The sequence below is a fragment of the Rahnella sp. 2050 genome, assembly GCF_040544515.1.
GTDB lineage: Bacteria > Pseudomonadota > Gammaproteobacteria > Enterobacterales > Enterobacteriaceae > Rahnella > Rahnella aceris.
In genome coordinates, this window is sequence record NZ_JBEPKE010000007.1 from 55869 (window position 1) to 113539 (window position 57671).

49 protein-coding genes (2 of these 49 cut by a window edge) are annotated in these 57671 nt (G+C 54.7%); 31 read left to right on the forward strand and 18 right to left on the reverse strand.

Annotated features, from left to right (window positions below; all coding sequences use genetic code 11):
• The 8 genes from chaB to ABIC79_RS21150 form a co-directional block, all read left to right on the forward strand.
• A protein-coding gene (gene chaB / locus ABIC79_RS21115; protein WP_013575762.1) for a putative cation transport regulator ChaB crosses the window boundary here: on the forward strand, positions 1-68 show its 3' end. The gene continues 166 nt to the left of window position 1, outside the view; 68 of the gene's 234 nt are visible here — the last part of the coding sequence; the start codon falls outside the window, past its left edge; the stop codon is at positions 66-68.
• A 349-nt stretch (positions 69-417) separates the two neighbouring features.
• Positions 418-1107 (forward strand): gamma-glutamylcyclotransferase, encoded by a 690-nt coding sequence (locus tag ABIC79_RS21120; protein WP_121019255.1) that lies wholly within the window; start codon positions 418-420, stop codon positions 1105-1107.
• Positions 1108-1391: 284 nt separating this feature from the next.
• Positions 1392-2960 (forward strand): ABC transporter substrate-binding protein, encoded by a 1569-nt coding sequence (locus tag ABIC79_RS21125; protein WP_013575760.1) that lies wholly within the window; start codon positions 1392-1394, stop codon positions 2958-2960.
• Positions 2960-4012 (forward strand): ABC transporter permease, encoded by a 1053-nt coding sequence (locus ABIC79_RS21130; RefSeq protein ID WP_013575759.1) that lies wholly within the window; start codon positions 2960-2962, stop codon positions 4010-4012. The genes ABIC79_RS21125 and ABIC79_RS21130 overlap by 1 nt, the downstream gene beginning before the upstream one ends.
• Positions 4013-4017: 5 nt before the next feature.
• Entirely contained in the window at positions 4018-4896 is an 879-nt protein-coding gene (locus tag ABIC79_RS21135) for an ABC transporter permease (protein ID WP_013575758.1), read from the forward strand.
• 49 nt (positions 4897-4945) lie between these two features.
• Entirely contained in the window at positions 4946-5770 is an 825-nt protein-coding gene (locus tag ABIC79_RS21140) for an ABC transporter ATP-binding protein (protein WP_223509804.1), read from the forward strand.
• The gene (locus ABIC79_RS21145) at positions 5763-6440 is read left to right on the forward strand and encodes an ABC transporter ATP-binding protein (protein ID WP_121019256.1); all 678 of its coding nucleotides are present in this window, start codon (positions 5763-5765) and stop codon (positions 6438-6440) included. The genes ABIC79_RS21140 and ABIC79_RS21145 overlap by 8 nt, the downstream gene beginning before the upstream one ends.
• Before the next feature lie 142 nt (positions 6441-6582).
• Positions 6583-8160, forward strand: a complete 1578-nt coding sequence (locus ABIC79_RS21150) for an ABC transporter substrate-binding protein (RefSeq protein ID WP_015690030.1) — start codon at positions 6583-6585, stop codon at positions 8158-8160.
• Positions 8161-8274: 114 nt separating this feature from the next.
• Here ABIC79_RS21150 and ABIC79_RS21155 read toward each other — a convergent pair whose 3' ends face one another.
• Positions 8275-8592 carry a HigA family addiction module antitoxin gene (locus tag ABIC79_RS21155; RefSeq protein ID WP_015690029.1) on the reverse strand — a complete coding sequence of 106 codons (318 nt, stop codon included), beginning with the start codon at positions 8590-8592 and terminating at the stop codon, positions 8275-8277.
• 53 nt (positions 8593-8645) lie between these two features.
• Positions 8646-8960, reverse strand: a complete 315-nt coding sequence (locus ABIC79_RS21160) for a type II toxin-antitoxin system RelE/ParE family toxin (protein ID WP_013575753.1) — start codon at positions 8958-8960, stop codon at positions 8646-8648.
• Positions 8961-9133: 173 nt separating this feature from the next.
• Here ABIC79_RS21160 and ABIC79_RS21165 point away from each other — a divergent pair, with 173 nt between their 5' ends.
• Together ABIC79_RS21165 and ABIC79_RS21170 are read left to right on the forward strand one after the other, a co-directional pair.
• On the forward strand, positions 9134-9367 hold the full coding sequence (locus tag ABIC79_RS21165; RefSeq protein ID WP_013575752.1) for a hypothetical protein: 234 nt from the start codon (positions 9134-9136) through the stop codon (positions 9365-9367).
• A 6-nt stretch (positions 9368-9373) separates the two neighbouring features.
• Positions 9374-11077: a chloride channel protein gene (locus ABIC79_RS21170; protein ID WP_354568395.1), complete on the forward strand. Its 1704-nt coding sequence runs from the start codon at positions 9374-9376 to the stop codon at positions 11075-11077.
• Positions 11078-11098: 21 nt separating this feature from the next.
• On the opposite strand, the gene ABIC79_RS21175 is transcribed toward ABIC79_RS21170, so the two are convergent.
• A complete protein-coding gene (locus tag ABIC79_RS21175; RefSeq protein ID WP_013575750.1) occupies positions 11099-12118 on the reverse strand; it encodes a transporter in 1020 nt (339 codons plus the stop codon).
• Positions 12119-12503: 385 nt separating this feature from the next.
• Here ABIC79_RS21175 and ABIC79_RS21180 point away from each other — a divergent pair, with 385 nt between their 5' ends.
• From ABIC79_RS21180 to ABIC79_RS21270, 19 genes are all read left to right on the forward strand, one after another.
• Positions 12504-16268 (forward strand): nitrate reductase subunit alpha, encoded by a 3765-nt coding sequence (locus tag ABIC79_RS21180; protein ID WP_112152550.1) that lies wholly within the window; start codon positions 12504-12506, stop codon positions 16266-16268.
• Positions 16265-17800, forward strand: a complete 1536-nt coding sequence (gene narH / locus ABIC79_RS21185; RefSeq protein ID WP_037034411.1) for a nitrate reductase subunit beta — start codon at positions 16265-16267, stop codon at positions 17798-17800. The genes ABIC79_RS21180 and narH overlap by 4 nt, the downstream gene beginning before the upstream one ends.
• Positions 17800-18522 (forward strand): nitrate reductase molybdenum cofactor assembly chaperone, encoded by a 723-nt coding sequence (narJ, locus tag ABIC79_RS21190; RefSeq protein WP_013575747.1) that lies wholly within the window; start codon positions 17800-17802, stop codon positions 18520-18522. The genes narH and narJ overlap by 1 nt, the downstream gene beginning before the upstream one ends.
• Positions 18519-19199 carry a respiratory nitrate reductase subunit gamma gene (narI, locus tag ABIC79_RS21195; RefSeq protein WP_354568399.1) on the forward strand — a complete coding sequence of 227 codons (681 nt, stop codon included), beginning with the start codon at positions 18519-18521 and terminating at the stop codon, positions 19197-19199. Before narJ ends, narI begins: the two co-directional genes overlap by 4 nt.
• Positions 19200-19295: 96 nt before the next feature.
• Entirely contained in the window at positions 19296-19535 is a 240-nt protein-coding gene (locus ABIC79_RS21200) for a hypothetical protein (RefSeq protein WP_013575745.1), read from the forward strand.
• Between the two features lie 169 nt (positions 19536-19704).
• Positions 19705-20568, forward strand: a complete 864-nt coding sequence (locus ABIC79_RS21205; RefSeq protein ID WP_354568402.1) for a D-amino-acid transaminase — start codon at positions 19705-19707, stop codon at positions 20566-20568.
• Positions 20569-20832: 264 nt separating this feature from the next.
• A complete protein-coding gene (locus ABIC79_RS21210) occupies positions 20833-21357 on the forward strand; it encodes a hypothetical protein (RefSeq protein ID WP_015690027.1) in 525 nt (174 codons plus the stop codon).
• A 14-nt stretch (positions 21358-21371) separates the two neighbouring features.
• On the forward strand, positions 21372-21677 hold the full coding sequence (locus ABIC79_RS21215) for a hypothetical protein (protein WP_013575742.1): 306 nt from the start codon (positions 21372-21374) through the stop codon (positions 21675-21677).
• 105 nt (positions 21678-21782) lie between these two features.
• Entirely contained in the window at positions 21783-23495 is a 1713-nt protein-coding gene (locus ABIC79_RS21220; protein ID WP_013575741.1) for an ABC transporter ATP-binding protein, read from the forward strand.
• 772 nt (positions 23496-24267) lie between these two features.
• Complete coding sequence (locus ABIC79_RS21225) at positions 24268-25347, forward strand: porin (protein WP_013575739.1); 1080 nt, start codon at positions 24268-24270, stop codon at positions 25345-25347.
• A gap of 285 nt (positions 25348-25632) precedes the next feature.
• On the forward strand, positions 25633-26643 hold the full coding sequence (gene dgcN / locus ABIC79_RS21230; RefSeq protein ID WP_037034403.1) for an N-acetyltransferase DgcN: 1011 nt from the start codon (positions 25633-25635) through the stop codon (positions 26641-26643).
• Positions 26643-27608: an N-acetyl-D-Glu racemase DgcA gene (gene dgcA / locus ABIC79_RS21235; protein WP_015690023.1), complete on the forward strand. Its 966-nt coding sequence runs from the start codon at positions 26643-26645 to the stop codon at positions 27606-27608. Before dgcN ends, dgcA begins: the two co-directional genes overlap by 1 nt.
• Before the next feature lie 30 nt (positions 27609-27638).
• Positions 27639-29507 (forward strand): ABC transporter ATP-binding protein, encoded by a 1869-nt coding sequence (locus ABIC79_RS21240; RefSeq protein WP_354568406.1) that lies wholly within the window; start codon positions 27639-27641, stop codon positions 29505-29507.
• A 36-nt stretch (positions 29508-29543) separates the two neighbouring features.
• Positions 29544-31088, forward strand: coding sequence for a glutathione ABC transporter substrate-binding protein (locus tag ABIC79_RS21245; protein ID WP_013575735.1), 1545 nt, complete (start codon positions 29544-29546; stop codon positions 31086-31088).
• A gap of 143 nt (positions 31089-31231) precedes the next feature.
• Positions 31232-32152 carry an ABC transporter permease subunit gene (locus ABIC79_RS21250; RefSeq protein ID WP_013575734.1) on the forward strand — a complete coding sequence of 307 codons (921 nt, stop codon included), beginning with the start codon at positions 31232-31234 and terminating at the stop codon, positions 32150-32152.
• Positions 32153-32161: 9 nt separating this feature from the next.
• Positions 32162-33073: an ABC transporter permease subunit gene (locus ABIC79_RS21255; protein ID WP_153375731.1), complete on the forward strand. Its 912-nt coding sequence runs from the start codon at positions 32162-32164 to the stop codon at positions 33071-33073.
• A gap of 30 nt (positions 33074-33103) precedes the next feature.
• Positions 33104-34183, forward strand: coding sequence for a DmpA family aminopeptidase (locus ABIC79_RS21260; RefSeq protein ID WP_354568409.1), 1080 nt, complete (start codon positions 33104-33106; stop codon positions 34181-34183).
• A complete protein-coding gene (locus ABIC79_RS21265; RefSeq protein ID WP_223509766.1) occupies positions 34183-35004 on the forward strand; it encodes a M55 family metallopeptidase in 822 nt (273 codons plus the stop codon). Before ABIC79_RS21260 ends, ABIC79_RS21265 begins: the two co-directional genes overlap by 1 nt.
• Before the next feature lie 7 nt (positions 35005-35011).
• On the forward strand, positions 35012-35911 hold the full coding sequence (locus ABIC79_RS21270; protein ID WP_354568411.1) for a LysR family transcriptional regulator: 900 nt from the start codon (positions 35012-35014) through the stop codon (positions 35909-35911).
• Between the two features lie 572 nt (positions 35912-36483).
• Here ABIC79_RS21270 and ABIC79_RS21275 read toward each other — a convergent pair.
• The 15 genes from ABIC79_RS21275 to ABIC79_RS21345 form a co-directional block, all read right to left on the reverse strand.
• The gene (locus ABIC79_RS21275; RefSeq protein ID WP_015690012.1) at positions 36484-37572 is read right to left on the reverse strand and encodes an iron-containing alcohol dehydrogenase family protein; all 1089 of its coding nucleotides are present in this window, start codon (positions 37570-37572) and stop codon (positions 36484-36486) included.
• A gap of 64 nt (positions 37573-37636) precedes the next feature.
• Positions 37637-38491 carry a MurR/RpiR family transcriptional regulator gene (locus tag ABIC79_RS21280; protein ID WP_354568414.1) on the reverse strand — a complete coding sequence of 285 codons (855 nt, stop codon included), beginning with the start codon at positions 38489-38491 and terminating at the stop codon, positions 37637-37639.
• 2 nt (positions 38492-38493) lie between these two features.
• Positions 38494-39813, reverse strand: coding sequence for an MFS transporter (locus tag ABIC79_RS21285; protein ID WP_013575719.1), 1320 nt, complete (start codon positions 39811-39813; stop codon positions 38494-38496).
• 192 nt (positions 39814-40005) lie between these two features.
• On the reverse strand, positions 40006-40344 hold the full coding sequence (locus ABIC79_RS21290) for a hypothetical protein (protein ID WP_013575718.1): 339 nt from the start codon (positions 40342-40344) through the stop codon (positions 40006-40008).
• Positions 40345-40449: 105 nt separating this feature from the next.
• Positions 40450-41214: a siderophore-iron reductase FhuF gene (fhuF, locus tag ABIC79_RS21295; protein ID WP_015690010.1), complete on the reverse strand. Its 765-nt coding sequence runs from the start codon at positions 41212-41214 to the stop codon at positions 40450-40452.
• 132 nt (positions 41215-41346) lie between these two features.
• Positions 41347-42261 (reverse strand): dihydrodipicolinate synthase family protein, encoded by a 915-nt coding sequence (locus ABIC79_RS21300; RefSeq protein ID WP_354568417.1) that lies wholly within the window; start codon positions 42259-42261, stop codon positions 41347-41349.
• 303 nt (positions 42262-42564) lie between these two features.
• Positions 42565-44172, reverse strand: coding sequence for a gamma-glutamyltransferase family protein (locus tag ABIC79_RS21305; RefSeq protein ID WP_354568419.1), 1608 nt, complete (start codon positions 44170-44172; stop codon positions 42565-42567).
• A gap of 30 nt (positions 44173-44202) precedes the next feature.
• Positions 44203-45078, reverse strand: a complete 876-nt coding sequence (locus ABIC79_RS21310; RefSeq protein ID WP_354568421.1) for an ABC transporter permease — start codon at positions 45076-45078, stop codon at positions 44203-44205.
• Position 45079: 1 nt separating this feature from the next.
• Complete coding sequence (locus tag ABIC79_RS21315) at positions 45080-46024, reverse strand: ABC transporter permease (protein ID WP_013575713.1); 945 nt, start codon at positions 46022-46024, stop codon at positions 45080-45082.
• A gap of 17 nt (positions 46025-46041) precedes the next feature.
• Positions 46042-47559, reverse strand: a complete 1518-nt coding sequence (locus ABIC79_RS21320; protein WP_354568423.1) for an ABC transporter substrate-binding protein — start codon at positions 47557-47559, stop codon at positions 46042-46044.
• A complete protein-coding gene (locus tag ABIC79_RS21325) occupies positions 47556-48671 on the reverse strand; it encodes an ABC transporter ATP-binding protein (RefSeq protein WP_013575711.1) in 1116 nt (371 codons plus the stop codon). Before ABIC79_RS21325 ends, ABIC79_RS21320 begins: the two co-directional genes overlap by 4 nt.
• On the reverse strand, positions 48668-49690 hold the full coding sequence (locus tag ABIC79_RS21330) for an ABC transporter ATP-binding protein (RefSeq protein ID WP_013575710.1): 1023 nt from the start codon (positions 49688-49690) through the stop codon (positions 48668-48670). The genes ABIC79_RS21325 and ABIC79_RS21330 overlap by 4 nt, the downstream gene beginning before the upstream one ends.
• Positions 49683-50417 (reverse strand): FadR/GntR family transcriptional regulator, encoded by a 735-nt coding sequence (locus tag ABIC79_RS21335; RefSeq protein WP_013575709.1) that lies wholly within the window; start codon positions 50415-50417, stop codon positions 49683-49685. Before ABIC79_RS21335 ends, ABIC79_RS21330 begins: the two co-directional genes overlap by 8 nt.
• A 655-nt stretch (positions 50418-51072) precedes the next feature.
• The gene (locus tag ABIC79_RS21340) at positions 51073-53157 is read right to left on the reverse strand and encodes a putative bifunctional diguanylate cyclase/phosphodiesterase (RefSeq protein ID WP_013575708.1); all 2085 of its coding nucleotides are present in this window, start codon (positions 53155-53157) and stop codon (positions 51073-51075) included.
• A 424-nt stretch (positions 53158-53581) separates the two neighbouring features.
• Positions 53582-54610: a LacI family DNA-binding transcriptional regulator gene (locus tag ABIC79_RS21345; protein ID WP_250980878.1), complete on the reverse strand. Its 1029-nt coding sequence runs from the start codon at positions 54608-54610 to the stop codon at positions 53582-53584.
• A 290-nt stretch (positions 54611-54900) separates the two neighbouring features.
• Here ABIC79_RS21345 and ascF point away from each other — a divergent pair, with 290 nt between their 5' ends.
• Both ascF and ABIC79_RS21355 read left to right on the forward strand, forming a co-directional pair.
• Positions 54901-56373, forward strand: a complete 1473-nt coding sequence (gene ascF / locus ABIC79_RS21350; protein ID WP_112152395.1) for a PTS cellobiose/arbutin/salicin transporter subunit IIBC — start codon at positions 54901-54903, stop codon at positions 56371-56373.
• Between the two features lie 20 nt (positions 56374-56393).
• Positions 56394-57671: the 5' portion of a 6-phospho-beta-glucosidase gene (locus tag ABIC79_RS21355; RefSeq protein WP_131637773.1), read on the forward strand. The gene runs 153 nt beyond the window's last position; 1278 of the gene's 1431 nt are visible here — the first part of the coding sequence; its start codon is at positions 56394-56396; the stop codon falls past the right edge of the window.

Sequence of the window (57671 nt, forward strand, 5' to 3'; positions counted from 1 at the left end):
CCTGGGCCGCTGTGAAACATGGGTATAAAAAAGGAGATGACGATAAGTGGCATCCTAAGAAATCCTGATATGAATGGCAGGTGAGGGCGATCCCGCGCCTGCCAGAAGGTCTGCCCGGCCTCCGGGTTCCCGCTGTTTTTGTTTTATTCCCCCCCTAAATATCAACATTCATGCAATGTTCATAAAATAATCACTTTATTTTCGTTTTGTGATCGCTCTCAACCTTGATTGCAACGAAAGAAACGAATAAGGTTTCATTCAGCAGGGGTATACGAAACTTCCTAATAAATTTGCCCTGCGGCCTGAAGCTCAGGCGAAACTGTCCGATAGCGTTATTAAATGAAACTCACGATAACGGAGAACACAGCGTTAACAGCATGGCATGTTCAAAAGTAAGTCGTACCGAAGGGGGAATGAATGTTAACTCGAGATTTCCTGCGTAACGCAGATTGCAAAACAGCATTCGGCAGCATTGATGAGTCGATGCTACTGACCCCTGAACAGCGCGCAGCCTCTCTGAGCTGCACGCTGGTGCGTCGCCCCGACAACAGCCCGGTCTGGATTTTTGGTTACGGTTCACTGATGTGGAACCCGGTTTTTGACTCGGAAGAGGCGCGACCCGCCACATTGCACGGTTATCATCGTGCCTTCTGTTTACGCCTCACCTCCGGGCGTGGTACCCATGCGCAACCTGGCCGCATGCTGGCGCTGCGGGATGGCGGAAAAACCACCGGTCTGGCGTTCCGTCTGCCGGAAGACACACTTCTCGATGAACTCGAATTGCTGTGGAAGCGTGAAATGCTGACCGGCTGTTATCGTCCGACCTGGTGCGAACTGAATCTCGACGATGGCCGCAAGGTGACGGCGCTGGTGTTCATTATGGATCCCTCGCACCCGCAATATGAGGCCGATACCGATTATCAGGTTATCGCGCCACTGATTGCGCAGGCCAGCGGCCCGCTCGGGACCAATGCACAATATCTGTTTGCCCTGGAAAAAGAGCTGAACAACTACGGCATGCGTGATGACTGCATGAGTGAGCTGGTCAAACAGGTACGAATGCTGTTGTCCGTTTCTCCCGGTTTTGATGTGCCGGGGCTGAGCTAAGCCCCGCATCTGCGCGCTGTGCGGGGCCTTCCGTGCAGCCCGCTTCCCTTAACACCCCCCGGTTTACGTGCTATTCATTCCCACATCCCTTCAGCGGGTATTTCCCTGTGGTTTGTACAGTAACAATCCCCCGCCAGACCGCATTCCGACGCTTTAATAACCAATCAGATAACGTTATGCAAAATTCGCATAACGATAGTATTTATCAGACTTTCTGGTAGGTTGAAGAAACTTTACACTCAACAAAACTTTAGCAATTTCGCTACCTTGGAGAGTCTGACCTGATGAAAGCTTTATTACCGTCCGTCCTGTTTACGGCTATTGCGGCTACTTTCTCTGCGCAGGCTGCCACGCCGCCGGATACTTTGGTTATCGCGCAATCCATTGATGACACCTCCAGTTTTGATCCGGCGCAGGGCTTCGAACTGACCACGGTTCAGGCTTTCAATAATATTTATCAGCGTCTGGTGCAGTCTGACCCGAACAACCCGATCGATTTAAAACCGACGCTGGCGGCCTCCTGGGAAACAGGTAAAGATAACCGCAGCCTGACCTTCACGCTGTCACCGAAAGCCACCTTTGCCAGCGGTAATCCGCTGACAGCCGATGATGTGATTTTCTCGTTATCGCGTGTGGTGAAGCTGAATCTCGAACCTTCGTTCATTCTGACGCAACTGGGCTGGACCGATAAAAACGTCGATACCTTCCTGACTAAAATCGATGATCAGCATGTGAAAGTCAGCTGGACCGCCGATGTCAGCCCGTCATTCGTGTTGAGCCTGCTGTCGGCGCCGGTATCTTCTATCGTTGACAGCAAACTGGTGAAAGCTAACGCCACTGCTGACGACCTGGGGCATCAGTGGCTGAGCAACCATTCTGCCGGTTCCGGCCCGTATCAGATCCGCAACTACATTCCGCATGAAGTGGTGATTCTGTCTGCGAATCCGACTTCGCCGGAAGGCGCGCCGAAGCTGAAAACCATTCTGATCAAAAACGTCCCGGATCCTGCCGCACGCCGCTTGCTGATCGAGCAGGGGGATGCCGATATGGCGCGTAATCTCGGTTCTGACCAGATGGCCGCACTCGCCGGCAAAAAAGGCGTTAAGCCTCTGGCGATCCCGTATGCCTCGCTGTACTTCATGCAGTTCAACGCCAAAGCTTCTCCGGCGTTGGGTAATCCTGCGTTCTGGGAAGCGGCCCGTTACCTGTTCGATTACAACCACATTGCGCACGACCTGATGAAAGATCAGTTCCAGGTGCATCAGGCCTTCCTGCCGGAAGGTTATCTGGGCGCGCTGAATGACACGCCATACACCTATGATCCGGCGAAAGCCAAAGCGATTCTGGCAAAAGCCGGGCTGACCAACGTCAGCTTCACGCTGTCTACCGCCAATCAGCCGCCGTACCTGGACATCGCCCAGGCGTTGCAGGCCAGCTTCGCGCAGGGCGGCGTAACGGTGAAACTGGATCCGGGTTTAAGCTCGCAGATCTCCACCAAAGTGAAATCACACAATTACGATGCGTATATGTCTTCGTGGGGACCGGATTACTTTGACCCGAACACTAACGCTTCGGCGTTTGCTTTCAACCCGGAAGATGGCAGCAAAACGCTGGCATGGCGGGCGAACTGGTCCATTCCGGCGCTCAATAAACTGACGCTGGCCGCGATTGCGGAACCGGATCAGGCCAAACGCGTGGCGGATTACCGTCAGTTGCAACTGGAAGTACAGAAAAACTCACCGTTCGTGATTGGCCTGCAAGCGAAAAGCCTGATTGCCGTACGCGACAACATCAAAGGTTACGTGCAGGGCATCAACCCTGACATGGTCTTCTACAGCAAGGTCACTAAGTAATGACAGACAGTTCAACACCCGCCGGATTCGTCCGGCAGGGTTGGCGCTGGTCAGGCCGTTTGCTGACTGGCGTGATTTCGCTGGCGCTGACGTTACTCGGCCTGCTGGCGTTTACTTTTACGCTTTCCCATCTTGCTCCGATTGACCCGACACTTCAGGTGGCGGGTGATCACGCCAGTGAAGCCACCTATGCGCAGGTGCGTCGTGATTTAGGTCTCGATCAGTCGGTGCCGGTGCAGTTCACCCGTTATCTGGAAAGACTGGCGCACGGCGATATGGGTATCTCCCGCATCACCGCGCAGCCGGTCGCCAGCGATTTGATGCGCACCTTCCCGGCAACGGTCGAACTGGCGACCTGTGCGATCCTGCTTGGCGGCACACTCGGCATTCTGCTGGCGCTGCTGGCGGTGTGGAAACCGGGAAGCTGGCTGGATAACGTTGCGAGAATGGTGTCGCTGCTCGGTTATTCTGTACCGATTTTCTGGCTGAGCCTGCTCGGCCTTTTGCTGTTTTACGCGGTACTGCACTGGGCGGGCGGGCCGGGACGGCTTGATGACCTGTATATGTACACTATGACGCCGCGCACCGGTTTTGTGCTGATTGATACCTGGCTTTCCGGCGACCGTGAAATGTTCTACAACGCCATCAGCCACTTATGGTTGCCGGTAACGGTGCTGGCGATGTTGTCGATGGCGGGCATTACGCGCCTTCTGCGTGCGTCGATGCTCGGCGAAATGAACAAAGAATATGTGATTCTGGCGCGCTCGAAAGGCGCGGGCAGGGTACGTGTATTGCTGTGTCACGTTTTCCCGAATGTGCTCGGCACGCTGATCACCGTGCTGACGCTTTCCTACGCCAGTTTGCTGGAAGGGGCGGTTCTGACGGAAACGGTATTTGCCTGGCCGGGCGTTGGACGTTATCTGACCACCGCGCTGTTCGCCGCGGATACTCCGGCAATTCTTGGCGCTACGCTGCTGATCGGCACCTGCTTTGTGCTGCTTAATGCGCTGGCTGACGCCCTTACTTATCTGCTCGATCCGCGGACCCGGTAGTTTCTATGACTCAAATGATCCCTGAACAACCCACGCAGGTTGAGGCGGAAGCCGAAACATCCGTCTGGAAACCGGCCCGGCGCATCACCACGTTTTCTGTGGGGCTGGTGCTGGTCGCTATTCTGGTACTGACCGCGCTGCTCGCACCGTGGCTGGCGCCGTTTGACCCGAACATTCAACACATCGAGCTGCGTCTGCTGCCGCCATCGGAAACCCACTGGCTGGGCACCGACGGTTTTGGCCGTGATTTGCTCTCGCGTGTGGTATATGGCGCGCGCCCGACGCTGTTGCTGGTGTCACTGATCCTGGTACTGACCATTCCGGTTGGCCTGCTGATCGGTATCAGCGCCGGTTACATTGGCGGCTGGTATGAACGCATTGTGATGCGACTGACCGATATTGTGATGTCCTTGCCCAGTCTGGTCATGGCGCTGGCGCTGGTGGCGATCCTGGGCCCCGGTCTGATGAACGGTGCACTGGCTCTGGCTTTCACCAGCTGGCCGCCGTTTGCACGACAGGCGAGGGCCGAGACACTGGCACTTCGCCGCAGCGATTATCTGGCGGCCGCACGGATGCAGGGCATCGGCGGGTTGCGACTGATGTTCGGCCACATTTTGCCGCTGTGCCTGCCCAGCGCTGTGGTGCGCGCGGCGCTCAGCCTCGGCGGCATCATTCTGGCCTCTGCCGGTCTGGGCTTTCTCGGCATGGGCATTCAGCCACCGACGGCTGAATGGGGCTCGATGGTTGCTGAAGGCAGCAAAGTCATTTTCGATCAGTGGTGGGTCGCCGCTGCACCGGGCGGGGCGATTCTTTTCGCCAGCCTGGCTTTCAATCTGCTGGGCGATGGCCTGCGTGACAAAATGGATCCACGACATGGCAACTGACTTTTTACATAAAGACAAATCAAATAGCGACAAGCTGGTCGCGAAAGATATGACCATTTACCTGCCGGGTGAACGTCCGCTGGAACTGGTAAAATCCCTGTCATTCAGCGTCGGACAGGAACGTGTGGCGCTGGTCGGCGAGTCCGGATCTGGCAAATCCCTGACTGCCCGCGCGCTGATGGGGTTGCTGCCACATCCGTGCAAGCTGCGCGCGTCACAGCTGACGCTGGGTGATAACGATCTGACCACACTCAAAGAACGTGAGTGGAGCACGCTTCGCGGTAACCGCGTATCGATGGTCATGCAGGATCCGAAACATGCGCTGAATCCGACGCAGAAAATCGGCAAACAGGTGGAAGAACCGCTGCGTCTGCACACCCGTCTTGGCCGCAAGGAGCGTCAGGAAAAGGTCACCGAGATGCTGAATGCGGTCGGTCTGCCGAATCCGGCTTTCCTGCAACAGCAGTATCCGCATCAACTTTCCGGCGGGATGGGGCAGCGCGTGATGCTGGCGATTGCACTGATCAACGACCCGCAATGGCTGATTGCCGACGAACCCACTTCCGCGCTGGATTTCGACATGCGTGAGCAGGTTCTGGGGCTGATTGAGCGTTTAGTCGAACAGCGAAATATGGGGCTGATCCTCATCAGTCACGACCTGCAACAGGTCGCCCGCTATTGTGAACGTGTGCTGGTGATGTACAAAGGCGAACTGCTCGATGAGCTTGCAGCCGATCAGCTGGCGAACGCTACACATCCTTATACGCATACACTCTGGTCATGCCGTCCGAGCAAATTTACCCACGGTGAACGCCTGCCGGTGCTGGATCGCGCGCTGCTGGCCTCTTTAAAACAGGAGCCGCGCCATGAGTGAGATTATTGCTGAACTGCATCAGCTGAGCGTGTCGCATCGTCAGGGTTACGAAACCCGCACGGTGGTACATAACGTCAACCTGACTATCAACAAAGGCGAATGCTTCGGGCTGGTCGGGCCGTCCGGTTGCGGTAAATCCTCGCTGCTGTGGGTGCTGGCGGGCCTGAACGGACACTGGGACGGCAGCCTGACGTTGCTTGATCATCAGGTGAAACCCGGTAAACCTTTTACCGGTAGCCTGCGCCGCGACGTGCAGATGGTTTTTCAGGACCCTTATGCCTCGCTGCACCCGAAACACAAGCTGCTGCGCACGCTGGCAGAGCCGCTGAAAATCCTCAATGAACAGGATATTGAACAGAAAATTGCCGAAGGTTTTCGCCAGGTCGGGTTGGATCCGGCGCTGATGAACCGCTATCCGCATCAGCTTTCCGGTGGCCAGCGTCAGCGCGTGGCAATTGTCCGCGCACTCCTGCTTAAACCGAAACTGCTGCTGCTTGATGAACCGACGTCTGCCCTCGATATGTCTGTACAGGCGGAAATTCTCAATTTACTCAACGACCTGAAAGCCAGCAGCGACCTGACCATGATTCTGGTCAGCCACGATGCGGATGTGATTGACCATATGTGTGATCGTGCGGTGCATATGGCCAAGGGTTACGTCTTGACGTAGTCCTTCCCCTTCGCGGGGGAGGGAGCTGGAAAATGCTTAATCTAATTTATTAAATAACAAAGCTTTATTTCATTGTTCGGGCCTTGCCGTTGCACCTCTACACTCGGAAAAACTGTCTTTTCACCTGTGGAGATCGACCTCAATGAAAGTACGTGTTCCTTCCCTGTTATTTCTGCTCATGATGGCGGCAACCCGTGTGGATGCGGCGACACCTGCGGATACGCTGGTGGTAGCCGGTTCGCTCGAAGGTATTATCAGCCTGGATCCGGCGGAGAGTTTTGAAACCGTCAGTTCCGGCAATCTGGTTAACCTGTATCAGCAGCTGGTGGTTTCAAACCGTCAGCATCCCGATCAACTCGACCCGGACGCCGCCGCCAGCTGGCAGCCAGGGCCTGACGCGCACAGCCTGATTTTCACCCTTAAGCCGGGGCAGAAGTTTGCCAGCGGCAATCCGCTGACCGCTGACGACGTGATTTATTCCTTTAGTCGCGTGGTCAAACTCAATAAAAGCCCGTCGTTTATTCTCGGCGAACTGGGCTGGACACCAGAAAATGTCGACGGCAATCTGAAAAAACTGTCGGACGATAAAGTGCAGCTGAGCTGGCCTGCGGATATCGGCAGTGGTCTGGTGCTGAGCATTTTATCCGCGCCGGTGGCAGGCATTGTTGACAGCAAGCTGTTGAAAGAACATGTCGATCAGAACGATTTCGGCAACAGCTGGCTGCGTTCACGTTCAGCAGGCAGCGGTGCCTTTGAAGTGCGTAACTATGTGCCTCACGAAGCGCTAATCTTCAAACGTAACCCGAATGCCAAACCGCTGGCGAAGCTGGAAAACGTCCTCTTTAAAAATGTCGGTGATCCTTCTACCCGCCGTCTGCTGGTACTTAATGGTGATGCTGACGTGGCATACGATTTAGGCGCGGATCAGTTCAGCTCGCTGCAAAAAGAAAAGGGTGTACATGTCGCCCAGTTCCCGGCGGCGAAAGTGTTCTATCTGGCGTTTAACGTCGGCGATACCACCCAACCGGCGCTGGCGAATCCCGCACTCTGGGAGGCTGCCCGCTGGCTGGTAGATTACCAGGGTATTTCAACCGATCTGCTCAAAGGCCAGTACGGCATTCATCAGACTTTCCTGCCGGACGGTTTAGCCGGTGCCATTGACGATCAGCCGTTCAAATACGACGTCGCGAAAGCCAAAGCCATTCTCAACAAAGGCGGCATTGCACCGGGGACTAAAATCGATTTAATCGTGATTAACCAGCCACCTTATTCCGATATCGCGCAGGCGTTGCAGGCCAGCTTTGCCAAAGCCGATATCAATTTAGTGGTGCATCCGTTGGTGGAAAGCGATGTGCTGACCCGCATGCGCGCGCATAAATTCCAGTCGATCTTCACTTACTGGGGTGCGGATTACCTCGACCCGAACACCAACGCCAGTACCTTTGCCTATAACGTGCCGAACGGGCCGAAAACACTGGCACAGCGTATTCAGTGGGTGATCCCGGAAATCAGCAAACAAACCCGCGCAGCGGCGGCGGAATCTGACCCGACCAAACGCAAGGCGCTGTATGCAGATTTGCAGCGTGAATTGCAGAAAAACTCACCCTTTGTGGTGGCGTTGCAAAGCAAGTTGCTGGTGGCCATCCGCGATAACGTGAAAGGTGCGAGCCAGAATGTGGCGGGGAGCCAGTTGTATCTGGATACGGTGAGTAAGGAATAAGAGGGGTTTCATCGTCCCTTATTCTCAAGTCATGACCCCGGGCCACAGGTCTCGGGGTCGCTCCTGTCAGCAGGTTCCTGAACGCGCCATTGAGGCTTGTCTGCTGCGGAGTTTTCATGACTTTTTCATAAAATCTTTCAGATGGGCGACTTTGTTAATGTCATCCATCAGGCGCGGGTTATTGCGCACTTCCCAAATATCGACATTGGTTTGCAGGTTTAACCAAAACTCGACAGAGGTCTCAAATGTCTTTGCCAGCCGGAAGGCAATATCAACGGTCAGTTTGCGGTTGTTATTCACCAGCGCGCTGATGGTATTGCGGTGAACATTCAGCATGTCGGCGAGATCGTTGATCCGCAGGCCTGCAGGCTCGAGAAATTCGTAAAGTAAAATATCACCAACGGTAGCGGGTTTACGTGTGGTCACAGCCATACGATGTTCCTTCTGGTATGTCTTCATTAACATCAAAGCGAATATGCTCATAATTACCGGTAACTCCTGTAACCGTGGGGATCTAAATACAGGCCATGTGCTTTTCCTTCCCGCCAGTAAAAAATCAGACGGTACTGCTCATTCACCCTGATCGATGAAAATCCCTTTAACGGGGGGGCCAGATCTTCATAGCGATTGCCCGGGGGCCAGAGTAAATCGCGATAATCCATTGCGGCATTGATCATATCCAGCTTCCTTTCCAGAGCAGTTGCCAGCGTCCAGGGTATTTTGCGATGGGGAGTGGCGAAGTGGAAAAAGTCTTCCAGCCATTGATCGCGGAAACTGCTTATCCTGAGCATATCGTTCATGAGATGAACCCATCCTGATTTTTAAGGTGGGGCACCGAAGCCTTGTTGCACTGTGCTTCGGTGCATAAATTAACAGAGTCTTTTGCCGTTGTATAGGGATTGTTCTCCCGGGAACGAACGTGACTTTAATGCTTCATGCATTTAGCGAAAGCGGTTGTTTAGGATTTTGCAGGATGTTTTCCAGAGAATTTGCATCGTCCGACAGAGGGGACGGCATAAGTGCGGCAAAGCGCGCAGAATGTTTACGCTGCATTGGCGGCGTAGTGACCGCACTTTATCAGCGTGGCGGCGGAACAGGCGGGGGACAACAATTTTCGATTTTAAGCCACGCCCCGGGTTGCGTCGGGCTGATGAGCATGATAATGATTTCCATCGGTATTCTGCCTGTCACTGTTTTCGACCACTGAGATCTTATGAGCCTGAAAGCTTTCAACCCTGACGTCCTGCAAAAGAGTGATCTGATTAACCTGCTGATCGCCATTCCCGCCGGGATTATTGCCGCGCTGGTGACAATCGCTTTTCGCGGGGCGATTTCGGGCATTAACGGCCTGATGTTCACCGATGGCAGCGACATCACCAAAGCTTTCAATGAATATCCCAAAATTGTCTGGCCGCTGATCACCACAGCCGGCGGCGTCATTGCCGGTTTTATCCTGATCCTGGCGCTGCGCTACGAAAACAAGCACGGCAAAATGCCTGATTATCTGGATGTTATCGATCAGCGTCTGCCGGGCATTCCGGTGGTCAGTACCGTGCTGCGCGGGCTGTCGTCGCTAGCCAGTATTGCCAGCGGTGGTTCAATCGGTCGCGAAGGGGCAATGGTGCAGTTATCCGCGCTGAGCGGCAGTCTGCTCGGGCGTTTTTCGCGTTTCAAAGGTGTACATCAGTCAGATATTATCGCCATGGCCGCCGCGGGCGGACTGGCGGCGGTGTATCACGCCCCGTTTGCCGGCGCGCTGTTTGTGGCGGAAATCGCCTTTGGTGTGACCGCAGTTCAGCGACTGATCCCGTTGTTTATCTCGGCGTCGGTCGCGGTGCTTACTGTCCGTTCTCTGACCGATTACGCGCCACTGTATCTGTATTCTTCTGCCTCTTTCAGCCCGTCTTTCGGCGCGATTTTCACCGTGCTGATTATCGGCATGGCGACGGGGATTCTCGGGCCGCTATTCATCTCATCAATCGATAAAGTCCGTCAGTGGATGAAACCCATCTCGCATCCCGCGCTGCGCCTGGGGCTCGGCGGGCTGGGCGTCGGGTTGATCGCGATGATGTCGCCGCTGGTGCTGGGTAACGGTTTTGAGGTGATTGATTTAATCCTCAATAACGGCGATTTGCAGACGTCGTTACTGGTGCTGCTGATCCTGAAAATTGTCGCCACAGCGATCACCATCGGGTCCGGTGCGGTCGGCGGGTTGTTTACGCCGTCGTTACTGATTGGTGCGGCAGGCGGGGCGCTGGTGTGTAATTTCCTGCAATGGCTGGGGTTCGATCCCGGTCCGGTCGGTTTATATGCCGCGATCGGCATGAGCGCATTGCTGGCGGCGACCAGTCATGCGCCGCTGATGTCGATCATGATGGCGTTTGAAATGACCCTCAACAGTTCGCTGCTGTTCCCGCTGATGCTGGCGACGGCGATTTCTTATGTCGTGGCCTCACGCCTGAAAGTCGGTGGCACGTATCCGGTGCTGACACGTCATAACGCGCGGTTTGCGGCGAAAAATGCCTTTGAATACAGTACGGTGGCGTCACTGATTTCGCCATGTTCGAAAATGTATGTTGATGCCTCGCTGTCTGAAGTGGTCAGCGAAGGGCTGAAACAGCGCACGCGATATGTGTACGTGGTGGACAGGGAGGAGCGTTTTCTCGGCGTAGTGCCGACCAATGTGGTGGCAGCAGGGCTTATCGATGGCAGCGTGAAATCCGGCAGCCCGATTGGCCCGTTTATCGAGCAGGAATTCACGACGATTTTCCAGCAGGCCAGTTACGAACAGGCGTGGGCGATGTTCAGCAATTCGCCGCTTGAACGTTTACCGGTGCTGGAAAACGCTGAATCCCGCCGTCTGCTGGGGGTGATCACCAAAGCCTCGCTGCTGAATAAAGCCAAAGATTTCCTGTAGTTGTTGTGCGGTTCGCGGCCATCAGCCGTCGTCGCGATGCCTTAATGCATACCAGCCCGCCAGCAGGGTAAACACGCCGACAATCATCACCAGCAAAATAAAACCGTGATGATTGCTGGCAAGCGGAATGCCCCCGACGTTCATGCCAAAGAAACCGGCCACAATATTGATCGGCAGCGCCAGCACGGTGATCACGGTCAGTACATACAGCGTGCGGTTGCTTTGCTCCATCTGGCGTGAAGTGATTTCTTCCTGCAATAACCGGATGCGTTCGGTCAGCGCGATAAGGTCATTGAGCACCACAGAAAATTCCTCGGCAAACTGCCGTAAATCCTGGACCACAGCGGGAGCTATCCAGGTAGGAGGGCGGTTCAGCAGGCGGAAAAGCGCAGTCGGTTCCGGTGCCAGTAAACGCTGAAACCGCAGCAGCATCCGGCGCAGACGCCCCAGATCGGCGCGGTTCTTTTTCACGTGATGGCTCAGGAGTCGCTCTTCGATGGTGTCCACGTACTGATTGGCCCGACGCACAATGTGTTCCAGTAAATCTTCCTGTTCTTCTAAAAGATGCACCAGCAGCGCGGTGGGCGTGCTGATGTTCAGGTGCTCCAGTCGTTTGAATAATTGCTCGATCAGCCTGACCGGTTTATGGCGTGCTGTGACCACCAGTTGCTGATGGCAACTGAGCCACAGCGTCGAAGCTTCATCACTGGTTTCATCCGGGCGAAAAATCACATCGTTGAGCACCGCCAGCAGCGTGTCATCGAGCCGTTCAATGCGCGTGCTGCGCGAGCCTTCGCGGATTTCCTCGAAAAACACCTCACCGACGCCAAAATGCTTTTTCAGCCATTTTTCTGACATGGCATGATTGAGATTGACGTGGATCCAGACGAATCCTTTGTCGTGGCAAATCTGCTGCCAGGCTTCCTGAACCTGTTGTGAAGAAACACGTTCGGCAGGGCGGTTTGGACGAAAAACGAAGCCGTAAATCATTCCGGTGACTTCATCGTTGAAATTGAGTACGGCGGGTTTTTCTGTCGGCATGTCGGATTTCTGGTGACCAAAGCAGGTGGCACCATTACGCCAGACATCGGCGTAAATACAATAACCTCCCGTCTAATTTCACAATACTGTCACATTCAAACAGCCTTACCCCCAATTTTCCGTCAGATGACGTCACTCCCGCCTTTTTGCTTTCTTTCCGAAATTATGACCAATAAATCATAAAGTTAACCCCGTTTAAATTTGTACCTCTTTGGGAGTATCTGGCGTTATGTAAATAAATACATGACGCGAAGGCGTTGATCGCAATCAAGTAGACGGCTCCCGCGCGTGCATACCCTGAGCCCATATTGAGCAATGTAGTTGTATTCCCCGCCATTCACATAATGACAAAGCGCAAATAAGCCTTTGCACAGGAGAGTTCCGGATGAGCAAGTTTCTTGACCGGTTTCGCTATTTCAAACAGCTAGCTGAACCTTTTGCTGACGGCCACGGCCAGACGCTGAATACCAATCGCGACTGGGAAGACGGTTACCGCAGCCGCTGGCAGCATGACAAAGTGGTCCGTTCCACGCATGGTGTGAACTGCACCGGTTCATGTAGCTGGAAGATTTACGTCAAAAATGGTCTGGTGACCTGGGAAACTCAGCAAACTGATTATCCGCGCACCCGTCCGGACTTGCCAAACCACGAGCCGCGCGGCTGTCCGCGTGGTGCCAGTTATTCCTGGTATCTCTACAGTGCTAACCGCCTGAAATATCCGCTGATGCGCAAAAAGCTGATCCAGTTATGGCGCGAGGCCAAACTGAATTACAGCGATCCGGTCGATGCCTGGGGCTCGATTGTGAATCAACCGGAAAAAGCCAAAGAATACAAAGCGGCACGAGGTCGCGGTGGTTTTGTGCGTTCAAGCTGGCAGGAAGTGAATGAGCTGATCGCCGCTTCCAACGTGTATACCGCCAAAACCTTCGGCCCGGACCGTATTATCGGTTTCTCGCCAATTCCGGCGATGTCGATGGTGTCTTACGCTTCCGGCGCGCGTTATCTTTCTTTGATCGGCGGCGTTTGTCTGAGTTTCTACGACTGGTATTGCGATTTGCCACCGGCTTCTCCGCAGACGTGGGGCGAGCAGACTGATGTCCCTGAATCCGCTGACTGGTACAACTCTTCGTATATTATCGCCTGGGGCTCCAACGTTCCGCAGACCCGTACGCCGGATGCGCACTTCTTTACCGAAGTGCGTTACAAAGGCACCAAAACCGTCGCGATTACGCCGGATTACGCTGAAATCGCCAAGATTTGTGACCAGTGGCTGGCACCGAAACAAGGTACCGACAGCGCGCTGGCGCTGGCAATGGGCCATGTGATCCTCAAATCCTTCCACATCGACAATCCAAGTCAGTATTTCACTGACTACGTGCGCCGCTACACCGATATGCCGATGCTGGTGATGCTTGAACCGCGTGAAGACGGTTCTTATGCTGCAGGCCGTATGTTGCGTGCCTCTGATCTGGTGGACAATCTTGGTCAGGAAAATAACCCGCAGTGGAAAACCATCGCCTTCGACGAAAACACCGGCGAACTGGTCTCGCCGTTAGGTTCGATCGGTTACCGCTGGGGTGAAAAAGGCAAGTGGAATCTGGAATCCCGCGAGGGGCAAGACGGTAAAGACGTCAGCCTGAAGCTGAGCCTGCTTGATGATCATGATGAGGTCGTGAATGTTGGCTATCCGTATTTTGGCGGCGCGGTCAGTGAGCATTTCAACAGCGTGGCGCTGGATGAAATTCTGATGCACAAATTGCCGGTCAAACGCCTGCAACTGGCAGATGGCAGTACCGGTCTGGTGGCCAGTGTTTACGACCTGACACTGGCGAACTACGGCATTGAACGCGGTCTGAATGACGAAAACTGCGCGCAAGGCTACGACGAAATCAAAGCCTACACGCCAGCCTGGGCAGAAAAAATCACGGGTGTTTCTCAGCAGAACATCGAGCGCATCGCGCACGAATTTGCCGATAACGCCAACAAAACCCATGGCCGTTCGATGATTATCGTCGGTGCCGGGATGAACCACTGGTATCACCTCGACATGAACTATCGCGGCCTGATCAACATGCTGATCTTCTGCGGTTGCGTCGGTCAGAGTGGTGGCGGCTGGGCACACTATGTCGGGCAGGAAAAACTGCGTCCGCAAACCGGCTGGCAGCCGCTGGCGTTTGGTCTGGACTGGCAGCGTCCGCCGCGCCAGATGAACAGCACCTCGTTCTTCTACAACCATTCCAGCCAGTGGCGTTACGAAACCGTCGCGCCGCAGGAGTTGTTGTCGCCGCTGGCGGATAAATCCAAATTCACGGGCAGCATGATCGACTACAACGTGCGCGCCGAGCGTATGGGCTGGCTGCCGTCTGCGCCGCAGCTCAACGTTAACCCGTTGCACATTGCACAACAGGCAAAGGCCGCCGGTTTATCGCCAGCAGATTTTACCGTGGCAGCCCTGAAAGACGGCAGCGTGCGTTTCGCGGCTGAACAGCCGGACAATCCGCAAAACTTCCCGCGCAACCTGTTCGTCTGGCGCTCCAACCTGCTGGGCTCTTCCGGTAAAGGCCACGAGTACATGCTGAAGTATCTGCTGGGCACCGAACACGGTATTCAGGGTGATGATTTAGGCATTCAGGGCGGCGTGATGCCGGAAGAAGTCGAATGGCAGGCGCAGGGCGGCGAAGGCAAACTGGATCTGGTGGTGACGCTTGATTTCCGTATGTCCAGCACCTGTCTGTATTCCGACATCGTGCTGCCAACCGCCACCTGGTACGAAAAAGACGACATGAATACCTCGGATATGCATCCGTTTATTCATCCGCTGTCCGCGGCTGTTGATCCGGCCTGGGATTCAAAAAGTGACTGGGAAATCTACAAAGGTATCGCCAAAGAATTCTCCCGCGTATGCGTCGGCCATCTGGGTGTCGAAACCGATATGGTGACGTTGCCTATCCAGCATGATTCCGCCGCTGAACTGGCGCAGCCGTTTGGTGTGGAAGACTGGAAAAAAGGCGAATGTGAGCTGATCCCGGGGCGCACCGCCCCGCATCTGATGGCCGTTGAACGTGATTATCCGAACACCTATGAGCGTTTCACTTCCGTCGGTCCGTTGCTGGAAAAACTCGGTAACGGCGGTAAAGGCATTAGCTGGAATACCGACAGCGAAGTCGATTTGCTGAAAAAACTGAACTACACCAAAGCGGATGGCGCGGCGAAAGGCCAGCCGATGATCAACACCGCGATTGATGCAGCCGAAGTCATCCTGACGCTGGCACCGGAAACCAACGGTCAGGTGGCGGTGAAAGCCTGGGCAGCGCTGAGCCAGAATACCGGCCGCGACCACACGCATCTGGCGCTGAATAAAGAAGACGAGAAAATCCGCTTCCGCGATATTCAGGCGCAGCCGCGCAAAATTATCTCAAGCCCGACATGGTCTGGTCTGGAAGATGAACACGTTTCTTACAACGCCTGTTACACCAACGTGCACGAGTTGATTCCATGGCGCACGCTGTCCGGCCGTCAGCAGATTTATCAGGATCACGCTTGGATGCGCGCCTTCGGTGAAAGCCTGCTGGTGTACCGTCCGCCAATCGACACCCGCGCGGCGCAACCGTTGCTGAATGCGAAGCCGAATGGTAATCCGGAAATGGCACTGAACTTCCTGACGCCGCACCAGAAATGGGGTATTCACTCCACCTACAGCGACAACCTGCTGATGCTGACCTTAGGTCGCGGCGGTCCGATTGTCTGGCTGAGTGAAGACGATGCGAAACAGTTAGGTATCGAGGACAACGACTGGATCGAAGCGTTTAACGCCAACGGCTCACTGAGCGCCCGTGCGGTGGTCAGCCAGCGTGTACCAGCGGGGATGACCATGATGTATCACGCACAGGAACGCATCGTGAATATTCCGGGATCCGAAATCAGCCAGCAGCGCGGTGGTATTCACAACTCCGTCACCCGCGTTTGCCCGAAACCGACCCATATGATCGGCGGTTATGCGCAACTGGCCTACGGCTTCAACTACTACGGCACGGTCGGTTCTAACCGCGATGAATTTGTGATTGTGCGCAAAATGAACCGCATCGACTGGTTAGACGATGAAGGCAATGACTACGTGCAGGACGCCGTGCAACAGGAGAAAGCCAAATGAAAATTCGTTCACAAGTCGGCATGGTGCTGAATCTCGATAAATGCATTGGCTGCCACACCTGTTCCGTGACCTGTAAAAACGTCTGGACCAGTCGCGAAGGGATGGAATACGCGTGGTTCAATAACGTGGAAACCAAACCGGGTCTGGGTTATCCGCACGACTGGGAAAACCAGGAAAAATGGAAGGGCGGCTGGATCCGCAAAATCAACGGCAAACTGCAGCCGCGCATGGGCAATAAAGCCAACCTGTTGCATAAAATCTTTGCCAACCCGCATATGCCGGAAATCGATGATTATTACGAGCCGTTTGATTTTGATTATCAGCATCTGCATACCGCGAAAGACGGTAAACATCAGCCGGTGGCGCGTCCGCGTTCGCTGCTGACCGGCAAACGCATGAAGAAAATTACCGGCGGCCCGAACTGGGAAGACGATCTGGGCACTGAGTTCAGCAAACGTTCTGCCGACCAGAACTTCGCCAACATGCAGAAAGAGATGTACGGCGAGTTCGAAAACACCTTTATGGCCTACCTGCCACGTCTGTGCGAACACTGTCTGAATCCGGCGTGTGTGGCGACCTGTCCGAGCGGGGCGATCTACAAACGTGGCGAAGACGGCATCGTACTGATCGACCAGGACAAATGCCGTGGCTGGCGCATGTGCCTGACCGGTTGCCCGTACAAAAAAATCTATTTCAACTGGAAAAGCGGCAAGTCAGAAAAATGTATTTTCTGTTATCCGCGCATCGAAGCGGGCCAGCCAACGGTGTGTTCCGAAACCTGCGTCGGCCGCATCCGCTATCTCGGCGTGGTGTTATATGACGCCGACCGTATCGGCGAAGCCGCGTCAGTTGAGAACGAGAAAGACCTGTACGAAAGCCAGATGAGTATCTTCCTCGATCCGAACGATCCTGAAGTGATGGCGCAGGCCGAAAAAGACGGTATTCCTCTGTCGGTAATGGACGCCGCGCGTCAGTCGCCGGTCTACAAAATGGCGATCGAATGGAAGCTGGCGCTGCCGCTGCATCCTGAATACCGCACGCTGCCGATGGTCTGGTACGTGCCGCCGCTGTCTCCGATTCAGTCTGCCGCCGATGCCGGTGCTTTACCGCACAGCGGCGTGCTGCCGGACGTCGAAAGCCTGCGTATTCCGGTGGAATATCTGGCGAACCTGCTGACCGCAGGGGACACCGCACCGGTGCTGCGCGCCCTGAAACGTATGCTGGCGATGCGTCATTTCAAACGTGCTGAAACGGTTGATGGCGTAACGGACACCAGCGCGCTGGAACAGGTCGGATTGTCTGCGGCACAGGCGGAAGAAATGTACCGCTATCTGGCGATTGCCAACTACGAAGATCGTTTCGTGGTGCCATCCAGCCATCGTGAACAGGCGCGTGAAGCCTTCCCGGAAGCCAAAGGTTGTGGTTTCAGCTTCGGCGACGGCTGCCACGGCAGCGACAGCAAATTCAACCTGTTCAACAGTAAACGCATCGATGCCATCGACATCGGCGCGAAAACCGAAAGGAACCGCTGATGAACAGTTTACGACTGACAGGCTTACTGCTTGATTACCCGTCCGAAGAATTGTGGCAACACCAGCCTGAACTGCTGGAAGCGGTGGCAGAGTCTCCGGAGCTGACTCAGGAGCAGCGCCTTGATCTGGCGCTGTATATCACGGCGTTCTGTAAGCAGGATTTGCTGGATGCACAATCGGCGTATACCGGTTTGTTCGATCGTGGTCGCGCCACCTCGCTGCTGTTGTTTGAACATGTGCACGGCGAATCCCGTGACCGTGGTCAGGCGATGGTCGATCTGATGGGGCAATACCGTGAAGCCGGGCTGGAAATCGACAGCCGCGAGCTGCCGGATTACCTGCCACTGTATCTGGAATATCTGACCACGCGTGATGAAAATCAGGCGCGGGAAGGGCTGCGTGATATCGCACCGATTCTGGCGTTACTCAGCGCCCGTATGCAGGAGCGGGACAGTCATTACGCTGAATTGTTTGATCTGCTGCTGGCGCTGTCCGGCAGTGATATCGCGACCGAAACGGTGCGCGAAGGCATCAGACAGGAAGCCCGTGATGACACACCCGCCGCGCTGGATGCGGTATGGGAAGAGGAGCAAATCAAGTTCCTCGGCGAGCAAAGTTGTGCGTCAGGCGATGAGACTGCGCACCAGAAACGCTTCGCTGGTGCGGTCGCACCACAGTATCTGAACCTTGATGAAATGCCTGCGGGGGAACCACGCAAATGACCGACTTCCTCAACAACTTCTTTTTCAATATCTATCCCTACCTGTGCGGCACGGTATTTCTGGTCGGCAGCTGGTTGCGTTACGACTATGGCCAGTACAGCTGGCGCGCCGGTTCCAGCCAGTTGCTGGAGAAAAAAACGCTGCGTATCGCCTCGCCTTTGTTCCACGTCGGTATTCTCGGTATTTTCGCAGGACATGCCTTCGGTATGCTGACGCCGCACTGGATGTATGAATCCTTTCTGCCGGTGCCGGTGAAACAGCAGATGGCAATGTGGGCGGGGGGGGCCTGTGGCCTGATGACCCTGATCGGCGGCGGCATGCTGGTGTGGCGTCGTCTGAGCAACGAGCGCGTGCGGGCGACCTCCAGTTTTGGTGACATCATGATCATCATTTTGCTGGTGGTTCAATGTGCCCTCGGGCTGAGTACCATTCCGTTCTCCGCGCAGCATATGGACGGCAGTGAAATGATGAAACTGGTCGGCTGGGCGCAGTCCGTGGTGACCTTCCGTGGCGGTGCGGCAGCGCATCTGGATGGCGTGGCGTTTATCTTCCGCATGCATCTGGTGCTGGGGATGACGCTATTCCTGTTGTTCCCGTTCTGCCGCCTGGTGCATATCTGGAGCGCGCCGGTGGAATATCTCACCCGCCGTTATCAGCTGGTGCGTAATCGTCGCTGATTGACCTGCATGATTGTGATCTGGCAATTTTGACATAAAAACGAAGGGCGCTATTATGCGCCCTTATCTTTATTTTATTGCTCAAGGACGCATCTGATGGCCACCCCAAGACAACCTATGACCGTAGCCCGCCGTTTACTTCGCAACAGCCTGATCTTGCTGGTTATCGGCATTGTTGCCACTATCCACGGTTTAGTGGTCGGCAGCCCTGAAACTCCGCCAGGAGAAATGGCACCGCAACTGATGCTCGGCATCTGGTTTATCTTTATCGGCTGCGTGATGGCGCTGATCAGCTGGTTAGTTATCCGTAACAAAAAGAAAAAAGGCGAACTCTGATCTTTCGCTCCATACCGCATCAGCGCTCATCAGGGCGCTTTTTTTTATCTCTGGTGTGCCGGAAACCTGCGTTGCATCAACATCTGCTGCTCAGTTTTCACGCAATTTATGCTTTCAGTCGTCTTACAGCTAATAAAAATCCTAATCAACGTTGGCCAGGAAAAATAACATGACCAGAACGGTATACCTTAACGGGGAGTTTGTTGCCGAGCATGACGCGAAGGTGTCGGTATTTGATCGCGGTTTCTTATTTGCTGATGCCGTCTATGAAGTCAGCGCCGTACTGAATGGCCGTCTGCTCGACAACGCGGCACATCTGGCGCGGCTTGCACGTTCCTGTCAGGCGCTGAATCTGCGTCTGCCTTGCGCGCTCAGCGATATTGAGACCCTGCAAAAGCGTCTGATTACTGAAAACCATCTGGTGGAAGGGGCGGTATATCTGCAAATCAGCCGCGGCAACAGCGGTGACCGTGATTTTGATTTCCCCGGCGAAAGCGTAACGCCAACTTTTCTGATGTTTACCCAGGCGCGGCCGTTGATAGATCACCCCAAATCGAAAAGCGGTATTCGCATGGTCTCCGTTGAGGATATCCGCTGGCAGCGTCGTGACATCAAAACCGTGGGTCTGCTGGCTCCGTGTCTGGCGAAAGAGTATGCCCATCAGCATAATGCCGATGACGCCTTACTGATCGAAAACGGCCTGATCACCGAAGCCAGTTCCAGCAATGCCTGGATCGTAGATGCTGATGGCACGCTGATCACCCGCCCGCTGAGCACGCACATTCTGCATGGCATCACCCGTCAGGCGCTGCTGGAACTGGCGAAGCATCATGATATTCGCTTCGAGGAACGCCCGTTCACGCTCGATGAAGCACAAAATGCGCGGGAGATCTTTATCAGCTCGGCAACGACCTTCATCTGGCCGGTGATCGCACTGGACGGTAAGCCGGTCGGGGACGGAAAACCAGGTGCCGTCGCCGCAAAATTGCGGGCGATTTATGTGAACATGGCGGTGGAAGCGACGAGCCGGTAATTAACGTCAACGGAAGACGGTTCCTCCCCCTGCGAAGGAGGAGGATGGGAGGGAGTATGACGGTTGTCGCTGTTTACAGACGCGAACGTTTTTAACCTGGAAATAATCCCTCATCGCTTATTTATTTTAATGATAAAAATGACGCCATCATTTATTGAAAATGATTTACCGGTTGATTGCGCCGTTTCTCTCTTGTGACTAATTTTTGAAGGCAGGGGCAATGGAATAATGCCCACCTTCGGAATTCATCACAGGAGAGGCATTTTGAAATCAATCATTAAATTCAGCGTCGCGATGTTTATTGTCGTGATGACAATGACCGCGTGTTCCACACATCAGTACGACCTGACGTTAGATAATCAAATTACCGAATTCGAAATTAAAGCTGACCGGCAATTTGTGACCTGGACTGCGCAGGCAATGGCTGACAATACGCAACCCGCCGTGCCGGTGGTTGCCTGCCAGGCTGCGCCCGTGGCGGCAGGGCAAACACTTTCACTGATTTCTCCCCTTTCTGAACCCGACAGTCAGTTCTTCAATTCCGCGGAAACCGATCTGGCGTTGATTGAATCCCGCACCAAAGCCTTAAATAACAATCCTGCGATTGATCAGCAGATATTCGGCCTGAGAAATATCTTCTATCAGATCAAATATAAAAAGCAGCATTGTTCGCAACAGGATTCTCCGGCGTATATCGCTATTCAGCGTAAACAGGTTTCCGTGATTATGCAGTCAATGCTGACGTATGAGCGGGTATTAAAAAATGGCTCAGGCACATCGCAAAAATAATAAAGGTGAACAGGATGAGTGATATTTTTGATTTAAGAGACCGCGCAATCAATGCGGCAAAAGCTTCACTGGGCGCAAACTGGAATACGGTGGCAAGCAGTGCCGTCCCGCAGATTGAAGCCTTACTTCAGCTGACATGGGAGATTGAAAAGGGCAAAGGCAGTTTCCGTTCGGGGGAGTATGAATCTTTGCTGGCGACTCAAAAATCCACTTTCGTGGCGGTGCTGACCACCTATGAAGCGATCAGCGCAGAGATAGCCTGGCAGGCGCTGAATGCGGTCTTTGACGTGATTTTGAGCGGTGTGCGCAACGTCCTGTAAAAACGATCTTGCGGCGGGCGAGTCTAAAATTATCTTTATCGATAACCATTTTCATTTAGACTGACGGACTTGCCCGCCTCCGGGTCGTTTCTATGAGGATGTCTGATGCTCCGCCGTTTCTTCTCTTATTACGCGCCCTATAAAAAACTGTTCTTCCTCGACTTCGGGTGCGCCATTCTGGCCGGATTGCTGGAACTGGGCTTTCCGATGGCGATCAAAACCTTCATCGATAAGTTGCTGCCCGCACACGACTGGGTGCTGATTATCGGCGCGACGGTCGGTCTGTTGCTGATTTATCTGTTCAATACTGCGCTGATGGCGATCGTTAACTACTGGGGGCATGCACTGGGCGTCGGGATTGAAACCGACATGCGTCGCGAAGCGTTCAGCCATCTGCAGAAACTGTCATTCCGTTATTACGACAATACCAAAACCGGTCACATCATTACCCATGTCACCAAGGATCTGGAGGAAGTGGGCGAAGTGGCACACCACGGGCCGGAGGATGTATTTATCGCGGTGATGACCTTTATCGGCGCGTTCATTCTGATGGCGACGGTGCATGTCCAGCTGGCGCTGATGACCATCATTATTGTGCCTGCGATGACCTGGATGGTCAGCCGCTACGGTGCGCAGATGACTGAAACCTGGCGGCGCCTGTTCGGCCAGGTGGGTAATTTCAACGCACGTATAGAAGAAAGCATCGGCGGCATTCGTGTGGTGAAAGCCTTCGCTAACGAAGCGCATGAGCAAAAACTGTTTGCTTCTGACAACGATAATTACCGCACGACGAAACTGAAAGCCTATCAGATCATGACTGCCAGCCTGACGCTGAGCTATCTGAGTACGCGTCTGGTTCAGTTGATCGTGATGGTCGCCGGAACCTGGTACGTGATTAATGGTCAGCTGACTTACGGCGGATTCGTGGGGTTCCTGCTGCTGGTGGAAGTGTTTTTCCGTCCGGTGGCAAAAATCAGTTCGGTACTGGAAAGCTATCCGAAAGGGATTGCTGGTTTCAAACGCTTCACGCAGCTTATTGATACCGCGCCGGATATCACGGACCGGCCGGGCGCTCAGGTGGTCAGCCATCTGCGCGGCGATATTCATTATGACAACGTGGTGTTCGGCTATACGTCAGTCAGCAAGATTCTCAATGGCATCACGCTTTCTATTAATGCCGGAGAAACACTGGCATTCGTCGGGCCTTCCGGTGCGGGAAAAACCACCTTGTGTTCGCTGCTGCCCCGTTTTTATGAGCTGGACAGCGGCAGTATCACCATCGATGGTATTGATATCCGCGACATGACGCAGACCTCGTTGCGTCATAACATCGGCATCGTGCAGCAGGATGTGTTCCTGTTTGGCGGGACGATCCGCGAGAACATTGCGTACGGTAAGCTCGGTGCCAGCGAAGCAGAAATCCGCCTGGCTGCCAGCCGCGCACGCCTTGATGACGTCATTGACGCACTGCCGCTGGGCATGGACACGGTGATTGGCGAGCGGGGCGTGAAGCTTTCCGGCGGGCAGAAGCAACGCCTGTCGATTGCGCGGATTTTCCTGAAAAACCCGCCAATCCTGATCCTCGACGAAGCCACGTCTGCACTGGATACTGCCACCGAGCAGGCTATCCAGCAGTCGCTGGCGGAGCTTTCTGAGGGACGGACCACGCTGGTGATTGCCCATCGTCTGGCGACGATTCAGAACGCTGACCGTATTATCGTGGTCGATAAAGAAGGCATTGTTGAGCAGGGTACGCATGAATCACTGCTGGCTCATCAGGGGCGTTATGCACAACTCCACGCCGCACAGTTCCGTTAATTTTTGTACCCTCTCCTGCAAAGGAGAGGGTTGGAACGGCGAAATAATCGCCACTCAAAAGTAAAGTCTCCCTAAAAATTTCCCTATCCTTCTCAAGTCTGCCCTCTCTTTTAATATTTTCTTTTTAGTAAAAGTCCGTTTTGAATAAAAATGATGCGATTCGGGCAGGTAAAAATATTCACTTTCGTTCAATTCAATCACGCAGGTCATTATTATTTCCTTTAATTTGACTTTATTTTGCTCAATATCTTTAGCGAAAATCCTAATTCGAAAAAAATTGCGTAGTACAAAAATCTTATGGCTGCTTTTTCTATTAATGTGATAATGAACTTACCCTTGTGATAATTACCCTGCTATGCACCATTTAAATGCAACGCGTCTAAATTCCTCCTTAATTCATTAACGATTGTTAACAGATAAAAACCTTTTGATAAAGGTGATCTCGGTTGCAATAACTTTACAATGCGAGACCTGTTTTGCACCAAAAAAATGCACCGCACCGTTATGGTGCAAAACGTTATGCTAAAAGCGCATATAATCAGGGGGTTAGCGGCTTATAACAGAAATATTATGTTACAACTCTTTACGCAAAAAAGACTTAATGAGGCGAACTTTTCCATTTTAACTTTTCGTGCTCAGTGTTAAGGTTCGAATCGTTTTACAGACAGACGTATTTCAAAACATGTACAAATACTCACAGCCCGATATTCCAGATATATAAAAGAAAGCGGGCATGAGAACTCCTTTATAAAAAATCAAGGAAACTTAAATAATGATGAAGCGCAGTGTGTTGGCCTTAGCGGTCTCTTTAATTGCAGTGGGATCTACCGCAAACGCGAGTGAAATCTATAATAAAGACGGTAACAAACTGGACCTGTATGGTCGTGTAACCGCTAAGCATTATTTCTCCGATGATAAAAGTTCTGACGGCGACATGACTTATGCGCGTCTGGGCTTTAAAGGCGAAACTCAAATTAACGACACACTGACCGGTTATGGCCAGTGGGAATATAACATTCAGGCTAACCACGCAGAATCTCAGGGCGACCTGGGCAATAAAACCCGTCTGGGCTTTGCGGGTCTGAAAGTGAAAGATTTCGGTTCTATCGATTTCGGTCGTAACTACGGTGTGGTTTACGACGCACTGGGCTTCACCGATATGCTGCCTGAGTTTGGTGGTGATACTGCTAACAATGACAACTTCATGGTGGGTCGTTCAAGTGGTCTGGCAACTTACCGTAACCAGGACTTCTTCGGTCTGGTTACCGGCCTGAACATCGCCCTGCAATACCAGGGTAAAAACGAAAACGACGGTCGTTCAGCGTCTAAAGGCAACGGCGACGGTTACGGCGCATCCATCGATTATGAAGATATCGCAGGTTCCGGCATCGGTGCAGTTATTGCGGGTTCTTCTTCTGACCGTACTAACGCACAAACCAACGCCACAATCGGTGCTGGCGACAAAGCTTCTGCATGGGCAACTGGCCTGAAATATGACGCTCACCAGATTTATCTGGCAGCGATGTACAACGAAACCCGTAACCAGGCGCCAGTCACCGTGGGCTCCACGAGCGGCTACGCTAACAAAACTCAGGGTTATGAGTTAGTTGCGCAGTATCAGTTCGAAAACGGTCTGCGTCCTTCAATCGGTTACGTGCAGTCTAAAGCGAAAGATGTTGAAGGTGTGGGTGATGCGGACCTGGTTAAATACTTCGAAATCGGTGCGACTTACTACTTCAACAAAAACATGTACACCTATGTTGACTACATGATCAACCAGATCGATGACAACAACAAACTGGGCGTAAGCTCTGACGACATCGTTGCTGTAGCACTGACTTACCGCTTCTAAGTTAGTGAACTAAATTATTACCCCATTCTGTGTCTGAAAAAGGTAATCGCAAAGGCAGAGTTCATTGGCTCTGCCTTTTTTTATACCTGTGATTTCGTGTAATGCCTCCCAGGCCGCCCCCGTTTCTCTTCTCAAATAACCACAATAAATTCATATATCTAACTCTATAGCCTAAGGTTATACCCCAGACCCAAACAAGTATTCGTCAGCCGGTTTCTCCCGTGGAATATTCTCTGCAGTCTGATTAAAACCCCATTCAAAAAAATAGACCCCGGAGAAACTGACATGCAGCAAATTCCAAAGCCGTATCTTTTATTTCTTGGTGATGTGATGGATCCGCTGGCGGCGAAAACAGCGCGCGGTATTCACGTCTGGCGTCCTGAAGCTTGTGTCGGACAAATTCGTCTGGCAACGGATTCTGTGTCCTTAGGGTTGCCGGATCTGGATATCGCTACGGCGAAAGCGCAGGGCGCGAAAACCATGGTGCTGGGCACCGCAAATTCAGGCGGTAAATTACCAGCACACTGGATTGATTCGATCAAAGCGGCCATCAGCGCCGGTCTGAATGTGGCGAACGGTCTGCATCAGGGGCTGAACGACATCCCTGAGCTGGTTGCGCTGGCCGCTGAAAATAATGTGCAACTGTTCGATGTGCGCCACATGCAACCGGCGCTGGATACCGGCACCGGCATGAAACGTAGCGGCAAACGCATTCTGACTGTCGGCACAGATTGCTCGGTCGGCAAAATGTACACCTCGCTGGCGCTTGAAGCGGCCATGCGTGAGCTGGATTTGAACGCTGATTTCCGCGCTACCGGCCAGACCGGTGTGCTGGTGGCCGGTGCCGGTATTGCCATTGATGCGGTGATTGCCGACTTCATTTCCGGTGCTGTCGAAGCGCTTTCCCCGGCGAACGATGACGATCACTGGGACATCATTGAAGGTCAGGGCTCGCTGTATCATCCGTCTTTTGCCGGTGTCAGCATGGGATTGATTCATGGCGCACAGGCACATTTATTAGTGATGTGTCACGAGCTTGGTCGTCCTCACATGCGCCATCTGCCACATCAGTTTATGCCCACGCTGCGCCAGTGTCTCGATACCAATCTGGCGGCAGCCAGCCTGACCAGTCCTGGCGTAAGACTCGCCGGTTTCTCGCTTAACACCTCCTCCGTCAGTGAAGAAGAAGCCAAAATCGCGCTGGCGGAAATCAGCGAAGAATTCGGCGTCCCGGCCACCGATCCGGTGCGTTTCGGTATCAAAAATATCGCGCAATGGATCAAGGAAAACGCCTGATGATCCAGATGACTTTCCAGTCCGTTGAACTGCCGCTGGCAAAACCATTTGCGATTTCCCGTGGTATCCGCACCGCCGTCACGGTGGTACGTGTTTACCTGACGGACGGTGAATTTACCGCCGTCGGGGAATGCACACCGACCGCACATTATCAGGAATCACCGCACAGCGTTGGCGAGCAACTGGAACTTATCCGTCCGCAGGTGGAACAGGGACTGAGCCGCGAGGCGCTGCAACAGGCGTTGCCGGTTGGCTCAGCGCGCAATGCCCTCGATTGTGCAATGTGGCGTCTCGATGCGGCAAAACAGGGCAAAGACCTGTGGCAACTGCTTGATATGCCTAAGCCTGTTTCGGTGATTACCGCCGAAACCCTGAGTCTGGATTCGCTGGAAAATATGGCCAATGCCGCCGCCGTGGCAGTTGCCGGTGGCGCGAAGTTGCTGAAAATCAAACTCGACCGCGAGCAGATTATCGAGAAAGTGGCCGCCATCCGCGCCACGGCACCGCAGGCTACGCTGGTGGTGGACGCTAACGAATCCTGGCTGGGTTTGGATCTCGACAGCCTGTTTCAGGCGCTGCATGAATTCAACGTGGCGATGATCGAACAACCCCTTCCTGCCGGTAATGACAAAGATCTGGTGCGTTGTTTGCATCCTGTTCCTGTCTGCGCCGACGAAAGCTGTCATGAGCGTGCGGATATTGCAGGGCTGCGCGACCGTTACGAGATGATCAATATCAAGCTCGACAAATGTGGTGGCCTGACAGAAGCGCTGGCCATGACCGATGTGGCTCGGCAGTTCAATCTGCGCATTATGGTCGGTTGCATGCTGGGCTCATCCATTGCGATGGAGGCGGCGCTGCCGGTAGCGGTGCAGGCGGAACGTGTCGATCTTGATGGCCCGATCTGGCTGGCGCAGGACGCTGAACCGGCATTGCGCTATGAAAACGGTGAAGTTTGGCTTTAACAGTTCAACTTATAAAGGAGGCGTTTATTGATGACAGTGCCCATTTTGCAGATTAACGATTTGTCGGTGACATTTTCCGGCCGGCAAGGCAAAACGCAGGCGCTGAAAGGCGTTTCCTTCTCTATTCATAAAGGTGAGGTGGTGGCGGTGGTCGGTGAAAGCGGCTCCGGTAAGTCCGTCACTTCACTGAGTGTCATGGGTTTGCTGCCGGATTCGGCGCACGTCGATGCGGGAAGTATCGAATTTTTTGGCCGTAACGGCAAACGTCATACCCTGACGTCGCTGTCGGCAGAATCGCGCCGCAAACTGCGCGGCCAGGAAATGTCGATGATTTTTCAGGAGCCGATGACCTCGCTCAATCCGGTGCTGCGTGTAGGCGATCAGCTTACCGAAGGGCTGCTGGATCACGGCATGGCGAATAAAGCCACGGCGCTGAACAAAGCCCGCGAGCTGCTGAAACAGGTTCGTATTCCTGACGTTGAACGTATCCTTAAATGTTACCCGCATGAACTTTCCGGCGGCATGCGTCAGCGCGTGATGATTGCGCAGGCGCTGGCCTGCGATCCGGCGCTGCTGATTGCCGACGAACCCACGACGGCGCTGGATGTCACGGTACAGGCGCGTATCCTGCAAATTCTGCGCGACCTGCAACAGGGCACCGATATGTCGGTTCTGTTTATCACCCATGACATGGGCGTGGTGGCGGAAATTGCCGATCGGGTGGTGGTGATGTATCAGGGCCAGGTGGTGGAGCAGGGCAGTGTGACGGAAATTTTCGCCAACGCACAGCATCCTTATACCCGCGCCTTGCTGGCCGCCGTACCGAAACTGGGCGACATGAAGGGGCTGAAATGGCCGCGCCGCTTCCCGCTGTTAAGAGATAAAACCGGCCAAAATATTTCGCCAGAAAAGCAATCGGTTGCAGGTGATCATCCTCACATTTCAGCGGGTGATGGCGATCAGAAAACCGCCAACTACGATGCGCCGCCGTTGCTCGATGTGCGCGGATTGCGTGTCTGTTACCCGATCCGCTCCGGCGTGTTGTCACGCGTGACCAAAGAAGTTCACGCCGTGGAACAAATCGACTTCTCTATCTGGCCGGGCGAAACGCTGGCACTGGTAGGCGAGAGCGGTTGCGGCAAATCCACTACCGGTCGCGCGATTTTGCGGCTGGTGGGCAGCGAATCCGAAAGCATTCACCTCGAAGGTAAAGAAATTACCCTGATGCGCGACACCCCGTTTCAGGCTGTCCGTCGTCAGATCCAGATGGTGTTTCAGGATCCCTACGCCTCGCTCAATCCGCGTCTGACCGTCGGGTTTTCCATTGCCGAACCTTTATTACTGCATGGCCTGAAAAAGTCTCTGGCTGATGCCACGCCGGTGGTCAATCAGTTGCTGAAAAGTGTCGGACTTGAACCTTTCCATGCGCGGCGCTATCCGCACGAATTCTCCGGCGGGCAACGTCAGCGTATTGCCATCGCGCGCGCCATGGCATTGCAGCCACAGGTGATTATTGCCGATGAGGCCGTGTCGGCGCTGGATGTATCGATTCAGGCGCAGGTGGTCAATCTGATGATGGATCTTCAGCGTGATACCGGTGTTGCCTGGCTGTTTATTTCACATGACATGGCGGTGGTGGAGCGGATCGCCAACCGGGTGGCGGTGATGTACAGCGGACAGATTGTCGAGATTGGCCCGCGTGATGCCGTGTTTAGTAATCCTAAACACCCATATACCCAACGCCTGCTCAGTTCGGTACCGGTGGCGGATCCGACGCAACGTGTTTTACGCAATTTTGATGATGTGGAAGTGAAATCGCCGGTGCATCCGGCGGGTGTACAGATAGAAAAACTCAAATATTCCCGCGTCAGTGAACATCACTGGGTTGCACAGGGATAACTCAACATTCTTTTTTGGGACACACAGGAGAACACCATGCATTCAACCTTAGTGCGTAAAAGCCTGCTTGCCGCCGGACTGGCGCTTTGTTTTGCGGCGTCGGCTCAGGCCAAAGATCTGCGTATTTCCATGTATGCCGACGTGACCGGTTTTGACCCGCACGACACCACAGATACGCTGAGCTATTCCATTCAGAGCGGTATTTTTGAACGCCTGTTCCAGTTCGACAGCAAAATGGCCGTTGTGCCGGTGCTGGCGACGGATTACACCAGTAACAGCGATGCGACCGAATTCACCGTTAATCTTCGCCACGATGTGACTTTCCAGGACGGCACGCCGTTCAATGCTGATGCGGTAAAAGCCAACCTGGATCGGCTGGCCAATCCGGCCAATCATCTGAAACGTAACTCGCTGTTCAGCATGATCAAATCCGTTGATGTGGTCAGTCCGTATCAGGTAAAAATCACCCTCAACAAACCGTTTGGCGCGATGATCAACACCCTGGCGCACCCGTCGGCGGTGATGCACAGCCCGGCTTCGTTAAAGCAATACCCGAACGAACAGGATCTGAGTGTGCATCCGGTCGGCACCGGTCCGTTTAAGTTTGTGGAATGGCAGCAGGGTAAAGACGTCAAACTGGTGAAATACGACAACTACTGGCAGAAAGGCTGGCCGAAAGTAGATTCCGTCACGCTGTATCCGACGCCGGAAGATTCCACGCAGGTGGCGAAACTGAAGTCCGGCGGCGTGGACGCGGTGTATCCGTTGCCGTCCGATCTGGTGGATACCGTGAAGAGCGATCCGAAGCTGGATATTGCGCAGGATCCGGGCATCTATCTGTATTACATCGCCTTCAATACGCAGAAAAAAGAGTTCTCTGACGTGCGTGTCCGTCAGGCGATTAACTACGCTATTGACCGTAATCTGTGGCTGAAAGTCGGTTTCGCCGGTCTGGGTTCGCCGTCCACCTCGCCGCTGCCGAAAAACGTTCAGTTCTATCAGAAACAAACCACGCCGGATTACAGCTATAACATCGCTAAAGCCAAAGCGCTGATGAAAGAAGCCGGTTATGAGAAGGGCTTCGACGTTGAAATGTGGAGCTCGAACAAAACCGACCGTATCCGCAGTGCGCAGTTCCTGAAACAACAACTTTCACTGATCGGCGTGCGCGTGAAACTGGTGCCGATGGATTCCGGTTCGCTTAACCAGCGTCTGTGGAGCACACCGAAACCGGCGGATGCCAAAGTGGAAATGTACTACGGCGCATGGTCGGCCTCTACCGGCGATGCAGACTGGGCGTTGCGTCCGCTGTTTGCCACCGAATCCTGGATCCCTTCTGCCTATAACGTCTCTTATTACAGCAACAAGCAGGTTGATGCGGCGATCACCGCCGGTCTGCAAACGGCTGATGTGGAAAAACGTAAAGCCGCCTATGCCGATGCGCAAAAACTGCTGTGGGCAGATGCGCCGGTGGCCTATCTCGGCGTGCCGGACAACCTGGTCGGTAAGAGCAAAGACCTTTCCGGCGTCTACATGCTGGCCGACGGCTCACTGATTTTTAATCAGGCACAGTTTAAGTAATTTTTTTTGCTCCTCCCCCTGCGAAGGGGGAGGCTGGGAGGGGGTTTAGCAGGCAACTTCAGATTCAGAGTTGCCATTAATACCCCACCCCAACCCTCCCCTTCGCAGGGGAGGGAGTTTACGGAATTCTGGGAATCACTTTTATGCTGACCTATTTTATCCGCCGGATACTGGAAATGATCCCCGTTTTACTGGTGGTGTCATTACTGGTTTTCGGCTTTATCAAGCTGCTGCCGGGTGACCCTGCGCGTATTTACGCCGGTCAGGATGCGCCGGTTGAGGCGGTTGAGTCAGCACGGCAACTGCTTGGTCTGAATGATCCGCTGCCTGCGCAGTACTGGCACTGGCTGGACGGCATGATTCACGGCGATCTGGGCACCACTTACCGCACGCGTCAGCCGGTGTTAAGTGTGATTGAAAGCGGGTTTATGCCGACATTGCTGCTGGCGCTGGCGGGCTTTGCCTGGTCAGTGGTGCTGGGGCTGGTGATTGGCGTGGTGTCTGCGCTCAAACGTGGAAAATGGCAGGACTGGACGCTGATGAGCATGGCGGTCGGCGGCATTTCCATGCCGCCATTCTGGCTCGGATTGTTGCTTATCCAGTTTGTCGCCATGCCGTTCGGGATATTTGCCGTCAGCGGATTTAATCAGCCCGCTGACATTATCTTACCGGCGATCACTCTGGGTTCCTCGGTGGCGGCAGTCATGGCGCGTTTCACCCGCTCAGCATTTCTCGACGTGGCGCAGGAAGATTATGTGCGCACCGCCAACGCCAAAGGATTACGCGCGCGTCTGGTGACGTGGAAACACATCATGCGTAATGCGCTGATCCCGATTATCACCATGCTTGGCCTGCAATTTGGCTTCCTGCTCGGTGGCTCGATCATTGTCGAAAGCGTGTTCAGCTGGCCGGGGCTGGGCTGGTTACTGATCGAATCCATCAAAACGCAGGATCAGCCGGTGATTCAGGCACTGGTCATGCTGTTCGTGTTTGAATTTATTCTGATAAACCTGCTGGTTGATCTGCTGTACGCGGTGGTCAATCCTGCTATCCGTCTGCGTTAGGAGCTGCTCATGACCGATCCTGTCTCTCCTCCGGGAGATATCCAACCGGCTGCGGTAGCCTCGCAAAACGATGATATCCGCTCGCCGTGGTACGACTTTTTTCACACCTTTATCCGTCATCCGATGGCGCTGGTCTCCGGCGGATTTATCCTGCTGCTGGTGCTTGTTGCGGTGTTCGCGCCGTGGCTGGCACCTTTTGACCCGATGACACCAGACTGGATGGCGCTCGGTGTCGGTCCGACGCCGGAACACTGGTTCGGCACCGACGACTTGGGAAGAGATGTCCTCAGCCGCATCATTTATGGTGCGCGTATCTCCCTTTATGTCGGTATTTTTTCGGTCACGCTCGGCATGATTGCCGGTGTGTTACTCGGGCTGCTGGCCGGATATTACGGCCGCTGGCTGGATATGCTGATCATGCGTGGCTCCGACGTGCTGTTCGCTTTTCCGGGCATGTTGCTGGCCATTGCAGTCGTGGCTATTCTCGGTCCGGGGCTGAACAACGTGATCATCGCGGTCGCGGTATTCAGCGTGCCGGTGTTTGCCCGCATCGTGCGCGCTGCTACGTTATCGATTAAACAAAGCGCCTATGTCGAAGCAGTTCGCTGCGTCGGCGCGCCGGACAGGGTGGTGATTTTGCGTCATATCCTGCCGGGCACGCTCTCAAACGTCATCGTCTATTTCACCATGCGTATTGGCACCAGTATCCTGACCGCAGCCAGCCTGAGTTTTATCGGTCTGGGGCCGGAACCGGATGTGCCGGAGTGGGGCAATATTCTGGCGATGAGCCGTAATATGATGATGGCGGGCAAATGGAACGTCAGCGTGTTCCCGGGGCTGGCGATATTCCTCACGGTTCTGGCATTTAATCTGCTCGGCGACGCGCTGCGTGACACGCTGGATCCTAAACTGAAAAAGTAATTGTCACCGAACAGCTGAAACGGAAAACTGATGCATCCGCAACAACATGAAGATGAATTTCAGCAGCAGGCGTTGTCCGCCTTGCTGCAACGCTGGCGCAGGTCGCGCCAGATTTTCCACCCGCGTTTCCCGTGCGGTGCCACCAATTCACTGACTGATGTGACCGGCGTGACTGTCGGACACAGCACGCTGGCCGCCGGAGATGTGCAGACCGGCGTCACCGCCATCGTGCCGCCGGGCGACGATCTGTATGAAAAGCCGTTGCCCTGTGGCGTGGCGGTGTTAAACGGTTTCGGCAAACCGATGGGGCTGATTCAGGTGATGGAGTTGGGCGAGCTGCAAACGCCGGTACTGCTCAGCAATACCTTCGCCACCGGCACGTTATTTAATGCGCTGGTGAAACGCAGTTGTCAGCAATTTCCGCAGATTGGCCGTCCTGATGCCACCATTAATCCGGTTATCCTCGAGTGCAATGATTTCTATCTTAATGATATTCAGGCGATGGCGGTGAGTGAAGACGACGCGCTGACCGCACTCGACAGCGCGACAAAAACCTTCGCCCGTGGCAGCGTGGGTGCCGGACGTGGCATGAGCAGCTTTGGCTTAAAAGGCGGGATCGGCACCGCCTCGCGCTGGTGCGAAACGCTAAACGCGACATTAGGCGTACTGGTGCTGGCGAACTTTGGCAAACTCTCTGACCTGACGCTTGACGGCGTGCGTGCCGGCGAAGCCATCGCCCAAATCTTGCCGCAACTGGCGCCGCAGGTGGACGCCGGTTCGGTGATTATTGTGATGGCCTGCGATTGCTATCTCGACAGCCGTCAGCTCGGACGTATCGCCAAACGCGCCGGTGCCGGGTTAGGGCGTCTGGGCAGTTACTGGGGGCATGGCTCAGGGGATATCGCGCTGGCATTTTCGACGCAACGTGACGGTGTCACATTACCGGATGCCGAACTTGAGCCTTTACTGGCACTGGCGGCAGACGCCACAGAACACGCTATTATTGATGCCTTACTGAGTGCTGAAACCGTTTGCGGATTCGACGGACATTACCGGCTGGGGTTGTCTGAAGTCCTGGACGCTCTGGCAAACCAAAAAGGGAACGACTGATGAAAGTGTTTATCTCTGCGGACATTGAAGGTATTGCGGGTGTCATGCGTCCTGAGCAGTGCAGCCCGGGGAATTCAGATTACGAGGCCGCCCGTGCACTGATGGAAGGCGAAGTTAACGCCGCCATCGACGGGGCTTTTGCCGGTGGCGCGATGGAAGTGACGGTGGCCGACAGCCACGCGATGATGCAAAACCTGCGCGCCGATAAAATCGACCCGCGAGCCAGGCTGGTACAGGGTAAACCGCGTGGTTTATCGATGGTCGAAGGGCTGCAACAACAGCAATACGACGGCCTGATGTTTGTCGGCTATCACACTGCCGCAGGCGAAAACGGTGTACTGGCGCACACCATCAATGGCCGCGCTTTTTACCGCGTTAAACTCAACGGCAACGTGGTCGGCGAAAGCGACTTATACGCCGCTGCCGGTGCGGAACTCAACGTGCCGTTATGGCTGGTGACCGGCGACGATCACCTCGAAACCTGGATCCGCCGCTATTACCCTGAATCGCAATATGTCTGCGTCAAACGGGCGATTTCCGCCAATGCCGCCGAATCCGACAGCCCGTCGATTGCCTGTGCCAAAATCCGTAAACAGGCGACCATTGCCGTCAGCAAACCTGCGCCGCTCACTGCCGGAAGATTCAGTGCGCCATACCATCTTGAACTGATGACTGCGAAACCGGTCATGGCAGATTTATTCTGTCTGATCCCCGGCGTTGAACGTCTCGATGCCGTCACCGTCGGTTATCACAGCCCGACCGTTGCTAATATTATCAGCCTGTTAAGTGCTTTCTCGTACTTAGCCACCACGCAGAAATAGGGCAGCAATGCGCTTACGCCACATCGAAGTGTTTCAGGCCGTGTTACAGGCGGGCAGCGTCAGCGGCGCGGCGCGCCTGCTGAACGTGTCGCAGCCGAATGTCAGCCGCGTGCTGAATCACGCTGAGCAGCAACTGGGTTTCACGCTGTTTGACCGTACACCGCAGGGGCTGATTGTGACGCCGGAAGGGCGGCGGTTAATGCCGGAAGTCGAAGCGTTATTCAGTCATATTCAGGCCATCGGTGAGCTGGCGGAACAGTTACGTCAGGGCGAAGGCCAGCATGTGCGCATTGGTTCGGCACACGCCCTCGGACACAGCGTGATGGCGCCGGTGCTGGTGGATTTCCGCCGTCAGACGCCCGGCGGCAGCGTCGAACTGGTGACCGGACATTTCAACACGCTGAGTCAGGACTTGCTGCAATACAAAATGGATTTCGCGCTGGCATTTGGCGAGCAGGCCACGCAGGAACTGGTTGCTGAGTCGATCTATCAGGCCAATATGGTCGCGCTCCTGCCCAAAGATTCCCCGGTCGAAGGGCCGGTAACGCTGGCGTGGCTGTGCGAAAACGATCTGCTGATGTTGCAGCAGCAGGATCCGCTGGGGCAGGTGCTCAACCGCGTCCTGCGCGAAAACGGTCTGATGCCGCACTCGGCGTTGTTCATCAAAACCTACTCGGTGATCGCCGACATGGTGCTGGCAGGCGGCGGTGTCGGCGTGGTCGATACGTTTACCGCCCGGCGGTATGTTGATCAACTGAAGATCGTGGCGGTAGTGGAACCCCTGCCATTTGAGGTGATTTTGCTGAGCCGCCGGGATCAACCGGCGTCGCAGGCGGCGCTCAGGCTCAGGCAAATGATTAAGCGGAAAGTGGGGGAGTTGAAAGGAGTGCCTTTCGATCCCGTTTAGTTTTTAATTTCAAATTCAAATTCAAGGTCGTGGGCGTCGGCCCACACCGACTTGGGGGACGGCTTATCGCCGCCGCCCCCCAAGACCCCCCGGGCTCTTTCACTGCGCGCTCCGCTCGCTGACTATGTTCCATAAGCCGCAGTGATAGCCGCAAAATCCCGCCGCTGCGCGGTTCCCTCCCATCGGGTTACAACCCGCGCAAAAAGATGCGCGGTTTTCCACCTCTCGTCCGGCGGTATTTTGGAACCGGCCTCAGGCTCTTAATTCACAACCTGACTGATGTTGAAATCTAAAAACTGTCTGCCTTTGAATTTAAGATCGTGCGGGCGATTCAGAAATCTTGCTGAACGGAGCGGCCTGGAGACCCAAGGCTCCAGGACCGAGAGAAGGGACCGCGCAGCGGCAAGATTTCCAGCCGGTCTCCGTGGTAACTGAAACATAGTGTCTAGCGATAGCGCGCAGTTAAAAAAACGCAGGATTCCAAAGGGTTTCGTTTAAAACCCTTTGGGCCAGTTTGGGTGGCAACCCAAGGTGTTGACCTTAAGGCCAGTTTGCACAGCATGCGCAAAAAACTAATTAATTTTTGCCCCAAGCCTCTCCACTCTTTCTACCGCACCCCTGACATCTTCAAAGGTAATATCCATGGGCATGTTCGCCATATCCGGCGTGCTCAGACTGCGGTCAATAATCACGGCCAGATCCTGCTCCGTCAGCCCTGTCGCGATATGCGCTAACTGTGTTGGTATGGCACTGTCGCGGGCCAGGGCGATGGCGGTCAGCAACTCATCGTCGCTGCGGTTTTCCAGTGCCAGCAGGCACAGGTTGCTGTAACCGACCAGTAAACCATGAGGGATGTGGCGGGTTTTCGGGCAGGCGGTGAAACCTTCGTATAACGCATGGGAAGCGCCGGTGTGTGCGCCGTTGCTCATGACTGAGGTCAGTCCGGCGTAGAGGAAAATGGCATCGAGCACCTGTTCGAGGGCGTTGTTGGCTTTGCCGTCATGCACCGCAAAACAGGCGTCGGCGGCGAAATGTTCGATCAGGGTGTAACACAATTCACTGTTGGTTCTGGCGACACCTGCCAGGCCGGTAAGCTGATTCAGGTCGCTGATGGCACGATATTCGTACCATTTTGCCAGCGTATCGCCGATGCCCGCTGAGAGCCATTGCAGCGGGGCGGTGGCCAGTAAATCAGCGTCGATCACCACCGCAGCGGGGCCACAGGGTAACGGCATCATGTCACGGAATTCACCGTCCTGATGATAACGGAACGCCAGCGAGGTCACCGCCGAACAGGTGCCCGCAATGCTCGGCAGTGTCACCACCGGAATATTGCACGCCACGCCTGCCGCTTTGGCGGTATCCAGCGCTTTTCCGCCACCGGTGGCGATAATCACTTCCACCCCTTGCGTGCGGAACACGTCTGCCAGCCGGTTGATTTCCTCCTGACAACACACGCCGTTGAAGATTTCACTGCCAAGATAACTGACCATCTGCTGCTCGAGCTGATCCGCGACTTTCGCCTCGACGCTGGCAATGGCGCGTTTGCCGCCCACTAACATTGCCCGCTGGCCTAAGCGTCCGCACATCGCGCCCAGATGCTTAATAGCGCCGCGCCCGCGCAGTACGCTGGCAGGAAATACCAAACGATGGGTGAACATGCATGCCCTCATAAACTCAGGTGTTTTATGAAGTATAGAAGGCGCGCAGCAGAGCGTAAGAATATCAGCGGCGGCGCTGACGCACGACGTCGTGGGTTTTGCGCAAGGCGTCGCGCGCACCCGGCAGACGCTGCGCGACACCGATAAACAGACAGTCGATGATCAACAACTGGCTGGTCCGGCTGGCCATCGCCGCGGCACGAAAACCCATTTCGCGGCTGCTGGTTCGTAACACGATATCGGCCTTGCGGGCGAGGGCGGCACGGCCAGTGGCGGTGATCGCCAGCGTTGTTGCCCCCGCGGCTTTAGCCTGTGTAAGCGCTTCAATGACATCTGCCGTCTGGCCGGAGTGGGAAATCGCCAGCGCGGCATCTGCATTTGTTAACTGACAGGCGCTTACCAGACTTTCGTCGGTGCTGCCAAAAGTCTGGGCGACAACGCCGATGCGCCGCAGCTTCTGGCAGAAATCCTGAGCAACCAGCGCTGAGGCACCGGTGCCGTAAATATCAATCCGGCGTGCCTGTGAAAGGATGCTGACCGCCTGTTCCAGCGTTGCTGCGCTGAGGAGTTGCGTGGTCTCGGTCGCGCCTTTGACCTCGAATTCCAGCAGCTTTTGCAGGATCTGTTTGGGCGAATCATTGTCGCCGATATCCGCCGCCAGGGGCATCTCGATGGGCATCGGACTGGAGGTTTCTGCGGCCAACGCCAGCCGCAGCGCCGGATAGCCGGTAAACCCCAGCCGTTTGCTGGTGCGTACCACCGTGGCGGTGCTGGTTTCAGCGTATTTTGCCAGTTCCGTCACGCCCATTTTCGCCACACCCAGCGGATTGAGCCTGATAATGGTGATGATGCGTTTTTCCGCCGGAGAAAAACTGCCCTGTAATGCGTTCAGACGTGACTGCAGGTCACTGCCATTCATGCTTATTCCTCCAGTTCACGTAAATGATCGTCTTTTCGTAACGTCATCAGCGCAAACAGGCTGACCACGCAGGTGGCGACCACGTAATACGCCGGAATATCCAGATTGCCGGTCTCTTTAATCAGACCGGTTATGATCAAACCGGCACAGCCGGAGAACACGGCGTTCGACAATGAATAGGATAATCCCAGACCGGTATAACGCACGCGGGTCGGGAACATTTCCGCCAGCATCGCCGGGCCGGGACCGGCAATCATGCCAATTGTTGCCCCGGCAATCAGCACTGCAATGCCTTTCACCAGCAGACTGCTTTCAGGGTTTTGCAGCAAATGCAGCAACGGAAAACTCAGCACGATGACGGCAAATACGGCAATCATCATCACTTTTTTACGGCCGATTTTATCGCTCAGCCAGCCGGAAGGCAGAATAGCCAGCGCGAAACCGACGTTCGCCAGCACGGTGGCCACCAGTGCCTGTAAAAACGTGGCGTGCAGGGAGGTTTGCAGATAAGACGGCATCACCACCAGGAAGGTATAACCGCCCGCCGACCAGCCCATCATGCGGCCAATCCCCAGCGCAATAGCTTTGGCAGTGGCGACAGCAGAGGCTTTTTCAGCGGCTGTTTTTTGCGCTTTCGGTTCGGCCTTTTTACTGGCAACAAAGTTGGGTGTTTCATCGAGTTTCAGGCGCAGATACAACGCCACCAGCCCCATCGGCAGCGCCAGCAGGAACGGAATACGCCATCCCCAGTCTTTCATTTGTGCTTCGGGAAGGGTCTGAACCAGCAACGCGACCAGCGCCACGCCGGTCAGCAAACCCAGCGAAACGGTAAACGACTGCCACGCGCCGTAAATACCGCGTTTGCCTTTCGGTGCGAATTCGGTCATCAGGGAGACCGCGCCACCGAATTCACCACCCGCAAACAAGCCCTGGAACATGCGCATCAGTGTCAGTAACAGCGGCGCGGCTACACCAATCTGCGCATACGTCGGCAGTAAACCAATGATCGCTGTGGCGAGTGTCATCAGCAGAACGACGGCGATCAGTGTCGGCTTGCGGCCAATGCGGTCGCCGATGCGACCAAAAATGATCGCACCAATGGGACGACAGAAAAACGCCAGCGCGAACGACGCATACGTCAGAAGTAACCCGGTCAGGCCGGTCTGGCCTTCCAGCGTGAAAAAGTTACCGGCGATCAGCGTCGCCAGATAACCGTAAACGCCGAATTCATACCATTCAATAAAATTACCGACCGAACCGGCGACGAGTGCGCGACGTGACTGGCTGGCGGTAGCAGGGGAAATCTGTCCGGTGCGGGTCATCATTAACCTCTTCAGGAAAAGAACATTGTTATAAGAATAGGATGTAAATAATTTTCTAAATTCTGGTGATTATTATGTCAATAATTTTCATGTATTGAACAAAATTAAAGCGGGAAGTGTGGGGTCAGGCAGGTTTTTTGGCATAAAAAAGGCTGCGCCTCGAAAGGAGCAGCCTGTTTAAAAGCGGGGCAGTTACAGCGTGTGGATGTCGATACCGTCGCCGATATTGCTTTTCTGGTAGTAAGCCCGCGGGACTTCTACCTGATACTGTTTGTCAGCGTAAGCGACTTCCAGAATAAAACGTTCGTTTTCGTAAGATTCCACCGGAATAAACCCGAAGAATCCTTCCGTGACGCTGATCGTCCGGGAAGACGGAATAGCGTAACGATGAACAATCCTTGCTCTGAGCGGTTCTTGCTTGCCAGTTAACGTATTCCATACGCGGTTAACGGGTTGCGCCAGAGAATCAATCACCTCTGAGGCCAGCGAGTTAAGAGCGGAGGGCCAGCTCTTCGGTGTTTTCATAGTCATGATAAATACCTCGTTGGTCTATATAACCCAATTCTTATAATTATCCGCGGCTAAGATCCAATCATTTTTTACGCTAAGTTTATTCAGGTTTTGTAAGTGTTTGATTTATCCGGCGACGGTTTTGCGTCTTTTGCCGGATTTACGTTCTGCTAGCAATAACGGGCAGGAAGGGCACATGGCGTGATCGGCCAGATCGTAGCGCAGACAGCATTGCTTGCGGTATTGCGGACTGTCGGGGTCTGAGGGATCTTCCGCGCGCAGCGGCTGAAATAACGGGTTTTTGCCGCCATAACGCAGCTCGCGCGATTCCATCAGCCGCATACCGTCCGAGATATCGGCATTGACCAGCTCTGCCTGTTTGACGCCCCAGCCGACGCGGATTGCCGCGTTGCTCCAGTAAATGCCCGGCTTTAAACCGGAGAATTCTGCCAGCGCTTCGCAAACCGGACGCAATTGCTGTTCGATCATCACATCGAAACGCGCCATTGGTTCAGCGGATGTCAGCGCTCCGCCTTCGCCGTCGAGATAGATTTGCGCAGGTAAGCCTTCTTCCTGCATGCACAGATAGACATTTTCAGCGGCGATAGGCAGTTGCCAGCCGTGACGCAGAGAGACGATCACCCAGCTCGGCAGCAGGGTGGCGAAATACCATTGTGACCACATCGAGATCCGCGCACGGCGTGTGTCGCACTTTGCGGCATCGGCGGCATTGGCATCCAGATAGCGTTTGAGCACGCTGGCGCAACCTTCGGCAGTGGTCAGCAGTGACATCGGCACCGCATTGGTCACCAGCGGTGTCATCGGTTTGAAAGTCTCTGCAACCCAGCTGACCGGCGTTTCGCGGAAACTGTCGAGGAGTGTTTGCATCATCAGGTTATGAAAGTCATTCGGCTTGGTAAATCATGGGAATAGAGTAACGAATATTAAAGCGGAATAGTAATGATTTCGATTTAGATTGAGGGTTTTTGCCTCCCGCAGTGAAGGGGAGGCGCAGAGGAAACGTTAGCCGACGACACTGACGCCCGCTTGTTTCAAAATCTCACGCACAACCTTTTGTTTGTCATTGCTCAGCGGCAGCGCCGGTTTGAGTGAATACACCGGCATTTCACTGATGACTTGTGAAATGGCGTATTTGATGACGTTGTAGATCGGCGTATCCAGCGTGTAGAGCGGAGGCAGGAAGGATAACCGTTGTTGCAGTTCTACTGCAGTGGCGAAATCTTTCTCTTTAAAGGCGCGGTAAATTCCGCAGGTGAGTTGCGGGGCGAAGTTGGCGCTGGCGGGGATCGCGCCGTCGCCGCCGAGGATCAGCGTGCCGAACAGATATTCGTCATAACCGGAGAACACGGCGAAATCAGGGCGCTCAGGTTTCACGGCCTGTATCGTTTCGCGAATGTGATTGAGGCTGTCCACGGTATCTTTCAGGCCGACAATGTTCGGGCATTCCAGCGCCAGACGTTTGATCAGGCTGACGGGCAACGGCTGACCCGTCAGTCCCGGATAGTTGTACATGATCACCGGCAAACCCGCGCCTTCAGCAATCGTGCGGTAATGCAGATACAGCGCTTCTTCAGTTATCGGGTTGTAATAAGGATTCACCACCACCACGCCGTCCGCTCCGATACTTTTAGCGTGTTGCGCGAAGGCCAGCGTTTCTGCCGTACCCGGAAGCGCTGCGCCGATCAAAACGGGCACGCGCCCGGCAACATGCCTGGTGCAAAACTCAGCCACTTCATGACGCAGCGCCTGAGACATATGCGCGAATTCCCCTGCACTGCCGAGGAAAAACAGGCCGTTCACGCCGCCTTCAATCGTAAAATCAATCAGACGCGCCATCCCCTGACGGTCAAGCTGCTCATTCTCATTCAGGATCGTTGCGACAGGGGGGATCACGCCATGAAACAGTGGACGGCTCATACATTCGTTCTCCATATGAAAGTGGAAAGTACTCAACACCCCATTTATAGAACGCTGTTTCAAATTTTTATAGCGATGGGATCGAATTACATGGATTTAGCGAAGATTTGGAAGGGAAGTCACAAAGGCGGGGGTAACTCCCTCCCCTGCGAAGGGGAGGGTTGGGGTGGGGTATTAAGGTCAAAAACTGATGTTAAGGTTTGTTTAAACAGGGTGTTAGCCCTTAAAACCCCCTCCCGGCCTCCCCCTTCGCAGGGGGAGGAGCAGGGCAAAACCCGCTCGCGGTGCAGAGTGAAACCCGACCTACATCACCAGTGCCTGACCGTCTTTGCGGGATTCAGTGCCCGCCAGATAGCCGCCTGCCGGATTGGTGACAATCACCTGCGCGCCACCGAACGAATGGCCGCCGAGCGGGTCTTCGACGATCAGCTCATGACCCATTGCGCGCAGCGCTGCCAGCGTGTTGTGACTGAACGTCGATTCGATGGCCACCTGACGGCCGCCGTTGATCCGCCAGCGCGGCGCATCGATGGCGGCCTGCGGATTTTGTTTATACAGCATCATGCGCAACGCCAGTTGCAGATGTCCCTGTGCCTGCATCGGACCGCCCATCAGGCCGAACGACATCAGCGGTTTGCCCGCCGCATCCTGCGCAAAGGCCGGAATAATGGTGTGCAGCGTGCGTTTGTTTGGTGCGACGCAGTTGGCGTGTGTCGGGTCGAGAGTAAATCCGCAGCCACGGTTTTGCATACTCAGACCGGTGCCAGGCACCACGACGCCGGAACCGAAGCCCATGTAATTCGACTGAATGAAAGAGACCATCATGCCGCTGGAATCTGCCGTCGTCAGATAAACGGTGCCGCCCGGACGCGGTGCGCCGTAAGTCACGTCGCTGGCTTTGCTGCGGTCAATGAGTTTTGCCCGCTCTGCCAGATAATCATCGTTCAGGAACAGTTGCGGATCGAAGAACATATGGTCGCTGTCGGTGACGTGCTGGTCCAGATCCGCCAGTGCCAGTTTCATCGCTTCAATACATAAATGCGTGGTTTCCACCGAATCCACCGGCTGGCTGCCGATATTCAGCTTGTCGAGAATGCCCAGTGCAATCAGCGTGGCGATGCCCTGACCGTTCGGCGGCAACTCATGAACCGAGCCACCGGCAAACGACTGCTGCAGGGTTTCCACCCAGTCGGCCTGGTGATTCGCCAGGTCGTCCAGCGTCATTGCGCCGCCGTGGGCCTGACTGTGCGCCACTATTTTTTCCGCCAGTTCGCCGCGATAAAATGCTTCGCCTTCGGTTCTGGCGATCAGTTCAAGTGAGTCAGCCAGTGCCGGATTACGGAAGATTTCACCGATTTTCGGCGCACGACCTTCGGGCGCGAAACACTCCATGAAGCCCGGCTGGTTATGCAGTTTTTTCACCGCGATTTCCCACAGGCGGCCAATCAGCGGCGATACCGGAAAACCGTTACGGGCATAATCAATCGCCGGTTGTGCCAGCGTGGTCAGCGGCAGGGTACCGAAGCGTTTTGCCAGCGCCACCCAGCCGGAGACTGCACCCGGCACGGTAACCGCATCCCAGCCGTAGGTCGGTACGGCATCTAACCCTTTGTCCGCGAAATACTCCGGCGTCCACGCTGCCGGTGAACGGCCTGAAGCGTTGAGTCCGTGGGCTTTTTTGCCGTCCCAGACGATCGCGAATGCGTCACTGCCTGCGCCGTTGCCGCTCGGCTCAAGGACGGTGAGTGCGATGGCAGTGGCGATAGCGGCATCGGCAGCATTACCGCCCAACATCAGCATTTTCATGCCTGCCTGAGCCGCCAGCGGCTGCGAGGCACACACCGCATTGGCACCCATCATGGTCGGACGCAGGGTCGGATAAGCCACATTAAAATCGTAATTCTCAGACATGTATTCTTCCTTAAAAAAGCTGCAAACGGTTTATTCAGAACGCGGGTCGAGCGCATCACGCAGCCCGTCACCCAGCAAATTGAAACCCTGTACGGTGAGGAAAATCGCCAGACCGGGGAAAATTGACATCCACGGCGACTGCTCAAGGAAGCTGCGCGCGGTGTTAAGCATCGCGCCCCACGAGGCGTCCGGCGGTTGCTGGCCGAGGCCGAGAAACGACAGGCTGGCTTCGGTGATAATCGCTGAAGCAATCGCCAGCGTCGCCTGCACCAGAATGGGCGACAGCACATTCGGCAGCACATAACGCCAGAGGATCCAGTGGTCGGGCAGACCAATCGCCCGCGCCCCTTCAATGTATTCCTCGTTGCGGATACTCATCACCTGCGCACGCGTCAGGCGGGCAAAAATCGGCATAGCCGAAAGCCCGATGGCGATCATCGCATTACCCAGACTTGGGCCGAGAAAAGCACCCAGCGCAATCGCCAGCACCAGAAACGGACACGACAGCAGCGCTTCGACCACGCGGGAGATAATGCTGTCCATCCAGCCCTGCCAGAAACCGGCGATAAGGCCGAGCGGCACACCAATCACAATCGCGATAATGACTGATACACAGCCGGCCATCAGCGACGTGCGTGCCCCCCAGAACAGGCGCGATAAAATGTCGCGGCCCAGTTCATCGGTGCCCAGCCAGTGCAGGGCGGAAGGCGCTTTGCGTACCGCCATGAAATCGGCTTTGATCGGATCAAACGGCGAAATCCACGGGGCGAGCAACGCCAGCAAGGCGAAGGTGATGACCAGCACCGCGCCAGTCACTGCGCTTTTATTGCGCAGAAATTTGCTGAGTACGCGGTTTGGCTCGCGGGCAGGGAGTGACGTTGTCACGGAAATCACAGAAACGCTCATCTCAGGCTCTCCGCATGCGTGGGTTGACCAGAACGTACAGCACGTCGGCCAGCAGGTTCATCAGCAGAAATCCGACCGCGACCACCATCACCACGCCCTGAACCACGGCGTAATCACGGTTGAACACTGAATCGACAATCATTTTGCCAAAGCCCGGGATGGTGAAAACCTGCTCGCTGAGCACCGCGCCGCCCAGCAGTTCGCCGAACAGTAACGTGGTGAGCGTGATGATCGGCACCAGCGCATTGCGCAGCGCGTGTTTCATGATCACCTTTTTCGGCAGCAACCCTTTGGCGCGGGCGGTGCGGATGTAATCGGCTTTCAGCACCGCAATCATCGCCGCACGGGTATGGCGCATCAGCGTGGCAGAAAGGCCGGTACCGAGCACCGCCGCAGGCAGCAGCATGGTTTTCAGGTTTTGCAGCGGATCTTCTGAAAATGGCACGTAACCTGACGCAGGAAGCCAGTGGAGTTTCACGGAGAACAACATAATCAGCAGCACACCCAGCCAGAAATGGGGGATCGAAATCCCCGACAGTGCCAGAAAATTGGTGCCGTTATCTATCCAGGTGCCTTTGTTCACCGCCGCCAGCACGCCCATGGTGATACCGATAATCAGCGCCACAATCATCGCCAGCAGCGACAGTTCCAGCGTCACCGGCAGTTTGCTGGCGATCAGTTGTAATACCGGTTCCTGCGTGCGCAGTGACGTACCGAAATCGCCGCGCAGCGCGTTGCCGACCCAGTGGAAATACTGGCTGGGGATCGGGTCATTCAGATGATATTGCTCGCGTAACTGCGCAATCACTGCCGGATCCCGCTCCTCGCCCGCCATCGCGGTGATCGGGTCGCCCGGCAGTAATTTCTGCAACGAGAACACCATCAGCGTGACCAGAAACAACGTCGGTATGGCTGAAATCAGCCGTTTCACCACCAGTTCTAACATTGTCTTTCCTCAGGCAATTACTTGTTCAGCGCCAGACCCTGCAGCCGGATCAGCCCGTCGGCGTAAGGTACGAAACCGGTCACTTTTTTACTCATGCCGAAAATGCGCGGTTCGAAGTACAGATACACCAGCGGATCGTCGAGGTTTTCCTGCACCACAATCTGCTTGTAGAGGGCTTTACGCTTCTCCACATCGCTGGTCAGACGCGCTTCCTGCAACCACTGATCGACCTGCGGATTGCTGTATTTGCCGTCGTTCAGGCCGCCTTTGGTATTGAGGAACGAGAAGATATTGCCGTCCGGATCCGGGCGCCCTGACCAGCCGGACATGCTCATTTTGAATTCGCCGCGTTGCTGGCGATCCAGCAGCGTGGCGTATTCGGTCATTTGCAGATTCAGGTTGATGCCTGCTTCGCTGACCATCGCCTGCAATACCTGCGCAACCTGCTGAGAAGTCGGGTTGTTGGCGACCAGGAAATCAATGGTCAGCGGTGTTTTCACCCCGGCGGCGGCCAGCAGCGCTTTGGCTTTTTCGATATCGCGTTTTGGCACCGGAATGTCGGCGTGATAAGGGCTGGCAGGCGAGAAGGCCTGATTCGCCGGCGTGTACTGCCCCTGGAACACCACCTGATTCAAAGCGTCGCGGTCAATCGCCAGCGACAGTGCCTGACGCACGCGGGCATCTTTCGCCAGCGGCGTATTGGTATTGGCGGTGCCGTTGGCGATATTGATCGTCAGCCCCATGTAACCGAGGCCGGTGGTACTGGCCAGTTGCAGATTACTGTCGGCTTTCACCGTTGCGGTGTCGCTGGCGGCAATGCCTTCGGTGATGTCTAAATCGCCCGCACGCAGGTTGGCAAGGCGAACCGACGCATCCGGAATAGGCAGGAACACCACTTTATCGAAGTGATACGCGCCTTTGTTCCAGTAATTTTCAAAACGCTTAAGCACGATGCGGTCCTGCTGAACGCGGCTGACAAACTCGTACGGGCCGGAACAGACCGGATGCGCCGCCACATTGCCTTTGGCCGTCGCTTCCGGCGCCATCATGGTGCCCGCGCGGTCAGTCAGTTGCATCAGCAACGCGGCATCTGCGGTTTTCAGATGGAAAACCACGGTGTACGGCGCGGTGACTTCCACGGATTCAATGGAAGAGAGCTCACTTTTGCGCAAAGAACCCGGCAGCGTCAGGTAACGTTCGATATTGTATTTCACCGACGGCGCATCAAATTTCTCGCCATCATGGAAGGTCACGCCTTCGCGCAGATGCAGGGTCAGCGTTTTGCCGTCGTCGCTGTACGCCCAGTCTTTCGCCAGACCCGGCACGATTTTAAGATGCTGATCGACATCCACCAGACGCTCACACATGGCGCTGAACACGAAACGCCCGTAATAGGTGCGCGCCGTGGCCGGATCCAGCATGTCAGGATCGCTGCCAAGGCCGATGCGCAGGGTGCTTTCCGCATGGGCGAGGCCCGCAGACGTCAGCAACATTAAGGCGGGAATGCAGGCAGTTAAGCGGGGTGCAAATCTCATGGTCGGGTTCCCTGGGTTGAGGTTGGAGTGGAAAGTGAAAGCCGGGACTGGCTCGCTTGTTCAAACAGCGCACGCCGTAAGGTAAAAGCGGCGGACGGCGGCGGAACCAGCACCGAGGTGCGGTCCCGTTGCAGTTCGCTCCAGCGGTGGCAGGCCACCATGCGGTTGTCACTGACGGTTTCGAGTGGCGGTTCCACCAGACGACATTCGTCGGTGGCGTACGCGCAGCGGGTATGGAAACGGCAGCCGGTGGGCATATTGGCCGGATTGGGCATATCACCCTGCAACAGGGGCACCGGGCGTTTAACGCCGGGTGTGAGCAGCGGCGCGGAGGCAATCAGCGCCTGGGTATACGGATGCAGCGGCTGATCAAAAATGTCATCGGTGCGGGCCAGTTCCACGATTTGCCCGAGGTACATCACCGCCACACGGTCGCTCATATGGCGGATCACCGCCAGACCGTGCGCGACGACAATCATCGTCAGACCAAACTGTTGTTTCAGGCTTTCCAGCAGATTCACCACCTGCGCCTGCACTGACACATCCAGCGCCGACACCGGTTCATCCCCCAGCAGCAGTTTCGGCGAGGACGCCAGTGCGCGGGCGATACCGATGCGCTGGCGCTGACCGCCGGAAAACTCATGCGGATAGCGGTTGCTGAATGCGGCGGGCAGGCCGACCGTGGTCAGCAGTTCGCGCACTTTTTCCTGTCTGTCTGCTTTACCACTGACAATGTTGTGCAGCCACAGCGGTTCGCCGACGATTTCTTCCACGGTCATGCGCGGGTTGAGTGAGGCAAACGGATCCTGAAAGATGATTTGCAGGTCGCGGCGCAGCTTTTTCATCTGTTCAGCCGAAAACTGTTTCAGGTTTTCGCCTTCATAAAACACGTCACCGTCGGAGGCGCTGAGCAACTGCAATAACAGGCGACCCAGGGTTGACTTCCCTGAGCCGGATTCGCCGACAATCGCCAGCGTTTCGCCATGCCAGACGCGCAAAGACACACGATCTACCGCCTGCACGATTTTCGGTTTGCTGAATAGTGACGACGGCCCTTTAAAAACTTTGCTCAGCGCGGCGGCTTCCAGAATGGGGCGGGGAGTGAGGCTCATGCGCAGGCTCCTTCGGCGGATAACACGAAATAGTTTTCCAGCGGCGCAAAGAAACAGGCGACGTGGTGCGGCGACTGATTCAGGGCGCGCAATGGCGGACGCTCCTGGTGGCAGCGTTCGGTGGCGAACGGGCAGCGCGTCGAGAAGCGGCAACCCTGCGGCATGTCTTTCGGTAACGGCACGGCACCGGGAATGGTGGACAGCGCGCCCTGACGCGGAGCCAGCGACGGCATCGACCCCATCAGCCCGATGGTGTAAGGATGCTGCGGATTATTGAAAATATCGGTCACCAGACCCTGTTCGACGATCTGCCCGGCGTACATCACCGCCACACTGTCGGCGACTTCCGCCACCACACCCAGGTCGTGGGTGATCAGCAACAATGCGCTGCCGGTTTCCTGCTGAATACGGTTGAGCAGGGCGAGGATTTGCGCCTGAATGGTGACGTCCAGCGCGGTGGTCGGTTCGTCGGCAATCAGCAACTGCGGACGGTTGATCAGCGCCATGGCAATCATCACCCGCTGGCGCATACCGCCGGAAAGCTGGTGCGGATAAGCCTCCATCCGCAATTCAGGAGCGGGGATCTGCACCTTTTTCAGGATTTCCAGCGCCTGTTCGCGGGCCGGTTTTTTGCCGACACCCTGATGACGCATGACCGCTTCGGCAAGCTGATCGCCCAGTGTCAGCGCCGGATTGAGTGATGTCATTGGCTCCTGAAAAATCATCGCCAGTTCCTGACCGCGCAGGTCGGCGTACTGACGCTCAGACAGCCCGAGCAGCGAGGTATCATTGAGCCGGATATCGCCCTGCAACACTTTAGCGCTGGCGGGCAATAACCCCATCAGCGCCAGCGACGTCACGCTTTTGCCGCAACCAGATTCGCCCACCAGCGCCAGCGTTTTTCCTGCTTCCAGTTGTAAGGAAATACCGTCGAGCACGGTCGCGGGAGAACCGGAAAATTGCACCCTCAGGTCGTTAATGTGTAACAGCGGCCTGACGGGTCCGGCGGGGTCAGTCATCAGTAAAATCCTCGTCATCATCATGCAGGGTGGAAAGAAATGCCTGTTGCAGCGCCAGAAGGTGCTCGCGCATGACTTTCGCGGCTTCTTTCGGCTGGCGTGCGGCGATGTGTTCTACGATACGTTCATGGTGATCGTCGTAACGGTTCAGGCGCTCCTGATTGCGTGCCGCGTTGCGCACCGCCAGCCAGCTCGGGTCACGGCGGATGGCGTCGACGGCATCAAACAATCCGAGCAACAACCGGTTACCCGCGGCATCGGCAATAGCGCGGTGAAAGGCGCTGTCCCACAGCTCAATCTGATCCGGATCACCGCGCGACATCGTTTTCACTTTGTCCAGTAAACGGCGCATCAGCTGGATTTGTTCCGGCGTAGCGCGCAGTGCGGCGTATTTCGCCAGCCCCGGTTCGATTTGCAGACGGGCTTCCATCACTTCCTGCAAGTTGGATTGTTTCGGTAACGCCTGCAGGCTCAGCGGCTGGGCAGGACCATTCGGCCCGATAAACGTGCCTTTCCCCTGCTTGCGCCACACGCGACCTTCTTCTTCCAGCACATCCAGCGCCCGGCGGATTTCACGGCGGCCGACATCAAACATTTGCATCAGATCACGCTCCGCAGGCAGTGGCTGCGTCTGATCCGGATGCTGTTGTATCAGCTGGCGTAGCTGTTCCAGCGCTGAATTCGATGTGCCGTTAGAAGGGGGTAGCGCCCCGGAGTGCGTTGTCATATGTCAGTTTCCCGCTGGGAATTAAATCGTTAATCAGTCCTTTGCATTTTCTGAACCAATTTTGTAATGGTTCGTGAAAAAGTTTTGCAAACAGGAGAATTTGTTTTTAATTTCAAAAGACTAAAATTTACGCACTTTAGTCAGAGAATCGTTTTAATTTTTTATAAGATATTGATATTCATCTTATATGCACAAGTGTAGTGCGTTAAATTAATGTTAACGGATCGTAATGGTGCGTGATTTTGCGGGATGAGAAGCCGATCAAATAAATGGTATAAGTTGGCTAATGGTTCGCTATTTCGTTGCTTTACCAAAGAAGGAAAGGGTCGGGCGGGGTATTAAGGAATAATTCGCAAGCCGGAGCGGACACGGGCAGTGGTTTCGTCTGCAAGTTTGTGAGTAATGGTGAAGTTTTCGCAGGGGAGCCAGAGAATTCAGTTCAGCTCCCTCCCCTGTGAAGGGGAGGGTTGGGGTGGGGTATTAATGCAAAATCAGATAGTTAAAGTGTACTTTGACCGGGTGTTAACCCTTAAAACCCCCCTCCCAGCCTCCCCCTTCGCAGGGGGAGGAGCTAAAACAATCGTCAGAAATAACAGGCTTATATACCGCTGTTCCCCCGATCACTCCCGGCACAAACCGTGTCTAATACCTATCATCAGAGAGGTGCGAACCCGGTTAGTCGTGACTCTGAGGGTTGAGGGCGCCCAAAGAAATACCCCTGGAACAACGTACAACCTTCTTCTTTCAGACGCCGGAATTGCTCGTCGGTTTCCACACCTTCTGCCGTGGTCTGAATGTCCAGACTGCGGCTCATGCCGGTGATGGCACGGATAATTGCCAGCGCTTCGCGGCTGTCGTGCATGTCGTTAATGAATGACCGGTCTATTTTGATTTTGTCGAACGGGAAAGACCGCAGATAACTCAGCGACGAATACCCGGTGCCGAAATCGTCCAGCGCAATCCGCACACCCAGCGATTTCAGTTTCCGCAATGTGCTGATATTGCCAAGCGTGTTATCGAGCAATACCGATTCCGTGATTTCCACTTCCAGACGTGACGGATCCAGCCCTGAGGCTTCCAGCGCTGATTCCACCACCGACAGCAGCCCGCTGTTTTTGAACTGAATCGGTGAAAGGTTAACGGCAACCGTCTGACTGCCTTTCCAGCTTGCGGCTTCGCGGCAGGCTTCGTGCAACGCAAATGAGCCAAGACTGTGGATCAGCCCCGTTTCTTCGGCAATCGGAATGAAATCGACCGGCATGATCAGCCCGTTTTCCGGATGATGCCAGCGCATGAGCGCCTCGTAACCCATTACGGCATCGTGACGGGCATCGGTGATCGGCTGGTAGTAAAGACGCAACTGATTACAGGTAATGGCGTCGCGTAAATCCATTTCGACCACCCGGCGTTTGCGCGCGGCGGCATCCATCTCAAGGCGGAAATCTTCATAACGGTTGCGGCCGTTACGTTTGGCTTCATACAGCGCCATGTCCGCACAACGCAGCAATTGATCGGGGGTGTTTTCCGTCGAACCGGCGAGCGCAATACCGATGCTCAGGCCGACGGATAACGAATGGCCATCGATAATGACTGGCGGACGTACTGATTCAATCAGGCGTTTGGAAATCTGGTGCGCGGCAGAAATGTCTTTCAGCCCCGGCAGCACCACGGCAAATTCGTCACCGCCGATGCGTGCCAGCGTGTCGTCATCGCGCAGCGTCATGCGCAGACGTTTGGCTATCGCGCGCAGCAGTTCGTCACCAACCTGGTGGCCGAGCGCGTCATTGACGTTCTTGAAGTTATCGAGATCCAGACACAGCGTGGCGGTGTGGCTGTGAGTATAGCTGTCGCGCTGCAAGGCTTCACTGAGACGCTGGCTGAACAGAATGCGGTTCGGCAGACTGGTGAGATTGTCGTGATGCGCCATGTGGTGAATACGGGCGTGGGCGGCCTGTTGGTCCGTCACGTCATCAGCAATCATCATCACGTAGCTGGTCTGAGGATCGTGCCCGCGGATCACCGAACTGGTGGTCTGTAACGTCCGGTCGCCAATAGCCGTCAGTAATTGCTGCTCGCTGCGGTGCAGGCCTTCTGCGCGCAAACATTCATCCGATTGCTTATTAATAAAGGTGCTCAGTCCGATGCCCATACAATCCTGCGGGCGCTTACCGAGCATTTTGTCGCGGGGAATCCCCAGCAGACGCTCTGCCTGGCGGTTGACCAGCAGAATTTCGCGCGAGACGGCATTCTCGACAATCACCGAGGACGGGATATTGGCGATCACGGTATTGAGGAAATGTGACAGGGACGAGAGCTGCTCGCTGTTGGATTCGGCCAGTTCTTTGGCCTGCAACAGGGCCTTTTCCGTTTCACGACGCTCCGTGACATCACGGGTGATTTTGGCAAATCCGATGATTTCCCCGGCTTCGCGTAAGGCTTCAATAATAATGTGCGCCCAGAAGCGTGAGCCATCTTTACGCTGTCGCCAGCCTTCGGATTCGTAACGGCCAGTGGAACGCGCCGTTTCCAGCCCGCGTTGCGGCCAGCCGTTTTGTCTGTCTTCTTCGGTGTAAAAACAGGAAAAATGCTTACCGACAACTTCTTCAGGCGTATAACCTTTCGCCCGCTGCGCACCGGCATTCCAGTTCGCAATATGGCCATCGGGAGTCAGCATATAAATCGCATAATCTTCTACGCGCTGAACCAGCAATCGATAAAGTACATCAGAATCTTCACTCATATTTTTTGCCTGATAGCTGGCCGTCTCTGCACGGGGTCCGTCCAAATCAGAGTCCGGCTAAATAGTGCGCCTGTTCCCGACGCATTTTTGCTGTGATGTGCCCGTGAAACGTTAGCATAAGAAAATTCTTACTTCGCCAAATTTTGCTTCTAACGTGCTTAAATTTAAGCGTATTTAGCAAAAAGATCGGCCTTAAGTGAAATCCGTTATTTGGGTTTTAACTAACGGGAGTGTTATCGGCAGGGAAGTTCGGGGCTTTAATAAAAAGGCACATAATGTTCATGCGTTACAAGCAGTTAATCAGCATGTAAAAAAGCCGCAACAATGTGCGGCTGAGTCTTTGGCGCTTAAAGGCGCTCAGGATTGAAACAACAATCAGGATAAAGCTTAATCCGCTGTGTTTAACGGATAATTTAAACCGCGTTTAGGGAAAGCTGATGGAGGCGCAGGGTCCGTCAGTCACCGAATCCCGCAAAATAAGTTCAGACACAAACTTATTCTGTTGGGATAAATAACCGCCATCGAGCATGGAAATAATCTGACTGATGACTTCACTGACCATATCGCTGACCGGATCCTTTACACTCGACAGCGCCGGAATAAGAAACGGCGCGGTCGGGATATTATCAAACCCGATCACCGAAACCTGTGCGGGTACGGCAATACCGGTTTCGTTCAGTTTTTTCATCGCGCCGATCGCCATTTCATCGTTACTGGCCAGAATTGCGCTGAAAGTCTGACCGGTCATCAGCAGGGTTTCCACGGCGGCAGCGCCGCTGGCTGGTGACCATTTTCCCTGCGCAATCAGCGATTCCCTGACCGGCAATCCGGCTGCGGCGAGCGCCTCTTTATAACCCGAAAGACGTTCTATCGCCGTCGGGGAATCCAGGGAACCGGTGATAAACGCAATATTATGGTGACCGTGTTCAATCAGGGTCTGTGTGGCATTAAAACCGGAACCTTTGTGGTCGCAGTAAATACAATGGCTCTGATGTTTGCGCAATTTACGGTTAACCACCATCACCGGTTTTTTATATTTATCGATGATCTCATCCATTTCATCAACGGATAAAAAGCGCGGATAAATAATAATGCCGTCGCAGCGTAAATCATGCAGAAACTGAATGGCTTCCCGTTCTTCTTCGGCGCTGTGTTTGCCATCGACCAGGATCAACTGACGGCCATTGGCGTCGAGTTTTTTTGCCGCCTGAGAAATTAACTCACTGAAATAATTGCCGTTGTACAGCGTGTTGGTCACCACCAGGCCAATGCACATCGACTTGCTGGTCGCCAGATTGCGCGCCAGTAAATTTGGCCGGTATCCCGCTTCGTCAATGGCTTTAAATACCTGATCTTTGGTTTCCTGGCTCACATAACCTTTACCGGAAAGTACACGGGAAACGGTGGCTTTGGAGACGCCCGCTTTATTAGCCACTTCCTGCATTGTCGACATCAGGGCTTCCTGAAAGTGAAAAATGATGCGTCATTCTACACATTTCAGCCGTTTTACGATGTTTTTGGCATAACAGAACGACAGTGAGAGATCGTCATCACAAAAATAAAACAACGTTGCATTTTTTTATTGAAGTTACAGAGGTAACTGCACATTCTCGTATGAAACCGGTTACCTATCGTTTCACAGCCTTTCATAAAAAAAGCATAACGTTCATAAAAAGTGGTTTCACAGGAGCCAGGGCTTCTGAAAAACATTCATAACCCTATGAATCTGAGAGAGTTGTACACATGTCTAAAAATTTTGCAGCAATATCACAGTCGATTGTGGATGCCATCGGCGGCGCACAGAACGTTGCGGCAGTGACACACTGCATGACGCGCCTGCGCTTTGTGCTGAATGATGAATCTGTTGTTGATGCCGCCACACTGAAAGCCATTACCGGCGTGATGGGCGTGGTGCGCAACGAAAAACAGTGCCAGGTGATCATCGGTAACAACGTTTCTCAGGCGTACGCTGAAGTGCTGAAACTGCTGCCGGAAGGCTTCTCAGCCAGTGACGACAGCGCTGCACCGGCGAAAAATAAAATCACCCTGAAACGTATCGGCTCCGGCATTCTGGATGCGCTGATCGGCACCATGTCGCCGCTGATCCCGGCCATTATCGGTGGTTCAATGGTGAAACTGCTGGCGATGATCCTGGATATGACCGGCGTGTTCGACAAGGGCGCTTCCACGCTGGTGATCCTCAATACCATCGGCGACGGTGCGTTCTTCTTCCTGCCGGTGATGGTGGCGGCGTCGGCAGCGGTGAAATTTAAAACCAATATGTCGCTGGCGATTGCGATTGCCGGGATCCTTGTCCATCCGGCATTTATCGATTTAATGGCGAAAGCGGCACAGGGGCAGAAAGTCGAATTTATTGGCATTTCCGTCACGGCGGTGAAATACACCTACACCGTTATTCCGGCGCTGTGCATGACCTGGCTGCTGTCTTACATTGAAAAATGGGTCGATCGCATTACACCGGTTGTCACTAAAAACTTCCTCAAACCGATGCTGATTATGCTGATTGCCGCACCGATCGCCATCATGCTGATTGGTCCGCTGGGCATCTGGATCGGTACCGGGATTTCAGCGGTGGTGTATACCGTTCACAGTTATCTGGGCTGGCTTTCTGTCGCCATTATGGGCGCGGCCTGGCCGCTGCTGGTGATGACCGGCATGCACCGCGTGTTCACGCCAACCATTATTCAGACCATCGCGGAAACCGGCAAAGAGGGCATGGTGATGCCGTCGGAAATTGGCGCGAACCTGTCACTGGGCGGTTCTTCACTGGCGGTCGCGTGGCGTACCAAAAACCCGGAACTGCGTCAGACTGCGCTGGCCGCAGCGGCTTCAGCGATTGTCGCCGGGATTTCCGAACCCGCCTTGTACGGCGTGGCGCTGCGGCTGAAACGTCCGCTGATCGCCTGCTTAATCAGCGGCTTTATTTGCGGTGGCGTGGCGGGATTAGGCGGACTCGCCAGCCATTCGATGGCGTCGCCGGGGCTGTTTACCAGCGTGCAGTTCTTCGACCCGTCGAATCCGATGAGCATTGTCTGGGTGGTGGGCGTGATGGTCCTCGCGGTGGTGATCTCCTTCTTCACTACCTTGCTGCTCGGATTTGAAGATATTCCGGTGGAAACCGTGGCGCCAAAAAATACAGCGCCGGAATCAACGGCTTCCGCCGCCTTTGCGGTTTCGCAAAGCGCAGTTAAATAAATTAAAGGAGAGGATTTTACATGTCAGCATCAGCATTTCCTGAAGGTTTTTTATGGGGCGGCGCGATTGCCGCAAACCAGGCCGAAGGCGGCAGTTTCGAAGGAGGCAAAGGGCTGACCACGGTAGATATGATCCCGCATGGCGCGCACCGTCTGGCGGTAAAAACCGGTCAGGAAAAACGTTTCTCCCTGAAAGACGACGAGTTTTATCCGGCGCATCAGGCGATTGATTTCTACCATCGGTACAAAGAAGACATCGCGCTGATGGCAGAAATGGGCTTTACCGTGTTCCGTACCTCGATTGCCTGGAGCCGTCTTTATCCCAATGGTGATGAGCAGGTGCCGAACGAGGAAGGTATCGCGTTTTACCGTGACGTATTTGCGGAATGCAAAAAGTACGGCATCGAACCGCTGGTGACGCTGTGCCATTTTGATGTGCCGATGCATCTGGTCATCGAATACGGCTCGTGGCGTAACCGCAAAATGGTGGAGTTTTTCGCCCGCTATGCGCGTACCTGTTTTGAAGCGTTCGACGGGCTGGTGAAATACTGGCTGACCTTCAACGAAATTAACATCCTGCTGCACAGCCCGTTCTCCGGTGCCGGTTTAGTCTTTGAAGAGGGCGAAAATCAGGAGCAGGTGAAATATCAGGCGGCGCACCATGAGCTGGTGGCCAGTGCTTTAGCGACAAAAATTGCCCATGAAGTGAACCCGGAGAATCAGGTCGGCTGTATGCTGGCTGGCGGGAATTTCTATCCGCAAACCTGTAAACCGGCTGATGTCTGGGCGGCCCTGCAAAAAGACCGCGAGAACCTGTTCTTCATCGATGTGCAGGCGCGTGGCGAATATCCGTCATATACCCGCCGCGTCTTTGCCGAAAAGGGCGTTAACGTCGTGACTGAGCCGGGCGATGACGGCATCCTGAAAAACACCGTCGATTTTGTCTCGTTCAGTTACTACGCGTCGCGTTGTGCGTCAGCAGACATGAACGACAACAACAGCAGCGCGGCGAATATTGTTAAATCGCTGAAAAATCCGTACATCGAGGCCAGCGAATGGGGCTGGGGCATCGATCCGCTCGGTCTGCGCATCACCATGAACATGATGTACGACCGCTATCAGAAGCCGTTATTCCTGGTCGAAAACGGCCTCGGCGCGAAAGATGAAATCAACGCGCAGGGCGAAATCAATGACGATTACCGCATCAGCTATCTGCGTGAGCACATCCGCGCGATGGGTGAAGCGATCACCGATGGCGTTCCGCTGATCGGCTACACCTCATGGGGGTGTATCGATCTT

Coding starts and splice junctions, on each gene's coding strand:
- ABIC79_RS21225 (WP_013575739.1), top strand. CDS start 24,268: ATGATGAAGCGCAGTGTGTTGGCCTTAGCGGTCTCTTTAATTGCAGTG.
- ABIC79_RS21150 (WP_015690030.1), top strand. CDS start 6,583: ATGAAAGTACGTGTTCCTTCCCTGTTATTTCTGCTCATGATGGCGGCA.
- dgcA (WP_015690023.1), top strand. CDS start 26,643: ATGATCCAGATGACTTTCCAGTCCGTTGAACTGCCGCTGGCAAAACCA.
- ABIC79_RS21140 (WP_223509804.1), top strand. CDS start 4,946: ATGACCATTTACCTGCCGGGTGAACGTCCGCTGGAACTGGTAAAATCC.
- ABIC79_RS21275 (WP_015690012.1), bottom strand. CDS start 37,572: ATGTTCACCCATCGTTTGGTATTTCCTGCCAGCGTACTGCGCGGGCGC.
- ABIC79_RS21175 (WP_013575750.1), bottom strand. CDS start 12,118: ATGCCGACAGAAAAACCCGCCGTACTCAATTTCAACGATGAAGTCACC.
- ABIC79_RS21345 (WP_250980878.1), bottom strand. CDS start 54,610: ATGTCGACAATGCAGGAAGTGGCTAATAAAGCGGGCGTCTCCAAAGCC.
- ABIC79_RS21310 (WP_354568421.1), bottom strand. CDS start 45,078: ATGAGCGTTTCTGTGATTTCCGTGACAACGTCACTCCCTGCCCGCGAG.
- ABIC79_RS21125 (WP_013575760.1), top strand. CDS start 1,392: ATGAAAGCTTTATTACCGTCCGTCCTGTTTACGGCTATTGCGGCTACT.
- narI (WP_354568399.1), top strand. CDS start 18,519: ATGACCGACTTCCTCAACAACTTCTTTTTCAATATCTATCCCTACCTG.
- ABIC79_RS21240 (WP_354568406.1), top strand. CDS start 27,639: ATGACAGTGCCCATTTTGCAGATTAACGATTTGTCGGTGACATTTTCC.
- ABIC79_RS21265 (WP_223509766.1), top strand. CDS start 34,183: ATGAAAGTGTTTATCTCTGCGGACATTGAAGGTATTGCGGGTGTCATG.
- ABIC79_RS21215 (WP_013575742.1), top strand. CDS start 21,372: ATGAGTGATATTTTTGATTTAAGAGACCGCGCAATCAATGCGGCAAAA.
- ABIC79_RS21340 (WP_013575708.1), bottom strand. CDS start 53,157: ATGAGTGAAGATTCTGATGTACTTTATCGATTGCTGGTTCAGCGCGTA.
- ABIC79_RS21120 (WP_121019255.1), top strand. CDS start 418: ATGTTAACTCGAGATTTCCTGCGTAACGCAGATTGCAAAACAGCATTC.
- ABIC79_RS21315 (WP_013575713.1), bottom strand. CDS start 46,024: ATGTTAGAACTGGTGGTGAAACGGCTGATTTCAGCCATACCGACGTTG.
- ABIC79_RS21200 (WP_013575745.1), top strand. CDS start 19,296: ATGGCCACCCCAAGACAACCTATGACCGTAGCCCGCCGTTTACTTCGC.
- ABIC79_RS21180 (WP_112152550.1), top strand. CDS start 12,504: ATGAGCAAGTTTCTTGACCGGTTTCGCTATTTCAAACAGCTAGCTGAA.
- dgcN (WP_037034403.1), top strand. CDS start 25,633: ATGCAGCAAATTCCAAAGCCGTATCTTTTATTTCTTGGTGATGTGATG.
- fhuF (WP_015690010.1), bottom strand. CDS start 41,214: ATGATGCAAACACTCCTCGACAGTTTCCGCGAAACGCCGGTCAGCTGG.
- ABIC79_RS21255 (WP_153375731.1), top strand. CDS start 32,162: ATGACCGATCCTGTCTCTCCTCCGGGAGATATCCAACCGGCTGCGGTA.
- ABIC79_RS21335 (WP_013575709.1), bottom strand. CDS start 50,417: ATGACAACGCACTCCGGGGCGCTACCCCCTTCTAACGGCACATCGAAT.
- ABIC79_RS21145 (WP_121019256.1), top strand. CDS start 5,763: ATGAGTGAGATTATTGCTGAACTGCATCAGCTGAGCGTGTCGCATCGT.
- ABIC79_RS21130 (WP_013575759.1), top strand. CDS start 2,960: ATGACAGACAGTTCAACACCCGCCGGATTCGTCCGGCAGGGTTGGCGC.
- ABIC79_RS21285 (WP_013575719.1), bottom strand. CDS start 39,813: ATGACCCGCACCGGACAGATTTCCCCTGCTACCGCCAGCCAGTCACGT.
- ABIC79_RS21205 (WP_354568402.1), top strand. CDS start 19,705: ATGACCAGAACGGTATACCTTAACGGGGAGTTTGTTGCCGAGCATGAC.
- ABIC79_RS21245 (WP_013575735.1), top strand. CDS start 29,544: ATGCATTCAACCTTAGTGCGTAAAAGCCTGCTTGCCGCCGGACTGGCG.
- ABIC79_RS21260 (WP_354568409.1), top strand. CDS start 33,104: ATGCATCCGCAACAACATGAAGATGAATTTCAGCAGCAGGCGTTGTCC.
- ABIC79_RS21305 (WP_354568419.1), bottom strand. CDS start 44,172: ATGTCTGAGAATTACGATTTTAATGTGGCTTATCCGACCCTGCGTCCG.
- ABIC79_RS21280 (WP_354568414.1), bottom strand. CDS start 38,491: ATGAATGGCAGTGACCTGCAGTCACGTCTGAACGCATTACAGGGCAGT.
- ABIC79_RS21250 (WP_013575734.1), top strand. CDS start 31,232: ATGCTGACCTATTTTATCCGCCGGATACTGGAAATGATCCCCGTTTTA.
- ABIC79_RS21320 (WP_354568423.1), bottom strand. CDS start 47,559: ATGAGATTTGCACCCCGCTTAACTGCCTGCATTCCCGCCTTAATGTTG.
- ABIC79_RS21155 (WP_015690029.1), bottom strand. CDS start 8,592: ATGGCTGTGACCACACGTAAACCCGCTACCGTTGGTGATATTTTACTT.
- ABIC79_RS21270 (WP_354568411.1), top strand. CDS start 35,012: ATGCGCTTACGCCACATCGAAGTGTTTCAGGCCGTGTTACAGGCGGGC.
- narH (WP_037034411.1), top strand. CDS start 16,265: ATGAAAATTCGTTCACAAGTCGGCATGGTGCTGAATCTCGATAAATGC.
- ABIC79_RS21170 (WP_354568395.1), top strand. CDS start 9,374: ATGAGCCTGAAAGCTTTCAACCCTGACGTCCTGCAAAAGAGTGATCTG.
- ABIC79_RS21135 (WP_013575758.1), top strand. CDS start 4,018: ATGACTCAAATGATCCCTGAACAACCCACGCAGGTTGAGGCGGAAGCC.
- narJ (WP_013575747.1), top strand. CDS start 17,800: ATGAACAGTTTACGACTGACAGGCTTACTGCTTGATTACCCGTCCGAA.
- ABIC79_RS21290 (WP_013575718.1), bottom strand. CDS start 40,344: ATGACTATGAAAACACCGAAGAGCTGGCCCTCCGCTCTTAACTCGCTG.
- ABIC79_RS21160 (WP_013575753.1), bottom strand. CDS start 8,960: ATGAACGATATGCTCAGGATAAGCAGTTTCCGCGATCAATGGCTGGAA.
- ABIC79_RS21330 (WP_013575710.1), bottom strand. CDS start 49,690: ATGACTGACCCCGCCGGACCCGTCAGGCCGCTGTTACACATTAACGAC.
- ABIC79_RS21165 (WP_013575752.1), top strand. CDS start 9,134: ATGTTTTCCAGAGAATTTGCATCGTCCGACAGAGGGGACGGCATAAGT.
- ABIC79_RS21220 (WP_013575741.1), top strand. CDS start 21,783: ATGCTCCGCCGTTTCTTCTCTTATTACGCGCCCTATAAAAAACTGTTC.
- ascF (WP_112152395.1), top strand. CDS start 54,901: ATGTCTAAAAATTTTGCAGCAATATCACAGTCGATTGTGGATGCCATC.
- ABIC79_RS21300 (WP_354568417.1), bottom strand. CDS start 42,261: ATGAGCCGTCCACTGTTTCATGGCGTGATCCCCCCTGTCGCAACGATC.
- ABIC79_RS21325 (WP_013575711.1), bottom strand. CDS start 48,671: ATGAGCCTCACTCCCCGCCCCATTCTGGAAGCCGCCGCGCTGAGCAAA.